We start from the raw sequence: 57,671 nt of genomic DNA on the forward strand, positions 1-57,671 counted from the left end.
GGGACGCCTGATCGGTGTCGACGTCGGCGAGACCCGCGTACGCGTGGAGCTGTTCGACCTGTCGATGTCCGAACTGGCCCGCACGGAACGTGTCCTGCCCGGGCACGGGTCACGCTCGTACGACGTCGGCGTGGTCGCCGGGCACATCCTCGACGGTGTCGCGGAGGTGCTCGGCGCCGACGGCCCGGCACGGGACCCCGGTGAGCTGCTGGGCGTGGGCATCGGTGTCCCCGGCATCGTCGAACGCACCGCCGCGGGCACCCTGGTGCACGGTCAGACCATCGGCTGGGACGCGGTCCCGCTGGAGGCGCTGCTGCGCGACTCGGGCCGACTGCCCCCGCACGCGCCGCTGTTCATCGACAACGGCGCCAAGACGCTGGGGCAGGCGGAGATGTGGTTCGGCGGCGGACGTGGCGCGCACAACGCCGTGGTCGTGCTCTTCGGTTCCGGCGTCGGCGCGTGCGTCGTCACCGACGAGGTGGAGCAGGGGCGTGCGGTGGAGTGGGGGCACCTGACGGTACGGGTGCGGGGGCGCCGGTGCCGGTGCGGAGCACGGGGGTGCCTGGAGGCGTACGCGGGCGCGGAGGCGCTGCTCGCGCGGTGGCGGGAGGCGGGCGGCGAGCCACCGCCCGGCGCCGACGAGGAGGCCGCGCTGACCGCACTGCTGTCCGCCGCCCGGCCCGGAGCGGGGCGTGCGGCGGACCCGGTGGCCGCCGACATCCTCGCGGAGACCGCCGAGTACCTGGGCGCGGGACTGGCCGACCTCGTCAATCTCTTCCAGCCCGAGCGCGTCCTGGTGGGCGGCTGGGCCGGACTCCAGCTCGGTCCGGCGTTCCTGGAGTCGGTGCGGGCCCACACCCTGGCCCACGCCCTGCGTCACCCCGCCGGACGGGTGGGCATCGCCCTGGGCCGCCTCGGCCCCGACGCGGTGACGGTGGGCGCCGCGATCCTGCCGCTGGCGGCGTTCTTCGCCCGCGGCGGCCGGCGCGTACCGGCCGACTCGCCCGCGCCGGTCCCGGCCTGGCGGGCGGCTCTCGGGGGGAGGCTTGCGGGACAGCGGGTCGGGAGGTGAGGGCGCGCGCGGCGCGGGCGGGGTGAGTGGAGGGCGTACGCGCGGCGCGGGCGGGGTGGGTCGAGGGCGTGCGCGCGGCGCGGGCGCGGGACGGCCGGCTCGCCCACGGCGTGCCGGCCTGGCGGGCGGCGCTCGGGGGGCTGCCGGGACAGCCGGGCGGAAGGTGAGGGCGCGCGCACGGCGCGGGCGGGATGGCCGGAGCGCGCGCACGTGGGGCGAACCGGCCGACTCCCCCGTACTGATGCCGGTGTGGCAGGCGAACGCGGGCGGGACGGTGGAACGCGGGTCAGGGTGTGCGCGTGGCGTGGGTGGGGGGAGGTGCGAGGATGGGGTCGTGCCGAGCGGGTGGGGCGGCCGGGAGCGTGAGGGAGAACGACGGGATGGCAGGCCGGAGGCGCTGGTCGACCGAGCAGATCCTGGACGCGGCGGCGGAGCTGCTGCTCGCGGGTGACGCCGAGACGTTCAGCGTGCGCAAGCTCGCCGCGGCTCTGGGGACCGACTCCTCCAGTCTGTACCGGCACTTCCGCAACAAGACCGAGCTGTTGCGCGCGGTCGCCGACCGGATCCTGCTGTCCGCCATGGAGGGGTACCGGCCCGAGGGCGACTGGAAGCAGCGCCTCACCGCCGTGGCCCTGCGCCTGCGCGCGGCGTTCGGGCAGCAGCCGCAGCTCGCCGCGGTCTGGGGGCGCCACGGGTCCGGGGGCACCGGCTCCCGGCTGATGATGGAAGAGGTGCTGCAGGCGCTGCGCGCCTCGGGCCTGCCGGACGACCGGATCCCGGCGCACTACCACCGGCTCGTCGTCCTGATCGCCTCCCTGGTCACCGCCGAGGGCGGCTTCGGTGCCGTCGGCGCGCAGGAACAGGAACAGGGCATGGAGCAGTTCCGCGTCGCGGTACTGGGCGCGGATCCCGAACGCTTCCCCGCGCTCGCCCACTTCGCCCGTGAGATCCGCCCGCTCGGGGCGGACCGCCACGCCGCCTTCGAGGAGATCCTCGCCGTCCACCTCGCCCACATCGAGGCCGCGCTCCCCTGAGCCGCCGGCCCGGCCGCTACGCCGAGTCCCGCACCACCAGTTCCGGGTCGAAGATCACCGACGTGGCTTCGGTGCGCACGCCCTTGATGTGGTCGTCCAGGAGGCGTGCCATCGTGGCCGCCATCTCCTCCACCGGCTGCCGTACGGTGGTCAGCCGGGGCCGGCAGGTCACGGCGACGCTGGAGTCGTCGAAGCCGACGACCGCGACGTCCTGCGGCACCCGGCGCCCGTGGTCGCGCAGCACCTGGACGGCGCCCTGGGCCATCAGGTCGTTGGCGGTGAACACGCCGTCGACGTCCGGGTGTTCGGCGAGCAGTGAGGTCATCGCAGCCATGCCGCTGTCCACGGTGAAGCCGCCCTCGGCCACCGGTACGTACGGGTGCCCGTGCCGGGCCAGGGTGTCGCGGAAGCCGGCCAGGCGCTCCTGGCCGGCCGCGAGTGCCAGCGGACCGGTGACGGTGGCTATCCGGTGGCATCCCCGCTCCAGCAGGTGCTCGGCGGCGAGCCGGCCTCCGTCGCGGTGGGCGAGGTCGACGTAGCTGAGCGGCACCGGTCGCCCCGGGCGGGCGAACAGCACCGCCGGCAGCCCGGCGCCGGCGAGCAGCGCGGGCAGCGGGTCGTCGGGGTGCGTGGACACCACCAGGGCGCCGTCCGCGCCGCCCTGCCTGAGGTAGGCGACGACCTCCTGCCGGGCCTCGGGCGTCTCGGCGAACATCAGCACCGGATGCATCCCGCGCGGCCTCAGGTGCCCGACCACGCCGCCGACGACGCGGCCGAAGAACGGGTCGGCGAACACCCGCGTGGCGAAGGCGTTCTGCTCCGCGTCCGAGGCGTCGCCCGCGCCGGAGACAACCAGGGCGACCGTCGTCGTGCGCCGGGTGACCAGCTGCCTGGCGGCCTGGTTGGGGGCGTACCCGGTCCGTTCGATGGCCCGGCGAACCAGGTCCTGGATGGCCGGGTCCACGTTGCGGACGCCGTTGACCACCCGCGAGACGGTGGCCCGGGAGACGCCGGCCTCCCGGGCCACGTCCTCCAGGGTCGGGGCCTGTCTGCTCATGCCCGCACCTTAACCGGCACGGTCCGGCGGGTGGTAGAGCGCTCTCCCCCGCTCACACGTCCGACGCCGGTACCACCTCCAGGTCTCCCACCAGCGGTACGTCCCCCGCCGACCGCCCGGCCAGCATCCGCCAGCGCCCCGCCTCCGTGCGCCAGGCGTGCTCCTCCACCGACCAGTGGCGCAGGGCCCGCGCCGGGACGTGGACCGTCGCGGTCACCGTCTCCCCCGGACGGGCCCGCACCGCCGCGTACCCGGCGAGCCACCGCGCGGGACGGTCGAGCGCCGAGGCGGGCCGGGCGAGGTACACCTGCACGACCTCCCGGCCCGCCCGCGCACCGGTGTTGCGCACCCGTACGCGCACGGTCAGGTCGTCCCCGGCCCGGACCGACGCCGGAAGGGCCAGCTCCTCGTAGGCCCACGTGGTGTAGCCGAGACCGTGTCCGAACCAGTAGGCGGGCTGCCGCGGGCGGCGCAGCCAGCCCCGGTAGCCGACGTGCAGGCCCTCGTCGTAGTCGAGGCGGCCGTCGGCCGGGCGGGTGCCGGTCACCGGCGCGTCGGCGAGGGTGTCCGGCCAGGTGGTGGGCAGCCGCCCGCCCGGTTCGGCGCGGCCGAGGAGTACGTCGGCGAGTCCGCCTCCGCCCTCCTGCCCGGGGAACCACGCCAGCAGCACCGCGCCCGCCTCGTCCCGCCAGGGCAGCTCCACCGGGCCGCCGCTGTTGACGACGGCGACGGTACGCGGATTGGCCGCCGCGACGGTGCGGACCAGCGCGTCCTGGCCGGCGCCGAGCGCCAGGCCCGTACGGTCGTAGCCCTCCGACTCCCCGTGCTCGGTGGTGCCGACGACCACGATCGCCGCGTCCGCCGCGGCCGCGGCGCGGGCCGCCTCGGTGAGCGACGCGGCGACGTCCGGGGCCGGTGGCGCCGCGACGACGACGGTCGCCCGTCCGGTGCCCGGGGCCAGCTCCCGGCGGGCCACCAGCAGCGCGTCCCGGCCGGCGGAGAGGTCGGCGGTGGCGTACCGGCCGGGCGGGTTGACGTGCACCACCGCCGGGTCGTCGGTGTGCGGCGGGAAGTCGCCCTCCAGCAGGGTGCGTCCGTCCAGGGCCAGGCTCATCCGGCCGAAGCCGGCCACGCCCAGCGTCCAGTGGCCCCCGGTGCGGGGGTGCAGCCGGGCGCTGATCTCGACGGTGTGCGCGCCCGGAACGAGGCGGGGCTCCAGCAGCCGCCCACCGCCCCGCCGTTCCGCGTACAGCTCGCGACCGTCCGCGTCGAGCATGCGCAGCAGGACGCCGGGCAGGCCGGAGCGCGGGTCGGTGCAGGCGTCCTGGTCCAGCGGGGGCGCGGGGCCGTCCGGCCGGGGGCCCGGGACGTGGACGACGCGGGCCCGACCGCGCAGGGCGGCCTCGACACCGTCCAGGACGGACACCTCGTCCTGCGGGAAGACACCGGCGCTGCCACCGCCCTGGGTGCGGGTCCGCACGGCGTGCGCGCCGATCACGGCGACCGTCCCGAGGTCCTCGGGACCGAGGGGCAGGACGCCCTTGTTGGCCAGCAGGACGGTGCCGGCGACGACCGCTCGGCGGGCCAGCGCCCGGTCCTCGCGGACGCGTGCCGGATCCGGGACGTCGCGGGTGCGTCCCGAGGCCGCAGCCCCGCCGGGGCTTACCGAGGTCGGAACCCTGCCAGGGCTCACCGAAGCCGAAACAACGTCAGGGCTTACCGAAGCCGATGCCCTGCCAGGGCTTACCGAAGCCGAAACAACGTCAGGGCTTTCCGGAGCCGGAAGCCCGCCGAGGTCGTCCGAAGCCGGAACCCCGCCGGGGCTTTCCGAAGCCGGGACCCCGCCGGGACCTGACGGAGCGGGGACCCCGCCGGGACCTGACGGGATCGCAGCCCTTCCGGGACGTGCCGGAGCCGGCCCCCCGCGGGGGCGTGCCGGCGGGCGCCGCGTGTCCGGCTCCTCGTCCGTGGCAGGTGCGCGGGGTGCGTCGTGCCCGTCGAGCGCGCCGAGCCAGGCCGCGAGGCGCAGCAATCGCCGTGCCTTGTCGTCGACCGCCGCCTCGGGCACGCTGCCGTCGGCGACCGCCCGGGCCAGCGCCTCGCCCCAGGGGCCGTCGGGCCCCGGCATGGCGAGGTCGAGGCCGGCGCGGGCCGTGTCGACGGTGCCGCGCACGGCGCCCCAGTCGGAGACGACGACGCCGTCGAAGCCCCACTCGCTCTTCAACGGGTCGGTGAGCAGGGCGTTCGCGGTCATGGTGGTGCCGTTGACCGCGTTGTACCCGGCCATGACGAGCCGGACCCCGGCGGCCACCGCCGCTTCGAAGGGCGCGAGGTAGACCTCCCGCAGGGGCCGTTCCCCCACCCGTACGTCGACGGTGAGCCGGTCGGTCTCGGAGTCGTTGGCCACGTAGTGCTTGGCGGTGGCCGCCACGCCGTGGGCCTGGATGCCGCGGACGAGGGCGGCGCCGATGCGGCCGGTCAGCTCGGGGTCCTCGGAGAGGCACTCGAAGTGCCGGCCGCCCAGCGGGCTGCGGTGCAGGTTGAGGGTGGGGGCGAGCACGACGTCCACGCCCTTGCGCCGGGCCTCGGCGGCGAGCAGGCCGCCGAGGCGTTCGACCAGGGCCTCGTCCCAGGTGGCGGCCAGCGCCGAGGCGGAGGGCAGCAGGACGGAGGTGTTCCGCTCGTCCCATGCCTCGCCCCGCACGCCCGCCGGACCGTCCGACATCACCAACTCACGCAGCCCTACAGCCGGTTCCGCCCTCGTGCGCCAGGTCGTGGCGCCGGTCGCGAGCAGTGCGCGGGCCTGTGGTGTCAGTTTGCCGAGCAGTCGGTCGATCTCGTCGTCGTTCGTCCCCACCCGGGTCTCCCCTCCCCTGTGTCGTGCCTGCCGTACGCGCGTCGGTGTCAGCTGTAGACGCCGAACTCGTACAGCGAGTAGCCGTAACCGCTGCCGCGGGCCGTTCCGTTGACGCGTACATAACGGCCGGCGCCGTTCACGTCGAGTGTGTCGACGCCGCCGTTGCCGGCCGTCACGGTGGACACCGTCTGCCAGTTCCGTCCGTCGTCGGAGGTCTGGACGGTGTAGGCCTTGGCGTACGAGGCTTCCCAGTACAGCTGGACGTGCCGGAAGGCGGTGCGCGTGCCGAGGTCCACCTGGAGCCACTGCGGGTCGCTCCAGTCGCTGGCCCAGCGCGTGTTCGGGTTGCCGTCGACGGCGTTGGCGGCGGTGCAGGGGCAGTCGCCGTAGCTGGGCTGGAACGAGGAGGCGGTGGCCGGCTTGCCGAGGGCGAGGTTCGTGCCGCCCACGGCGGGCGGGACGACCCGCGCCGAGAGGGTCTCGACGCCGACGTTGCCCTTGCCGTCCGTGGCCTTGACGTACAGCTTCCAGACGCCGGGCCGGTCCGGGGCGGTCACCCTGAGGCGGCCGCCGCCGAGGTCGGTGAAGGGCAGCGGGGTCAGCTGCTTGCTCTGGTCGATGTAGTTGCTGTTCGCCAGCACCTCGTACGCGATCGGGTCGCCGTCGGGGTCGGACGCGCGCACCGTGAGGACCAGGTCCTTGCCGGCCTGCACCTTGCCCGCGTCGCCCTCGACCCCGAAGCCGGAGACGACGGGCGGGGTGTTGTCGCGCGAGGTGTCGCCGCCGTAGGCCCGCTTGACGGCGTAGTACGACAGCCGCTTCTGGCCTGCGGGCAGCAGGTTGAACCAGATGCCGCCGAAGTCGTACTCGGTGCCGTAGTGGAACAGGGTCGCGCCGAGGGCGACCCCTCGGTGCCCGGTGACGCAGTTCCAGGCGTCCGTGTAACCCTGCGCCTTGGCCTGGTCGGTGGGCTCCTTCGGTACGCCGTTGGCGTCGTCCGGCACCTCCCACTCGCCGGCCGGTCCGGTCTCCGTGACGATGTACGGCTTGGTGTAGCCGCCCTGCTCCCAGGCGGCCCTGACGTCGCAGACGGCGTCGTAGGAGTTGACGGCGTACAGGTCGAGGTCGGGGGCGTTCTTCTTGTAGTAGGGCCAGGCGCCGACCCATGCGTCGGTCGAGGTGACGGGGTGGTTCGGGTCGACGGCGTGGATCTTCTTGGTGATGTCGTTGACGAGGGTGGTGTACGCGTCGCGCTGGCGCTCCAGCTCGTCGCCGCTGTAGCAGTTCTGCAGGCCGAGCACCGACTCGTTCCCGACGTTCCACATCAGGACGCCCGGGTGGTCCTTGTACTCCTGGACCCAGCGGGGGAACTCGGCGAGCATCTGGTTCTTGTACGCGGTGTCGGTGAGGTAGTTGACGCAGCCGCCGCTGCCGGGACCGCCGCCGGGCTGGAGCCAGAAGCCGGCGATGACCTTGACGCCGTGGGCGGCCGCGGAGTCGAGGAGCGGGCGGCTGCTCGCGTCGGTGCCCCAGGTGCGGACGGTGTTGACGCCCATGGATCTCAGGTCGGGCATGTACCGGTCGGCGTCGGCGGGGGACGGCCCCCAGGTCAGGCCCTTGACCGTGTACGGGCTGCCGTCGACGGTCAGTTGCCAGTTGCCCTGACTGCCGGTGACCTTCACGACGCTGCCCGCGGCGTGCGCCTGCGTCGCGGGCAGGGCCGTGAGGGCGCCGACGGTGAGCAGGGCGGCGGTCAGGGGGGCGGTGAGTCTGCGGGCGGGGGTGAGTCCGCCGGCGGGCGTGCGGGGTCGGCTCATCGGGGTGTGTCTCCGGTCTGCGGGGTGAGGGGGGTGAGGGGGCGGTCCGGCCGTGGCGGGGGCGTGGACGGCCGGACCGGTCCGGTGGGGGTTTCCGGGCGGGTCAGGGCAGTTCGTAGTGCTCGTTCAGCGCCGCGCCTGCCTCCGGGTGGGTCTGGTCGTATCCGCGCGCGTCGCACTGCAACCCGCCGACGATGCAGTGGCCGACCATGGCGTCGAGGGTCGGCGCGTCCCAGGCGTTGAAGAAGTCGTAGTGGAACGAGTAGCTCGCGCCACTGGCCAGTCGTACCTGGGAGAGGTCACCGTTGACGGGGAAGGCCATCTTGAACTCGATCATCGGCAGGGCGACGGGGTGGTCGGCCGGGCAGATGTTGTTGTTGGTGCCGGGGTTGACCACCGGATACGCCATGTGGCTCTTGTGGTCGGGCGTATCCAGGTTCTTGCCGTCCCAGCAACTGGGCGCCTGGAAGCGGATGTTGACCTGGACGTCCCGGCGCTCCGGGCAGTTGGCCGGGAAGTCGACGTTGAAGAAGCTGTCGCCGCACTCCCAGCCCTCGACGAAGCCCGGGTGGTCGCGGAACTCCTGGGCGCTCTGCATCGGGCTGCCGACGACGTAGCGCAGCCCCTTGGGGAAGGGCCGCACGCTGGTGTAGTCGGTGACGCCGGCCTTGTAGTAGATGGTCTGCGGGCCGACGGGGAGCACCGGGGTGCCGCCGTCGAACATGGTCGGCATCCAGTAGCCCGAACGGTCGCCGGGCGCCAGGCAGGTGGTGGACCCGGCGTCCAGCGAGGCGGTGGTGCTGTACGCGTTGGTCGTCGTGTTGCCCATGAAGGTGTGGTCGTGCGACTTGCCGGGCTGCTGGGCGTAGACGATCGGGTCGTCGGGGGCCGTGTGGCTGACCGCGCAGTTGGCCTGGAACTCGTGGAAGTAGCGGTGCGGCGGCTCCTTCGTGGACGGACTGACACCGGTGACCGGCGGGTTGGCGGGGATGTAGCCGTCGCCGTCCGGGTCCTCGGGCGAGGAGGCGGTCGAGACCGCCATGGTGTGCCCGGTGTGCGCGGACGGGGCCCGGGCCGCGGTGTCGGCGTTGGCGGCGACCGTGCCGATGCCGATCGAGGTCAGCAGTAACGCGCTCGCGACGAGGGCGCCGGACAGAACTTTCGATCTCCGTGGCATGGAGACCTCCTGAGAAGGTCGGGGAAATTCTCGGAGAGCGCTCTCCCACGTCGGAGTGTTGAGGGCACGAGGGGAGGGTGTCAAGGGATTCGACAGCATGAGCGGCGCACGCATCAACGCGACTTCTGACCCCACTTGTTGAACGCAGCGCACAAGAACTGGTCGCGAGTATTGACGTGTCCGGGCGGACGGATGAAGCATGCACTCCCAGAGAGCGCTCCCTCACCCCCACTTCGTTCACTTTCCGAACAAGGAGAGCCGCCACCCCATGCCCTCTTCCCCCACGCCCTCCCCCACACCCGGCCCCTCCGGGCTACGGCGACGCACCCTGCTCGGTGCGGCCGCCGCGGCGCCCGTACTCGCCTCGCTGACCGGGGCGGGAACCGCCGCCGCCTCGGCCGCCTCCTCCACGTCCGCCGGCTCGCCCGCCGGCCCCCGCGCGTTGCCCGGTGGCGGTGACCTCGGGCCGAACGTCATCGTCTTCGACCCGTCCACGGCGAACATCCAGGCCAGACTGGACGAGATCTTCAAGCAGCAGGAGTCGGCCCAGTTCGGCACGGGCCGCTACGCCCTGCTGTTCAAGCCCGGCACGTACAGCGGGCTCAACGCCCAGCTCGGCTTCTACACCTCCGTCGCGGGCCTCGGCCTGTCCCCCGACGACACCACCATCAACGGCGACGTCACGGTCGACGCCGGCTGGTTCGACGGCAACGCCACGCAGAATTTCTGGCGTTCGGCGGAGAACCTCGCCCTGGTCCCGGTCAGCGGCACCAACCGCTGGGCGGTCTCGCAGGCGGCGCCCTTCCGGCGCATGCACGTGCGCGGCGACCTCAACCTCGCCCCCGACGGCTACGGCTGGGCCAGCGGCGGCTACATCGCCGACAGCCGGATCGACGGCACGGTCGGCCCGTACTCCCAGCAGCAGTGGTACACCCGGGACAGCTCGGTCGGCGGCTGGCTCAACGCCGTGTGGAACATGGTGTTCTCCGGCGTGGAGGGCGCACCCGCGCAGAGCTTCCCCGAGCCGCCGTACACCACGCTGGAGACGACTCCCGTCTCCCGGGAGAAGCCGTTCCTGTACCTCGACGGCGACGAGTACCGCGTCTTCCTGCCGGAGAAGCGCACCGACGCCCGCGGTGTCTCCTGGGGCAACGGCACCCCGCGCGGCACCTCGCTCCCGCTGTCCCGCTTCTACGTCGCGAAGCCCGCCGACTCGGCGGCCACCCTCAACCAGGCGCTGGCGGAGGGCCTGCACCTGCTGCTGACGCCGGGGGTCTACCACCTGGACCGGACCGTGGAGGTGAACCGCGCGGGCACGGTCGTCCTGGGCCTGGGCTACGCCACCCTCATCCCCGACAACGGTGTCACCGCCCTGAAGGTCGCCGACGTGGACGGCGTGCGCCTGGCCGGGTTCCTCGTCGACGCGGGCGCGGTCAACTCCTCGACGCTGCTGGAGGTCGGGCCCGAGGGCGCGTCCGCGGACCACTCGGCCGACCCGACCACCGTGCAGGACGTGTTCGTCCGGATCGGCGGGGCGGGCCCCGGCAAGGCCACCACCAGCATGGTGATCAACAACCGGCACACCATCGTCGACCACACCTGGGTGTGGCGCGCCGACCACGGCGACGGCGTCGGCTGGGAGACCAACCGCGCCGACTACGGCGTGGTGGTGAACGGCGACGACGTCCTGATGACCGGCCTGTTCGTCGAGCACTTCAACAAGTACGACGTGCAGTGGAACGGCGAGCGCGGCCGCACGGTCTTTTTTCAGAACGAGAAGGCGTACGACGCCCCGGACCAGGCCGCGATCCAGAACGGCCCGGTCAAGGGATACGCCGCCTACAAGGTCGCGGACGACGTCACCGAGCACGAGGGCTGGGGCATGGGCAGCTACTGCTACTACAACGTGAACCCGTCCATCGTGCAGCACCACGGCTTCGCCGCGCCGAACCGCTCCGGGGTGCGCTTCCACGGGCTGCTCGTGGTGTCGCTGGGCGGGCAGGGGCAGTACGAGTGCGTCGTCAACGACACGGGTTCGCCCACGTCGGGAACGGACACCGTGCCGTCGAAGGTCGTGCAGTACCCCTGAACGGTCGTGCAGTACCCCTGAGCGACGGGACGCGCGCCGCGGGACGCCCGCGTCCGCGCGCCGGGGTGCCCCCGCCACGCCGGGCGGGGGCATCCCGCGGCGTTCACCGCGTCGGCACCGCGTTCGCCGGCGCCGGCGCGTAGCCGGTGGGCCGGGCGGTGAAGGTGCCGCGGCCCTGGGTACGGCTGCGCAACCGGGTCGCGTAGCCGAACAGTTCGGCCAGCGGCACCGTGGCCGTGACCACCGTCGCACCGCCCCGGGTGTCGGAGCCGGTGACCCGGCCGCGGCGCGCGGCGAGGTCGCCGAGCACCCCGCCGACCCCGTCCTCGGGCAGGGTGACCGTCACCTCGACGACCGGTTCGAGCAGGACCATCTCCGAGGCGCGCAGGGCGTCGCGGAGCCCGAACCGGCCGGCGGTGCGGAACGCGGTGTCGGAGGAGTCCTTCACATGGGTCTGGCCGTCGGTGAGCGTGACCCGCAGGCCGGTCACCGGGTGCCCTCCCAGCGGCCCTTCGGCGAGGGCGTCCCGGCAGCCCGCCTCGACGGCCCGGACGTACTCCTGCGGAACGCGTCCGCCGACGACCGTCGAACGGAACACGAAACCGCCGCCCACACCGTCCTCCTCCCACGGCTCCACGTCGAGCACGACGTGCGCGAACTGCCCGGCACCGCCGTCCTGTTTGACGTGCCGGTGGACGAAACCGGTGACGCCCGCGCCGACCGTCTCCCGGTAGGCCACACCGGGGCGGCCGACCGTGACCTCCAGCCCGTGCTCGCGCCGGACGCGCTCCACCGCGACCTCCAGGTGCAGTTCGCCCATGCCCGACAGCACGGTCTGCCCGGTCTCCGGGTCGGTGCGCACGGCCAGTGAGGGGTCCTCCTCGGTCAGCCGGGCGAGCGCGGCGGCCAGCCGGTCGGTGTCGGTGGAGCGCCCGGCCTCCACGGCCACGTGCACGACCGGCTCGGCCACGCCGGGGGGTTCCAGGAGCAGCGGGGCGTCCGGCGCGCACAGGGTCGAGCCGGCCCGGGCCGACTTGAGTCCGACCACCGCGACGATGTCCCCGGCGACCGCCCGTTCCAGCGGGTCGTGCCGGTCGGCCCGTACCCGCAGGATGCGGCCGACGCGCTCGGTGCGGCGCGTGCCCGCGTCCCACACGGTGTCCCCCTTCCCGATCGTGCCCGAGTACACCCTCAGGTACGTCAGCCGTCCCGTCGGGGTGGCGCTCACCTTGAACGCCAGTGCCGCCATCGGCGCCGCCGGGTCGGCCGTCCTTTCCTGCTTCGCGCCCTCGTGGGTGCCGTGCACCGGGGACACGTCCAGCGGCGAGGGCAGGTACGTCACCACGGCGTCCAGCAGCGGTTCGACGCCGCGGTTGCGGTACGCCGAGCCGCACAGCACGACCACGCCTTCGCCGGTGCGGGTCAGGTCGCGCAGGGCGGCGGTGAGGGTGGCCGCGGTGAGCGTCTCCCGGTCGCAGAACTCCTCCAGCGCGGCCGGGTGGCGTTCGGCGACCGCCTCTTCCAGCAGTCGCCGCCTGCGCAGCGCCTCCTCGCGCAGGGTGCCGGGCACCGGGCCCTCCTCGGCCGCGTGCGCGCCGTCCGTCCACACCAGGGCGCGCAGGCGCAGCAGGTCGACGACGCCGGTGAAGCCGTCCTCCGCGCCGATGGGCAGCTGCACCACGAGGGGCGCCGGGTGCAGCCGCTCGCGGATCGAGGCGACGGCGGTGTCGAGGTCGGCGCCCGCCCGGTCCATCTTGTTGACGAACGCGATCCGGGGCACGCCGTGCCGGTCGGCCTGCCGCCACACGGACTCGCTCTGCGGCTCCACCCCCGCGACCGCGTCGAACACGGCGACGGCGCCGTCGAGGACGCGCAGCGAGCGCTCGACCTCGTCGGCGAAGTCGACGTGCCCGGGGGTGTCGATGAGGTTGATCCGGTGACCGGCCCAGGCGCAGCTGACGGCCGCGGCGAAGATGGTGATGCCGCGGTCGCGTTCCTGCGGGTCGAAGTCGGTGACGGTGGTGCCGTCGTGGACCTCGCCGCGCTTGTGGGTGGTGCCGGTGGCGTAGAGGATCCGCTCGGTGACGGTGGTCTTGCCCGCGTCGACGTGGGCGAGGATGCCCAGGTTGCGGACGGTGGCGAGCGGGTCGGTGCGGGTGTTCCGGTGGGCGGCTGTGTCCGGACGGGTGCCGGTGTGGGTGCTGATGCGGGTGCGCACGGCCTGGGGCCTTTCGCTGCTCGGTGGAGCTCGTCGTGAACAGGGCGGCGCGATTCCCGGGACGGGTGGGCGGACGGAGCCACGGCCCGACGGGGCGAGCGAGGTGGACGGGGCCACGGCCCGGCGGGGCGGGCGAGGTGGCGTCGCGTCAGATGCCGGTCGCGGGCATCCGGTGCCGGCCGCGCAGCGGGCACCGGACGGCCGGAGACACGAGGATCACCTCGAACCGGGACGGGGGGACGACGGGTGCGGTGCGGATGCGCACGGCCCTGCTCCCCTCACTCGGTCACGGTCTCGGTGTGCTGGTGAGTGTAGGGAGACCCGGGCCGGTGCCGCACCGGGTTTTCGCCGGGGGCGACGGCGAGGGCGGCGAAAGGCGAAAACGCGAGATGCCGACCGGGATCTCTCCCGGCCGGCATCTCGCCCTGCCTGATCTTGTGTCCGAGGGGGGACTTGAACCCCCACGCCCGATAAAGGGCACTAGCACCTCAAGCTAGCGCGTCTGCCATTCCGCCACCCGGACCAGGTGTCTGTCGCGGTGCGGGGGTGTTCCCCGCGGCGACATGGACAACCATACCAAGCTTTCGCGGTGCCTTTCACCTGCGTTTCCTTCGCCCGCGCTCGGCCTGAGCGGCGGTCCGGGACCTGCGCCCGCACTGCACCTAGGGTCGCACCATGAGTGACTGGATGGTTACGCAGGGCCCGCTTCCGCGTCGTCGGCCGCGGGCGTTGTCGCCGCTCAGGGAGCACCTGCGGGACACGTTCTGGTTCGCGCCCACCGCGGCGATGGTGGGCGTCTTCGCCGTCTGGCTGGTGGCTCAGGAACTCGACGCGGCCCTGGTGCGCTCGTTGCAGGACGACGGCGACTTCGACACCCTCGCCGACCTGCTGCGCTTCGCGGACGACGCGAAGGCGGTGGTGTCCGCGGTCGGCTCGGCGATGATGACCTTCATCGGTGTGGTCTTCAGCATCTCGCTGGTCGCCGTGCAGATGGCGAGCGGGCAGTTCACCCCGCGGGTGGTGCGCCTCTTCGTCCGCAGCCGGATCACCAAGGCGACCTTCGCCGTCTTCCTGGCCACCTTCGTCCTGACGCTGCTCGTCCTGACCAGCTACGACAGCAACGCCGACCCCCGCGCCGCCACGACCGTGCCCCTGGTGCAGTCGGTGCTCACCCTTCTCATGGTCGCGCTGAGCCTGCTGCTCTTCGTGCTGTACGTCAACGCGACGCTGCGGCTGATGCGGGTCAGCCATGTGATCGCCCGTATCGCCGCGGAGTCCCTGCGGGTGGCGGCGCTGATGCCCCTGCCCGCGGGCGCAGGCGAGGAGCCGGACGTCGCGCCGGTGACGGCGTGGGTGGCTCACGAGGGGCGGGCCGGGGTGCTGCGGGACGTGCACGTCGCCCGGCTGGTGCGGGTGGCCCGGGGGCACGGGGTGGTGCTGCGGCTGGTGCCGCGCACCGGTGACTTCCTGGTGCCGGGCACACCGGTCCTCGCGGTGCACGGCGGGGCGGCGCCGCCCCGCCGGGCGCTGCGGTACGCCCTGTCGGTGGGGGTGGAGCGCACCTTCCACCAGGACCTGGCGTTCGGCCTGCGCCAGCTGTCCGACATCGGGCTGCGCGCCCTGTCCCCCGCGGTGAACGATCCGACGACCGCCGTGCAGGCGCTGGACCGGGTCGTGCAGATCCTGGCCACGCTGTCCCGGCGGCCGCTGGACGCCGTGCCGCACCGGGACCGGCGCGGCACGGTCCGGCTGGTGCAGCCGGTGCCCGGCTGGGCGGAACTGGTGGACCTCGGGTTCACCGAGGTCCGTGCCTGCGCCGCCGGGTCGCCACAGGTCACGCGGCGGCTGTCGGCGGCGTTCGACGACCTGCTGCTGCTCGTGCCGCGGGAGCGGCGCGGTCCGCTGCTGCGCCACCGCGAGCTGCTGCGGCAGGCCGTCGAGCGCACCGCGCCGACGCCTGCGGACCGTGCCTTCGCCCTGCGGCCCGACCGGCAGGGCATCGGGTGACCGGAGGTGCCCGGCGGAGTCCGCCCCGGCCCGTCACGGCATGAGGTGGTGGTCCGGGAAGTTCCCCGGCAGCCGCTCCCCCGCGGGGCCGCGTGTGACGGCGCGGACCAGCAGCTCCCCGCCCACGAAGGCGCCGCGCCACGACCCGCCGTGCCCGCCGAACAGCTCGTCGCGGTCTCCGCGGGAGCGCGGCACTCCGTGGCCGACCTTGAACGCGCGGATCTGCGGCGCCAGCCGCGCGTACGTCGCCGGGTCGTCCGTGGACAGGGTGGCCACCAGCGCTCCGTTGGAGGCGTTCATCGCGGCGAGCAGCTCGGCCTCGGTGTCGGCCAGGACGATGGTGTCGACCGGGCCGAAGGGCTCCGCGTGGTGCAGCGGCGAGGAGCGGGGCGGGGCCAGCAGCGTGACCGGCTGGACGTAGGCCGAGGTGTCCTGGCCGGGCAGGAACCGGGCGTCGGCCGCCCTGCCGCGGTGCAGGGGGACGGCGCCGCGGTCGACGGCCTCGGCGACCTGGTCCCGGAGCTCCTTCGCCTTGGCCGCGCTGACGACCGGCCCGAAGTCGAGCGCCGGGTACGGGTCGTCCGGTGCGGCGACGGCGAGCGGGTGGCCGACGCGCAGGGTGCGGACCGCCGGGAGGTACGCCGCGAGGAACGCGTCGAACAGCTGCCGCTGGACGACGAAGCGCGGGTAGGCGGTGCAGCGTTGCTTGCCGTAGTCGAAGAGCTTCGGGATCACCTCGGTGAGCGCGTCCCAGTCGGTGAAGTTCCAGACGCCCCAGGTGTTGAGTCCCTCCTGTTCGAGGATGTGCCGCTTGCCGAGGTCGGTGACGGCGGTGGCGACGGCGGCGCCCGTGTCCCGGCCGCCGACGAAGGAGACGCAGCCGATCTCGGGGGCGCGCACCAGCGCCTGGGACAGTTCGCCGCCGCTGCCGCTGACGAGGGTGAAGGGAAGTCCCTCGCGGGCGGCGAGCGCGCAGGCCAGGGTGAGGCAGGCGACGCCGCCGTCGGTCGGGGTCTTGGCGATGACCGCGTTGCCCGCCAGCGCCTGGACGAGCATCGCGTGGACGAGCACGCTCATCGGGTAGTTCCAGCTCGCGATGTTGGACACCGGACCGTCCAGCGGGGCGCGCCCGTCGAGCATGCCGTCGATGCCATCGACGTACCAGCGCACGCCGTCGACGGCCCGGTCGACGTCGGCCGTGGCCGAGCGCCAGGGCTTGCCGATCTCCCACACCAGCAGCAGGGCGAGCAGGTCGCGGTGCTGAGCGAGGGCGTCGAGGGTGGCGGCGACGCGGGCCCGCCGTTCGGCCAGGGGAAGGTGGCGCCAGGCCCGGTGCTGGTCGAGCGAGGCGCGTACGGCGTGCCGGGCCGTGGCCGCGTCCAGGCGGGGCGGGCCCGCCACGGGGGTGCCGTCGACGGGGCTGGTGGCCGGCAGGACCCGGCCGTCCGCCCGCCAGTCGGCGCCCCAGAGGTTGCGGACCCGGTCCTCGCCGAACGCCTCGGGTGCGACGGCGCGGCAGCGCCGCCAGGCCTCGGCCCAGGAGGTGCCCAACTTCAGGGTGAGCTCCGCGGCGCTCCGCGCGCCGGCCGTCATGCGCGGGCTCCGTCACGGGTCGCGCCGTCGAGTACGGCGAGCACGTGCCGCGCGGTCTCGGTCGGCGTGCTCCCGACCCGTACACCGGCCGCTTCCAGTGCGTCCTTCTTGGCCCGGGCGGTGCCCGAGGAGCCGGACACGATGGCGCCGGCGTGCCCCATCGTCCTGCCCTCGGGCGCCGTGAACCCGGCGATGTAGCCGACGACCGGCTTGGTGACGTGTGCGCGGATGTGGGCCGCGGCGCGTTCTTCCGCGTCGCCGCCGATCTCGCCGATGAGGACGATCAGTTCGGTGTCGGGGTCGTTCTGGAAGGCGGTGAGGCAGTCGATGTGACTGGTGCCGACGACGGGGTCGCCGCCGATGCCGACGCAGGTGGAGAAGCCGATGTCGCGCAGTTCGTGCATGAGCTGGTAGGTGAGGGTGCCCGACTTGGAGACGAGGCCGATACGGCCGGGCCCCGCGATGTCGGGCGGGATGATGCCCGCGTCGGACCGGCCGGGGCTGATCAGGCCGGGGCAGTTGGGACCGATGACGCGGGTGCCCCTGGCTCTGGCGTGGGCGGTGAGGGCGACGGCGTCGTGGACCGGGATGCCCTCGGTGATGACGACGGCGAGACCGATGCCGGCGTCGGCGGCCTCGACGACCGCGGCCTTGGCGAAGGCAGGCGGCACGAAGACGACGGTGACGTCGGCGCCGGTGCGCTCGACGCCCTCGCGGACCGAGCCGAAGACCGGGACGGTGCGCAGGCCGAAGTCGACGGTGCGGCCGGCCTTGCGCGGGTTGACGCCGCCGACGACGTCGGTACCCGCGGCCAGCATGCGGCGGGTGTGCTTCATGCCCTCGGCGCCGGTCATGCCCTGGACGAGGACTTTGCTCTCCTCGGTGAGGTAGATCGCCATGTCGTCCTGTCTCCTCATTCGGCGGCGGATGCCGCGGTGGCGAGCCGGGCGGCACGGTGGGCGGCGCCGTCCATGGTGGTGGCCTGTTCGACCAGGGGGTGCGCGCGTGCCGCGAGCAGGGCCCGGCCCCGGGCGGCGTTGTTGCCGTCGAGGCGTACGACGAGCGGCTTGGTCGGCCGGACCTCCTCCAGGGCCCGGACGATGCCGTCGGCGACCGCGTCGCAGGCGGTGATGCCGCCGAAGACGTTGACGAGGACGGACTTCACGCCGGGGTCGGAGAGGATGACCGACAGCCCGTCGGCCATGACCCGGGCGGAGGCGCCGCCGCCGATGTCGAGGAAGTTGGCGGGACGGGCGCCGCAGCCGGCGACCACGTCCAGCGTCGACATGACCAGCCCGGCGCCGTTGCCGATGACGCCGACCTCGCCGTCGAGCTTCACGTAGTTGAGGCCCCGGGCGGCGGCACGGGCCTCCAGGGAGTCGGCGGACGCCGGGGGCTCGTCGCACCGGCGGGACTGCCGGAAGCGGGCGTTGTCGTCGAGGGTGACCTTGCCGTCGAGCGCGACGATCCGGCCGTCGGCCGTACTGACCAGCGGGTTGACCTCGACCAGCAGGGCGTCCTCGCGGACCAGTACGTCCCACAGCCGCACCAGGGTGTCGACGGTCTGCGGGGGCAGTCCGGCGGCGTCGGCGATGCGCACCGCGGTGGCCGTGTGCACCCCCGTGGCCGGGTCGACGGGGATGCGCGCCACGGCCTCGGGCCGCCGGGCGGCGACCTCCTCGATCTCCATGCCCCCTTCCGCGGAGGCGATGGCCAGGAACCCCCCGGACGCGCGGTCGAGAACGTAGGAGACGTAGAACTCCCGCTCGATGTCGCAGGGTTCGGCGAGCATGACGGTGCGGACCGGGTGGCCCTTGATGTCCATCCCGAGGATGCGTCGTGCCGCCTCCTCGGCCTCGGCGGGGTCGGCGGCGAGCCGAACGCCGCCCGCCTTGCCCCGTCCGCCGGTCTTCACCTGCGCCTTCACGACGGCGCGTCCGCCGAGTGCGCGGGCGATGCCGCGGGCCCCCTCGGGCGAGTCGGTGACCTCGGCCCTCGGCACCACGATGCCGTGTTCCGCGAAGAGTTCCCTTGCCTGGTGTTCGTACAGGTCCATCTCGGCTCCTGACTGAAAGTGCCGTACGCCCCCTGGACACCACCCACCGGATGCGGGATAACAAGCTTCATACAGTATTCGTCGACTGTATGCAATGTACCGCGAGAGCGCCCCAACCCCTCGTGAAGGGACAGGACTTCGCCATGCCCGACGACACACAGGACGTCATCTCCGGCGGCCACCTCGTTGCCAAGGCACTCAAGGCCGAGGGGGTCGACCGCATCTACACGCTGTGCGGCGGCCACATCATCGACATCTACGACGGCTGCGTCGACGAGGGCATCGAGGTCGTCGACGTACGCCACGAGCAGGTCGCCGCGCACGCCGCCGACGGCTACGCCCGGATCACCGGCAAGCCCGGCTGCGCGGTGGTCACCGCGGGGCCGGGGACCACCGACGCCGTCACCGGGGTCGCCAACGCCTTCCGCGCCGAGTCGCCGATGCTGCTGATCGGCGGTCAGGGAGCGCACAGCCAGCACAAGATGGGGTCACTGCAGGATCTGCCGCACGTCGACATGATGACGCCGATCACCAAGTTCGCGGCGACCGTGCCGGACACGGCGCGGGCGGCGGACATGGTGTCGATGGCGTTCCGCGAGTGCTACCACGGCGCGCCGGGGCCCTCCTTCCTGGAGATTCCGCGGGACGTGCTGGACGCCAAGGTGCCGGCCGACCGGGCGCGGGTTCCGCGGGCCGGGGCCTACCGGGCCTCCACCCGGTCGGCCGGGGACCCGGACGCCGTCGAGCGGCTCGCCGACCTGCTGACGCACGCCGAGAAGCCGGCCATCCTGCTCGGCAGCCAGGTCTGGACGACCCGCGCGACCGAGGCCGCCGTCGAGCTGGTCCGCACGCTGAACGTCCCGGCGTACATGAACGGCGCGGGCCGCGGCACCCTGCCGCCCGGCGACCCGCACCACTTCCAGCTCTCGCGCCGCTACGCCTTCTCCCACGCCGACGTCATCGTGATCGTGGGCACGCCCTTCGACTTCCGCATGGGCTACGGCAAGCGGCTCTCCCCGGACGCGACCGTCGTGCAGATCGACCTCGACTACCGCACCGTCGGCAAGAACCGCGACATCGACCTGGGCATCGTCGGCGACGCGGCGCTGGTGCTGAAGTCGGTGAGCGAGGCGGCGTCCGGGCGGATCAACGGGGGCGCGTCCCAGCGCAAGGAGTGGCTGGACGAGCTGCGCGCGGCCGAGCAGACGGCGCTGGACAAGCGCCTGCCGCAGCTCAGGTCGGACGCCTCCCCCATCCATCCGTACCGGCTGGTCAGCGAGATCAACGACTTCCTCACCGAGGACTCGGTCTACATCGGTGACGGCGGCGACATCGTCACCTTCTCCGGGCAGGTCGTGCAGCCCAAGTCACCGGGCCACTGGATGGACCCGGGACCGCTGGGCACGCTCGGCGTGGGCGTGCCCTTCGTGCTGGCCGCCAAGCAGGCGCGGCCGGACAAGGAGGTCGTCGCCCTCTTCGGGGACGGCGCCTTCTCGCTCACCGGCTGGGACTTCGAGACCCTGGTCCGCTACGACCTCCCCTTCGTCGGCATCGTCGGCAACAACTCCTCGATGAACCAGATCCGCTACGGCCAGGCCGCCAAGTACGGCAAGGAGCGCGAGCGGGTCGGCAACACCCTCGGCGACGTCCCGTACGACGAGTTCGCGCGGATGCTGGGCGGTCACGGCGAGGAGGTCCGCGACCCCGCCGACATCGGCCCGGCGCTGCGCCGCGCGCGCGAGTCCGGCAAGCCGTCCCTGGTCAACGTCTGGGTCGACCCGGACGCGTACGCCCCCGGAACCATGAACCAGACAATGTACAAGTGAGGTGAAGCCCCATGACAGCGAAGGCTCTCGAGGGCATCCGCGTCCTGGACATGACGCATGTGCAGTCCGGTCCCTCCGCGACCCAGCTGCTCGCCTGGCTCGGCGCGGACGTCGTGAAGCTGGAGGCGCCGAGCGGTGACATCACGCGCGGGCAGCTGCGCGATCTGCCGGACGTCGACTCCCTCTACTTCACGATGCTCAACTGCAACAAACGGAGCATCACCCTCAACACCAAGACCGAGCGCGGCAAGGAGATCCTCACCGAGCTGATCCGGCGCTCGGACGTCATGGTCGAGAACTTCGGACCGGGCGCGGTCGACCGGATGGGATTCACCTGGGGCCGCGTCAAGGAGATCAATCCACGGATCGTCTATGCCTCCATCAAGGGGTTCGGCGAGGGCCCGTACACCGCGTTCAAGGCGTACGAGGTCGTCGCCCAGGCCATGGGCGGATCGATGTCCACCACCGGATTCGAGGACGGGCCGCCGCTGGCGACGGGAGCCCAGATCGGGGACTCGGGCACGGGCGTCCACGTCGTGGCGGGCATCCTCGCCGCCCTCTACCAGCGGGAGCACACCGGACGCGGACAGCGGGTGAACGTGGCCATGCAGCACGCGGTGCTCAACCTCTGCCGGGTGAAGCTGCGCGACCAGCAGCGCCTGAGCCATGGTCCACTCGCCGAATATCCCAACGAGGACTTCGGCGACGAGGTTCCCAGGTCCGGCAACGCGTCCGGCGGCGGCCAGCCGGGGTGGGCGGTCAAGTGCGCGCCGGGCGGTCCGAACGACTACGTGTACGTCATCGTCCAGCCCGTCGGCTGGCGGCCGCTGAGCGGGCTGATCGGACGGCCCGAGCTGGCGGACGACCCCGAGTGGGCGACGCCGCGGGCCAGGCTGCCGAAACTGAACAAGATGTTCCAGCTGATCGAGGAGTGGTCGTCCACCCTGCCCAAGTGGGAGGTGCTGGAGCAGCTGAACGCCCACAACATCCCGTGCGGGCCGATCCTGTCCACGAGGGAGATCATCGAGGACGCCTCGCTGGCCGCCAACGAGATGGTCGTCACCGTGCCGCACCCCGAGCGGGGCGAGTTCGTGACCGTGGGCAGCCCGCTCAAGCTCTCGGACTCCCCCGTGCGGGTGACCAGTTCACCGCTGCTGGGCGAGCACAACGAGGAGGTCTACGTCGGCGAGCTGGGTCTCGGCGACGAGGAACTGCGGCTGCTCAAGTCGAACGGGGTGATCTGACGTGATGGCCGAGGACCGCCTGGCGCGGGTGCGCGCTCTCCTGGACGCCGTACGGGCCGAGGGGCGCACGGCGCTCACCGCCCCCGAGGGCAAGGTGCTCGCCGACGCCTACGGGATCGCGGTACCGGGCGAGGAGCTGGCGCGGGACGTCGACGAGGCGGTGGCGAGCGCGGCGCGGCTCGGCGGCCCCGTCGTGATGAAGATCGTGTCGCCGGACATCCTGCACAAGACCGACGCCGGCGGTGTGGTCGTCGGGGTGGAGGGCGCCGCGGACGTGCGGGCGGCGTTCTGCCGGATCGTCGACAACGCGCGCGCGTACGACGCCTCCGCGCGGATCGAGGGCGTGCAGGTGCAGGAACTGCTGCCGCAGGGGCAGGAGGTCATCGTCGGGGCGGTCACCGACCCGACGTTCGGGAAGGTGGTGGCCTTCGGCCTCGGCGGGGTGCTGGTCGAGGTGCTCAAGGACGTGACCTTCCGGCTGGCGCCCGTGGACGCCGGCGAGGCGCTGTCCATGCTGGACTCGATCCGGGCGGCCGAGGTGCTGCGCGGGGTGCGCGGGCAGGCCGGGGTGGACCGGTGGGCGGTGGCGGAGCAGATCCGCCGGGTCTCCGCGCTCGTCTCGGACTTCCCGGAGATCGCCGAGGTCGACCTCAATCCGGTGATCGCCACACCCGAGGGGGCGGTCGCCGCCGACGTCCGGGTGATCCTGGCAACCGACGCGCCGAAGGAACGGCGCCGGTACACGCGCGAGGAGATCCTCACCTCGATGCGCCGCCTGATGCAGCCCTCTTCGGTCGCCGTGATCGGCGCCTCCGACGAGGCCGGCAAGATCGGCAACTCGGTGATGCGCAACCTCGTCGACGGCGGCTTCGCGGGCGAGATCCATCCGGTGAACCCCAAGGCCGATGACATCTTGGGCCGCAAGGCGTACAAGAGTGTCACCGACGTTCCCGGTGAGGTGGATGTGGCGGTCTTCGCGATCCCCGCGCGGTTCGTGGCGGCGGCGCTGGAGGAGGTGGGGCGCAAGCGCGTCCCCAACGCCGTCCTCATCCCGTCCGGCTTCGCCGAGACCGGTGAGCAGGCGCTCCAGGACGAGATCGTGGCCGTCGCCGAGCGGCACGGGGTGCGGCTGCTCGGGCCGAACATCTACGGCTACTACTCGACCTGGCAGGACCTGTGCGCCACGTTCTGCACGCCGTACGACGTCAAGGGCGGCGTGGCGCTGACCTCGCAGTCGGGCGGCATCGGGATGGCCGTCCTGGGCTTCGCGCGGACCACGAAGACCGGCGTGTCGGCGATCGTCGGCCTCGGCAACAAGGCGGACCTGGACGAGGACGACCTGCTGACCTGGTTCGGCGAGGACCCGCACACCGAGTGCATCGCGATGCACCTGGAGGACCTCAAGGACGGCCGCGCCTTCGTCGAGGCCGCCCGGGCGACCGTGCCCAGGAAGCCGGTCGTGGTGCTGAAGGCGGGGCGTACCGCGGCGGGCGCGAAGGCCGCCGGATCGCACACGGGGGCACTCGCCGGGGACGACGCCGTGTACGACGACGTCCTGCGGCAGGCCGGCGTCATCCGGGCGCCGGGGCTGAACGAGATGCTGGAGTACGCGCGCGCGTTGCCGGTGCTGCCCGCCCCCCGGGGCGACAACGTGGTCGTCATCACCGGGGCAGGCGGCAGCGGGGTCCTGCTCTCCGACGCGGTCATGGACAACGGGCTGTCGCTCATGGAGATACCGCCCGACCTGGACACGGCGTTCCGCGCGTTCATCCCGCCCTTCGGTGCGGCGGGCAACCCGGTGGACATCACCGGGGGCGAGCCGCCGTCGACGTACGAGGCGACGATCCGGCTCGGGCTGGAGGATCCGCGCATCCACGCGCTGGTCCTCGGCTACTGGCACACCATCGTCACGCCGCCCATGGTGTTCGCCGAACTCACCGCGCGCGTGGTGGCCGAATTCCGGGAGCGCGGCGTCGAGAAGCCGGTGGTGGCCTCTCTGGCGGGCGACGTGGAGGTGGAGGAGGCGTGTCAGTACCTCTTCGAACGCGGAGTCGTGGCCTACCCGTACACGACGGAGAAGCCGGTGGCCGTGCTGGGCGCCAAGTACCGGTGGGCGCGGGCCGCGGGGTTGTTGGGGGGCGGTTCATGACGTGAGACGGACGGGGCCGGCCGACGGGTGCGCGTCGGCCGGCCCGGGACCCGCGCGCGCACGGAAGGCATGGGACAGGGGGCGCTGGCCAGATCTTTCGACGCAAGGGGTGCAACGACATGACAACCACCGATGTCACACGGGTCGCCGGCTACCGGGAGGTGACCGACAGGAACGGGCGCGTCTACCGCGTGGGCGAGTCCGACATCGACATCATGGGGCGCAAGCGCAAGTGGATGGTGATCCTGCCCTGGATCGGCATGATGGGCATCTCCTCCGCCGAGTACGCGTTCGCGTCCGCCGAGGACACGCTGCACGAGGCCCACCACTGGTCCAGCGGCAGCATCTACTGGATGATGACCGCCTGGGTGTTCTGCCAGGCCGCGGTCGCCTTTCCGGCGGGGCGGCTGCGGGAGAGCGGCAGACTGCCGGCGCGCTGGGCGATGATGCTGGGATCGGTCGGCACGCTGCTGGGATACCTGTCGCTGGCGTACGCGCCGCACGTGGCGCTCGCCTTCGTCGGGTTCGGCGTGTTCAGCGGGATGGGCGCGGGCATGGTGTACGCGACCTGCGTCAACATGGTCGGCAAGTGGTACCCGGAACGCAGGGGCGGGAAGACCGGCTTCGTCAACGGCGGCTTCGCCTACGGCTCGGTGCCGTTCGTCTTCATCTTCCACGGCTACATGGACGGCTCCAACTTCCGCTGGGTGCTGGTCTCGGCGGGTCTCTTCCTCGCCGCCATGGTGGCGCTCGCGGGGTTCTACTTCCGGGACCCGCCGAAGAACTGGTGGCCGGCCGCCGTCGACCCGCTGAACCCGCCGGCCGACCCGCGGGCCCGGCGTTCCCTGGAGAAGAACCCTCCGGCCGTCAAGCAGTACTCCCCGCTGGAGGCCTGGCGGACCGGCCGGGTGGCACTGATGTGGTTCTGCCTCGCCTGCACCTCAGGGGTGAACATCTTCGGTATCGCCTTCCAGGTCGACATCGGCGAGGAGGCTGGCTTCGCGGCCGGTGTCGTGGCCACCGCCATGTCGCTGAAGGCCATCGTCAACGGCACCGGGCGAGGCGTCATCGGCTGGCTCTCCGACCTCTACGGCCGCAAGCAGTGCCTGCTCTACGTGTGCGCGATCCTGGGCCTCGCCCAGTTCGGCATCATCCTGTCGGCGGAGATCAAGAACCTGCCGCTGTTCCTGCTCTTCTCGGCCGTATCCGGTTTCGGCGGCGGTGCCATCTTCCCGATGTTCGCGGCGCTGACGGCGGACTACTTCGGGGAGAACAACAACGCCACCAACTACGGGATGGTCTACAGCTCCAAGCTCGTCTCCGGTCTGGGCGCGGGCATGGGTTCCGTGGTCGTCGCGGCGTGGGGCTACAACGGCGCCTACACCCTGGCCGGGTGCATATCGATCTTCGCCGGGTTCGTGGCCCTGGGCCTGCGTCCGCCGGGACGGCCGAAGGACAAGCGCATCACGCCCAACCCCCGTCCGCTCGGCGAGGGGTGAGTGAGGGGCGAGCCGACACAGCCTCCCTCGTACGGACCGGGGCGGCCCCTCCCGCAGTGCGCGGAAGGGGCCGCCCGGTCCGTGTCGCGGGTCAGTGGCGGCGCTTGCGCAGGGCCGCCAGGCCGTCGTAGCTGATCTTGGCCTCGCGCAGTGACTGCGCGGGGTCGGTTGCGCTCGGGGAGTTGTCGTCCTCGACCATCGGGTTGTGGTAGTTGCGCTGTCCGACGCGCGAGAAGAACGTCGTGTAGTCGATGACCCCGGTCCCGAAGGGCACCATGTCGTAGCCCATGCCGTTGGTGGTGCTGACCACGCCGTCCTTGGCGTGGAACAGCGGGTAGCGCCGGTTGTTGCGGGCGACCAGGCCGGCCGGGTCGAAGACGTTCTTGCGGGTGGAGCCGTCGTGCGCGGTGTACTCGTGGAACTTGTACTGGGCGACGTGCGCCCAGAAGATGTCCATCTCCAGCCAGACCACCCTCGGGTCGGTGATCTTGAGGAAGTACTCCAGCTTCCGGATGCCCGAGCTGCGGGTCGGCCTGCCCTGGTCGTCCAGCGGACCGCCGTCGAGCAGGAAGCCGTAGGCGCTGTCGTGGTTGTGGGTGTAGAGCTTGATGCCCTCCCGGTGGGCGATCGCGCCGAGGGTGTTCCACTTGTCGGCGGCCACGTCCCAGTCGGCCCGGTAGGAACTGCCGGTGGGGTCGCCGCCGGTGCCCATGTGGTCCATGCCGAGGATGTTGGCGATCTCCAGGTGCTTCTTGAAGGTGTCCTTGTCGGCCTGGGTCAGCGGCCAGGAGGACGGGATGAAGCCGTGGTTGCCCTGGGCGCGCAGGCCGTAGTCGTCGAGCCAGGAGCGCAGCAGCCTGGCGCCCTGGACGGATTCGAGGCTGGCGCCGCCCGGTGCGTTGGCGTGCTGGTTGTAGCCGGCGAACTCCACCTGGCGGTAGCCGTGGCGGGCCAGCTGCTTGAAGACCTCGCGGAAGCCCGACGGCAGGTCGGAGGCGAGGGGGTCGCGGGCGGTGGCGTCGCGGACGGTGTAGAGGATGATGCCGCGCTTGTCGGCGGGGACGAGGACCTGCCCGTGCCCGTGGTCGTGCCCGTGCCCGTGGTCGCGGTCTCTGCCGCCGCCGTGGGCGAGGGCCGGGGAGGCACCGAAGACGGGGGCCGCGACGGCTCCGGCCGCCACGGCGGTGCAGGTGCTGAGGAAGCGGCGCCGGCCGACGCCGAGGCTGCGGCGCAGGCTCTCGCCCGGGCCGTCGGCGGCCGGATCGGTGCCGGCGTCGGTGCGGGAGGGGTCGGTGAACGGGGTCACGGGTGCCTGCCTTCTGGGTCGTGGCCTGCGCCGATGCGGCTCGGGCGGGCCGTTGTCAGTGCCGTGTGTTTCACTCTCAGTAGTCGGATCTCGGCGGGCGTACCGAGGGTGCGTCAGTCGAGTCCGGCCAGCCGGAGCAGGAGTTGTTTCACGTCGGTGGCCGCGACGCGGTCTCCGACAGCGCGGGGGGTGGAGCAGATGAGGAGCGGACCGTCGTCGTCGCTCGCGGGGAGGCGGCCGTGGCTGCCTCGAATAGGTGAGGCGTCCAGGGGCACGACCGCCATGCGGTAGCGCATGCCGAGCTTCTTGCGGGCCAGCGCGCCGGCGGCCTTCACCTTGACGTAGGGGTCGAGCGGATCCATGAACAGCTCGACCGGGTCGTAGCCGGGTTTGCGGTGGATCTCGACGAGCTGCGCGAAGTCGGGCGCGCGGTCGTCGTCGAGCCAGTAGTAGTACGTGAACCAGGCGTCCGGCTCCGCGACGGCGACGAGTTCACCGGCGCGCGGGTGGTCGAGGTGCTGGGCCTTCTTGCCCTCGTCGTCGAGGAGTTGCGCGATGCCGGGCAGCCCGTCGAGGGCGGCGCGGGTCGCGTCGAGGTCCTCGGGACGGCGGACGTACACGTGGGCGATCTGGTGGTCGGCGACCGCGAAGGCGCGGGAGGCCATCGGGTCGAGGTACTCCATGCCGTCCTGGGTGTGCACGTCGAGCAGTCCGGCGCGGCGCAGAGCGCGGTTGATGTCCACGGGCCGGCTGACGGGGGTGATGCCGTACTCGGAGAGCGCGACGACGGTGCGGCCCTCGGCGCGGGCGTCGTCGAGCAGCGGTGCCAGGGCCGCGTCCAGGTCGGCGGCGGCTTTCAGGGAGCGCGGGTCGTCGGGGCCGAAGCGCTGCAGGTCGTAGTCGAGGTGAGGGAGGTAGCACAGGGTCAGGTCGGGGTGCCGGCTGGCCATGATGTGCCGGGTGGCGTCGATGATCCACTGGCTGGAGACCAGGTCCGCTCCGGGTCCCCAGAAGTGGAAGAGGGGGAAGGTGCCGAACTTGTCGGTGAGTTCGTCGTGCAGGGCCGGGGGCCTGGTGTAGCAGTCGGGTTCCTTGCGGCCGTCGGCGTAGTAGACGGGACGGGGGGTGACGGTGATGTCGGTGTCGGCGCCCATGGCGTACCACCAGCAGATGTTGGCGACCGTGTAGCCGGGGTGGGCGCGGCGGGCGGCGTCCCAGAGTTTGTCACCGGCGACGAGCCCGTTGTGCTGGCGCCACAGCAGGACGTCGCCGAGTTCGCGGAAGTACCAGCCGTTGCCGACGATGCCGTGTTCGGAGGGCATGGTGCCGGTGAGGAAGGTGGACTGCGCGGCGCAGGTGACGGCGGGCAGGACGGTGCCGAGCGGCGCGCGGGACCCGGCCTGGCCGAGCTGCTTGAGGTGGGGCATGTGGTCGAGGAGACGGGGGGTGAGGCCGACGACGTCCAGGACGAGCAGGGGGGTGGGCGCGCCGGAGGAGGCGGGTCGGGTCATGGCAGTTCCTTCAGGCCGAGGTCCGTCAACAGGTCGCGGGCGAGGGTCAGCTCGGCGGCGATGCCGTCGGTGAGCTGGGCGCGGGCGCGGGGCCGCAGCTCGGGCGGGAGGGCCTGCCAGGTGTAGGTCTCGACCTCCAGATGGCGGGTGAGGGGGTGCGGGCCGCCCACCAGCCGGGTCAGCGCGGTCTTCAGGACGGGGAGGGTGGAGGTGAGGGGCGCGGCGGGGGCCGCGTGCAGGGGGACGTGGAAGTGCGCGCGCCAGGGCGCGCTGTCTGGCAGCGGGCCGCCGTCCGCGAGTGCTTCGTCGAGGTCGTCGGTGCCGTGCAGGCCGCCGGAGGGGGTGGTGGTGCGGGTCTGGTGCAGGAAGCGCGGCTCGGCGAACGCGGCGAGGGCTTCGCGGACCGCGGGGTCGGCGGGGTGTTCGGCGTGCAGCGCGGCGGACAGCTGGGACTTGACGACGGGTACGCGGGCGGCCGCGAGGGCTTCCAGGGCGGTGTGCGGGTCTTCGAAGGAGGTGGCGAGGTGGCAGGTGTCCACGCAGACGCCGATGCGCTCGTGCGCGATGGCGGTGAGCGGGGCGATGGCGTCGTGGGTGGTCTCGACGACGCAGCCGGGTTCGGGTTCCAGGCCGACGCGGATGGAGCGGCCGGTCAGTTCCTGGAGGGCGTCGAGGCGTTCGGCGAGGGTGACCAGGGCGGCGCGGGCCTTGTCGGCGCGGGTGTCGTCGTAGGCGGTGCGCCAGGCGAGCGGCAGGGTGGAGATGGTGCCGTCCGTGACGTCGTCGGGCAGCAGTCCGGCGAGCAGGCGGGCCAGGGAGGTGGTGTGGTCGAGGCGTTCGGGGTCGGCCCAGTCCGGCCGGTAGACGCGGTACTTGACCTCCTGGGAGCCGAAGCCCTCGTACGGGAAGCCGTTGAGGGTGACGACCTCCAGGCCGCGCCGGTCGAGTTCGCCGCGCAGGCCGCGCAGCGCGGCGGGGTCGGTGACCAGGGCGTGGGCGGCGTCCCGGGCGAGCCACAGCCCGATGCCGAGGCGGTCGCGGCCCAGCCGCCGGCGGATCGGCTCGCAGTGGTCGCGGAGCTGGGCGAGGACGCCGTCGAGGGTTTCGGCGGGATGGACGTTGGTGCAGTAGGCGAGGTGGACGGTGGAGCCGTCGGGGTGCCGGAAGCGCATCGTTCACTCCCCGCCGCGCAGGATGGAGTTCCCCTCGTGGGTGGCGTCGCCCGCGGCCACGTCGAGTGCCAGGCGCCCGCTGAGCCCGTAGAAGGCGACAGGGTTGCGCCACAGCACCCGGTCCACGTCGTCCTCGGAGAAGCCCTCGGCGAGCATCAGATCGCCGACCTTGCGGGTCTTCAGCGGGTCGCTCCTGCCCCAGTCGGCGGCGGAGTTCACCAGGACCTGCTCGGGGCCGTACTCGCGCAGCAGGGCGACCATCCGGGTCTCGTCCATCTTGGTGTCGGGATAGACGGAGAAGCCGAGCCAGGCGCCGCTGTCCTTGGCCTCCTTGACGGTGGTCTCGTTGAGGTGGTCGACCAGCACCCGCTCCGTCGCCAGTGCGGACTCCCGGACCACGTCGAGAGTGCGGCGCAGACCGGCGAGCTTGTCGCGGTGCGGGGTGTGCACGAGGGCGGGCAGGCCGTGGTCGGCGGCGAGCTGGAGCTGGGTGGCGAGCGCGGTGTCCTCGGCGGGTGTCATCGAGTCGTAGCCGATCTCGCCGACGGCCACCACGCGGTCCTTGACGAGATAGCGGGGCAGTTCGTCGAGGACGGGCAGGCACCGGGGGTCGTTGGCCTCCTTGGGGTTGAGGGCGATCGTGCAGTGGTGGGCGATGCCGTACTGGGCGGCGCGGAAGGGTTCCCAGCCGAGCAGGGCGTCGAAGTAGTCGCGGAAGGAGTCGGGAGAGGTGCGGGGCTGGCCCAGCCAGAAGGAGGGTTCGACGACGGCGCGGACGCCGGCGGCGTGCATGGCCTCGTAGTCGTCGGTGGTCCGGGAGGTCATGTGGATGTGGGGGTCGAAGATGCGCATCAGGACTCCTTGCCGTGGGGGTCGGCGGTGCCGGGCGCGGGAGGCGCGGACTCGGTCAGGGCCAGGACGCGGTGCAGGTCTTCGGGGACGGTGCGGTCCGCGGCGGTGCGTTCGGCGGCGTAGTCGGCGAGCATCCGGGCGAGTTCGCCGTCGCCCCGGGCCCGGCGGGCGAGGTCCGCCACGCTGTCGACGGGGACGCCGGTGAACAGGCACTTCAGTACGGCGTGGCGCCACTGGTGCGCGTCCAGGTGCCGGGCGGCGTAGGGGCCGAGGGCGGCGGCGACGAGCCGGGTGTCGTTGGTGCGCAGGGCGTCCTCGACGAGACCGAGCGCGTCCGGTCCGGGCACGAGGTGGGGCAGGGCGTGCAGGACGGCGCGGCGTTCGTCGGCGGTGCCCTGGGTGTAGACGCGGGTCAGGGCGTCCGTGTCGGCCCGGGCGGCGTGCAGGACGAGGACGCGGGCCGCGTCGGCGTGGGCGGGCCCGCAGCGGCGGCCGGCCTCGGCGAGGCGCAGCTCCCACACCGAGATGGGGCCGTGGGTGCCGGGGTGGGCGGCGGCCTCGTCGAGGGCCTGGTCCAGCCAGGCGCGGGCGGCTCCGCCGAGCCGGGCGGACAGGGCGGTGCGCAGGTCGGCGGGCGGGACGTGGGCGGGGGTGGTGCCCTGGGTGTCCTGACCGCCGGGTGTGCCTTCCGCGTCCTGGGTGTGGGGGGTGACGTGGGCGGCGTGCGGCTGCGTCATGGGGTGGCTCCCTTCAGTGGGTGGCGGAGGGCTCGCCCGAGCGGTCGGTGCGCGGTGGCGACGCCGGTGCGGCGCGGCGGAGGAACGGGAGGGAGCGTGCGGCGAAGTGGGGGCCCGCGTGGGAGTGGCGGGGCAGTTCGACGACGGTCAGGCCCTGGTAGCCGGTGGCGGCGAGGGCCTCGAGGACGGGCGGGAAGTCGATCTCGCCGTCACCGAAGGGGAGGTGTTCGTGGACGCCGCGGCGCATGTCCTCTATCTGCACGTGCCGCAGCCACGGAGCGGCGGCGCGCACGCAGTCGGCGGGAGGGAGCGGTTCGAGGCACTGGCAGTGGCCGATGTCCAGGGTGAGGCCGAGCGGTTCGGGCTCGCCGAGGATGCGGCGCAGGGTGTGGAAGTCGGCGAGGGTGGACAGGAGGTGGCCGGGCTCGGGCTCCACGGCCAGGGGGACTCCGGCGGTGGCGGCGGCCTCCAGGACGGGGGCGAGGGACTCGGCCAGCCGCTTCCAGGCCGTGTCCTCGTCCGTGCCGTCCGGGGTGACGCCGCTGAAGCAGTGCACGGCATGTGCGCCGAGGTCGGCGGCGACGCCGACGGCACGGACGAGGAGGCCGGTGCGCCGGGCGCGGTCCTCCGGGTCGGGGTCGAGCAGGGTGGGGCCGTGCTTGCGGCGCGGGTCGAGTACGTAGCGCGCTCCCGTCTCCACCGTGACGTCCAGACCGAGCGCGTCCAGCCGTGCGGCGATCCTGCGGGTGCGGGCGGCGAGGTCGTCGGCGAGCGGGTCGAGGTGCATGTGGTCGAGGGTCAGGCCGACACCGTCGTACCCGAGGTCGGCGAGGAGGGCGAGGGCGTCGTCGAGGCGCAGGTCGGTGAGGCCGTTGGTGCCGTACCCGAAGCGCAGGGGACGCGTGGCGGCTCCCTCCCCCGCCTTGCCCCGGGCCGCAGGAGCGGCACCGGGCTCGATCGGCGCGGCGCCCGGGGCCGCGCTCGGGGTCGCGGTCATGTGATGCTCACCTTCCTCATGGCGGCCCTTCTCGCGAAGCGGCGGCCGGCCGGGGCGAGGGCGGCGACCAGGAGCGACGTGGTCCGCGCGCCGGAGCGGGCGGCGAGCGCGGCCTGGAGCGGGACGGTGGCCCGGATGCCGCCGCCCACGGCGCGCTGGGTGAGCGGGGGCGAGGGGTTGAGCACGGCGTGGAGATAGGGACGGGCGGCCGTCGCGGTGTAGGCGGCGGCCAGGGCGGCCGTCAGGGCGGCGGTGGCGGCGGGCGCCGGGGTGGAGCCCGGCAGGCCGGGGGCGGCTGCTGCCCGTCGGCCTGCCGGGAGTCGGGTGCGGCGGCGGGCGACCAGACCGGTCAGTACTCCCGTCGTCGCGAGGGCGGCCAGCGGGGCCAGGACCGAGCCGCCGGTGGTTTCCCGGCGGGAGACGGCCGTGACCGCGAGGGTGTGGCTGCCGAGCAGCGCGGCCGACGGCAGGGCCGCTCGGGTGCCGCCGCCGGTCGCGGCCGCGCCCAGGAGCAGGTCGAGGCCGCGGGCCGCCGCCATGGCCGCAGGACCGGCCGGCGTGTGCTTCAGGGCGAGGTCGTAGGCCCAGACGGTGGCGGCCAGCGGCGCGGCCACCGCGAGGGCCGGCCGTCCCGCGCCGGCCGCCAGCGCCAGCCCGGCTCCGGTGAGCGCACCGGCCGCGGTGAGCGCGGCGGCGGGGCGGATGCGTCCCGAGGGAAGGGGGCGGTGCGGGCGCTCCGCGGCGTCCTCCGCGCGGTCGGCCCAGTCGTTGAGGGCCATGCCGGCCTCGTACAGGCACAGGGAGGAGCCGATGGCGAGCAGGGTGCGGGGGCCGGGGCGTGCACCGGCCGCCGCCGCGCCGGCCAGGGCGTCGCCGGGGACGGTGAACAGGGCGGGCAGGCGCAGCAGTTCGGCCCAGGCGCCGGCGCGGGAGGTGGCTGCGGGTGCCTCGGCGGACGCGGGCGGTCGTGCCGTGGCTCCGCAGGCCCCTCCGGGTGCCCGCGGGGCGTCGGCCGGCGCGGGTGGCGCACCGGCCGTGCCCTGCGTCGTGGCGACGGTGCGGCTCATCGCCCCGCCTCGCGCGCGCCGCCGGCGTGCCCCACGGGCCGGACGGGCCGGTCGGCCGGGCCGTCCCCGGCGTCTCCGGCGTCCCGGGCGTCCCGCACGCCGTCCGCCAGCCGTCCGGCGAAGCGTTTCAGCTCTTCGTACTGCTCGGCCAGGGAGGACGGGCCGTCCCCCACCGGGTCCTTGAAGTAGAAGCCCAGTTCGCCCAGCGGACCGGTCAGGCCCCTCTCGTGCGCACGGGCGACGAGGCGGGCCAGATCGAGGACGAGTGGCGCGGCGAGCGACGAGTCGCAGCCCTGCCAGGTGGTCTGGAGGACCATGCGGGCGCCGAGGAAGCCGTCGAAGGCGATGTGGTCCCAGGCCGTCTTCCAGTCGCCGAGCGCGGGGACGTCGTCGATGTGGACCTCGCCCTCGACGGGGGCGCCGAGGGTGTCGGCGAGGACGCGTTCCTTGCCGGCGTTCTTGGCCGCGGCGGCCGCCGGGTCGGCGAGGGCGGCTCCGTCGCCGCCGCCCAGGAGGTTGGTGCCGGACCAGGCGCGCACGGCGAGGGCGCGCTGGGCGAACATCGGGCCGAGCACCGAGCGCAGCAGGGTCTGGCCGGTCTTGCCGTCACGGCCCGCGTACGGCACGCCGGCGGCCTCGGCGAGTGCGGTCAGCGCCGGGTGGTGCAGTCCCGTGGACGGCGTGAAGTTGACGTACGGGCAGCCGGCGCGCAGGGCGGCGGCCGCGTAGAGGGAGCTGGCGGGGAGGGCGCCGCCGGTGGGTGCGGGCTCGGTGGAGGCCACGTTCACCACCACCGTCCGGTCCACCCCCGTACGTCGGGCGAAGTCGGTGATGTCCGCGGCGAAGGCGGCGATCAGTTCCGCCTCGTCACGGGTGTCGCCGGGCAGCGGTCCGCCGGTACGGATCTCGCGGTCGGCCGCGGCGAGTTCGGCGCCGACGGCCGAGGGAAGCCCGTGCGGCAGCACGCCCCCGGCGGCCAGGGCCTCGGCCCGCTTGGGCAGGGGGCAGTCCACGGTGTCGTGACCGCCGAAGACGAGGGACGAGAGCGCGGGCAGGCCGGCTTCGGCGAGGTCCGGGGTCTCGGTGACCATGCCGGTCGGGGGGTTCAGCCCCGCGGTCACGGCGGCGCAGCCCGCCACCACGGTGGTGGCGACGGAACCGCGGGCTCCGATCAGCCAGACACCGGTACGGGAGCCGTGGGAGGAAGCAGAGGGGGACGCGGACATGGGCAGCCTCCTTGTCGAGCGCGTCGAACACACACGAGCGGTGGTACGGCCGGCACAAACAGCCGGGGCGGTGCAGCCGGAGGGGTACGGGACCGGGTTTCGGCCCCGGGTTTCGGTCCGGGGGTTTCGGCCCGGGGTTTCGGTCCGGGGGTTTCGGCCCGGGGTTTCGGTCCGGGAGTTCCGGTCCGGGGTGACGGCGGGCGGAGGTCCGGCGTCCTCCGCCCGCCGCCGTTCCGGTCGCCCCTGGAGGGTCGCTCCCCGAGGGAGGTCACCTCTCAGGGGCGGGGCGCCCTAGGAGGGCAGTTCCTTGAGCTGGATGTTGCGGAAGGAGACCTGGTCGTCGCCGCCGTGGTTCTGCAGGCCGATGTAGCCGTCGGTCAGGCTCCGCTCGGGGTCCTTGTTGGTGAAGTCGTTGATCTTGACTCCGTTGAGGAACACCTGGAGGCGTTCGCCCTGGACCTTGATCTCGTAGGAGTTCCACTGGCCGGGCGGCCGCAGCACCTGGTCACGGGCCTTGATGTTCGCCGCCTTGAACGTGTAGATCGCACCGGTGGTGCGGTCCACGGCGTCCGTGGCGTCGATCTGGATCTCGTAGCCATTGTTCACCGCGGACCAGGGGTCGTCGGAGGCCGGGAAGCCCACGAAGACGCCGGAGTTGTCGTCGCCCTGCATCTTCCAGTCGAGCTTGAGGGAGTACGACTTCAGCTCCTTGGCCTGGTACCAGAGCAGGCCCATGCCGCCCTCGGACTCCAGGGCGCCGTCCTTGACGTTGAACTTGCCGGGACCGGCCTGCTTCCACCCTTCCAGGGTCTGGCCGTTGAAGATGTCCCGGTAGCCCTTGGCCGGCTTGCAGTCCGCCTTGACCTGGCCGGTGGCGTACTGCATGCCGCCGAGCAGGTGGCCGCGGAAGGACTCGTCCGCGTAGGACTCCTTGGTGTGGCCGAGTCCGGTGTAGAAGGAGCGGCCGCCGCCGTAGTTCTGGCACCAGGCGATCGGGTGGTCGCCCTTCATGGTGCCGCCGGAGTAGGTCGTCTCGTCGAGGGTGGCGAGGACCTTGGCCTGCTCGCGCGGGTTGGTGCGGTAGTTGTACAGCTCGTCGGTGCGCTCCCAGGCGTCGTCCAGGTGCGCGGTGGCCGGGTGGTCGTGGTCCTCGACGCGGACGGTGGCCTTCTGGATGGCCGGGTGCGAGTCGAAGTAGGCGCCGACGAGGCCGCCGTAGAACTCCCAGTCGTACTCGGTGTCGGCGGCGGCGTGGATGCCCATGTAGCCGCCGCCGTTCTTGACGTAGTTCTCGAACGCCTTCTGCTGGTCGGCGTTGAGGACGTCACCGGTGGTGGAAAGGAAGGCCACCGCGTCGTACTTGGCGAGGTTGGCGGTGGTGAACTGCCCGGCCTCCTCGGTCGCGGTGACGGAGATGCCGGCCGGGGTGCCCAGCTCCTTCAGGGCGGCGACGCCCGCCGGGATGGAGTCGTGCCGGAAGCCCGCGGTCCTGGAGAAGACCAGGACCTTCTTGCCGGCCGTGAACGCCTCCTTGGAGAACTCGAAGTCGTCGAGGTCGAACAGCGCGCCCTCGCCGCCCCGGAACACCAGGTAGACGTCGGTGGTCTTCTTGGGCAGGGCCCGCAGCGGTACGTCGACGTTCTGGAAGGTCTCCCAGCTGCCGGTCGGCGGGATGTACGCCGAGCCGTGCAGCGGGCCGGTGGGCGAGCCGGTGCGCACCTCGACGTAGCCGCCGGCGCCGCCGGAGGAGGCCCGTACGGTCAGCTTCTTCTGCCCGTCGAACTTGTAGGGGCTGAAGGAGATCCAGTCGCCGTCGTCGATGTTGCCGACGGTCTTGCCGCCGTTGGCGCCGGTCTTGTCGATCGGCGACACGCCCTGCTGGGCGGTGAAGTGCTCGGCCTGGCGGTGCGGCGGCTGGATCACGGTGCGGGCGGTGCCGGTGAGGGCCTCCTGACCGTTGGCCCCGCCGTCGGTGTAGCTGGCGCCGACGACGCCGTAGATGTTGGCGTTGGGGTCGTGGCCGCCGTCGCCGGGCGGCGGGTTCAGGGTGCCCTCACAGCCCATCTCGCTGGTCAGCTCGTGGGCGTGGGAGTCGTGGCCGAGGCTGTAGGCGACCTTGACCTTGGAGCAGTCGATCGTCTCCTCGGGGTCGGTGACCTTCACCTTGAAGGGGATGGGCTGCCCCATGGGGAGCAGGGTGCCGTTGCCGGGGGTCTCGATGACCACCTTGGGCTCGGTGTTGCCGACCACGATCCGGACGCTGGCGTGGCCGGTGTTGCCCTCGGGGTCCGTGGCCGTGAAGGTCGCGGAGTAGGTGCCGACCTTCTTGTACTTGTGGGTTGGCGTGAGGCCCTCGCCCTCGGTGCCGTCGCCGAAGTCCCAGCTGTAGGTGAGGTCCGGGGAGTCTGCGTCCTTGGCGGAGCCGGTGAAGGCGACCTTCAGGCCGGCGGCGCCGGAGGTCTTGTCCGCGCTGACCTCGGCGATCGGGGAGAAGCCGTCCGAGGCGTTCTCGATCCGGTACAGGGCGGAGTCCTTGTCGCCCTGGAACCAGGACAGGCCGTAGTCCAGGACGTAGAGGGCTCCGTCGGGGCCGAACTCCATGTCCATGATCTGGGTGCCGGTCCACGGGAAGTCGTTGATTTTGGCGACCGCGCCGTCCTCGGTCTGCTCGATCCGCTTGATCCAGCGCCGGCCGAACTCACCGGCGAAGAAGTCCCCGTCGTATTCCTCGGGGAACTTGACCTTGGAGTCGAGGTCGGGGTCGTAGCGGTAGACCGGGCCGCCCATCGGGGACTCGGAGCCGCTGCCGAACTCGGGCACGGAGTCGTCGTCGTACGGGATCCACGCGGCCTGCGCGGGCGGCAGGTCGGTGAGGCCGGTGTTGTGCGGCGAGGTGTTCTTCGGGGCGGCGCAGTCGAAGGTCTCGCCGGAGGCGCCGGTGGCGAAGTCGTAGTCGACGTACGGGTCGTTGTCGCCGGTGCAGAAGGGCCAGCCGAAGTTGGCGGCCTTGGTCACCTTGGCGAACTCGACCTGTCCGGCCGGGCCGCGCTTCGGGTCGGCGGCGCCGGCGTCGGGGCCGTAGTCACCGACGTAGACCGTGCCGGTCTTCTTGTCGACGCTGATCCGGAACGGGTTGCGGAAGCCCATCGCGTAGATCTCGGGGCGGGTCTTCTCGGTTCCGGGCTCGAAGAGGTTGCCCTCCGGAATGGTGTACGAGCCGTCCTCGGCGACCTTGATGCGCAGGAGCTTGCCGCGCAGGTCGTTGGTGTTGCCGGCGCTGCGCCGGGCGTCGAAGGCCGGGTTGCGGTCCGGGCGCTCGTCGATCGGCGCGTAGCCGTCGGAGGCGAACGGGTTGGAGTCGTCACCGGTGGACAGGTAGAGGTTGCCCTCGGCGTCGAAGGCGATGTCGCCGCCGACGTGGCAGCAGGTGCCGCGGGAGGCCGCGACGTCCAGGACCTTCTTCTCGCTGGCCATGTCCAGCGTGCCGTTGGCGTTCAGGACGAAGCGGGAGAGGCGGTTGACGCCGTCGAACTTCTTGAAGTCCTCGGCGGTGCCGTTCTCCGGGGCGTCGCCCGCGGGGGTGTCGAGCGGCGGGGCGTAGTAGAGGTAGATCGCCCGGTTGTTCTCGAAGTCGGGATCGATGCCGACGCCCTGCAGACCTTCCTCGTCGTGGTTGTAGACGGGGATCTTGCCGGCGACCTTGGTGACGCCGCCCTGGTCGGTCAGGCGCAGCGTGCCGTCGCGGGCGGTGTGCAGGACGCTGCGGTCGGGAAGCACCGCGAGCGACATCGGCTCGCCCATCTCGGGTTCGCCCTTGGCGAGCGGCACCTGCTGGAACTGTCCCTCGGCGGCCGCCGTCTCGTCGTGCTCCGGGTGGCCCGGGTGGGCGCCGGCGACGGTGGCCGGGGCGCCCACGGCCAGCAGCAGGCCGGTGAAGAGGGCGAGTGTGGTGCGAAGCCTGGGACGCCTTGCGGTCCTGGTGGCTTTGAGTCTGGTTCTGTGCACGAAGTCCCTCCGGGAACGGGGTGGGCCGTATGGGGATGGGTGCGGAGACGTGCGATGCGGGCGCCGGGGTGCGCCGTCACCCCGGGGGCGTGAGTGTCCTGAACACTTCAGGGACGGTAACCGCGTTCTTCCGGGGCCAACACCCCTTGGACCGTGACTGGTTGAACTTTTTCCCAGCTCAGGACAAAGCAGGATCCGGGCAGCCCGGACCGGGCACCGGCGGCTGTGCCGGTCCCCGGTCCTGACCTGCGGTCGGGCGTGCGGTCAGCTGTTGAAGGCCGCGTCGAAGGACGCGCTGGGCGGCTCGAAGTCGAAGGACTTGAGACGGGTGAGGGCCTCTGGCGCGCCCTGCAGCCGGTCCATGCCGGCGTCCTCCCACTCGACGGAGACGGGCCCCTGGTAGTCGATGGAGCGCAGCATGCGGAAGACGTCCTCCCAGGGGACGTCGCCGTGCCCGGCCGACACGAAGTCCCAGCCGCGCCGCGGGTCGCCCCACGGCAGGTGGGATCCGAGCCGCCCGTTGCGGCCGTCGAGGCGCTTGCGGGCCTCCTTGCAGTCCACGTGGTAGATCCGGTCGCGGAAGTCCCACAGGAAGCCGACCGGGTCGAGGTCCTGCCACACGAAGTGCGAGGGGTCGAAGTTCAGGCCGAAGGCCGGCCGGTGGCCGACCGCCTCCAGCGCGCGCTGGGTGGTCCAGTAGTCGTAGGCGATCTCGCTGGGGTGGACCTCGTGGGCGAACCGCACGCCCTCGGCGTCGAAGACGTCCAGGATCGGGTTCCAGCGGTCCGCGAAGTCCTGGTAGCCGCGCTCGATCATCGACTCGGGGGCGGGCGGGAACATGGCGACCAGGTGCCAGATGGCCGAGCCGGTGAAGCCGATGACGGTGTCGACGCCGAGGCGGGCGGCGGCCCGCGCGGTGTCCTTGATCTCGGCCGCGGCGCGCTGCCGCACGCCCTCCGCGTCGCCGTCCCCCCAGATGCGGGCGGGCAGGATGGCCTCGTGGCGCTCGTCGATGATGGCGTCGCAGACGGCCTGGCCGACCAGGTGGTTGGAGACGGCCCAGCACTTGAGGCCGTACTTGTCGAGCAGCTGGTGGCGCGAGTCCACGTAGGAGGGGTCGGCGAGGGCCTTGTCGACCTCGAAGTGGTCGCCCCAGCAGGCGAGTTCCAGACCGTCGTAGCCGAAGTCGCGGGCGAGGCGGCAGACCTCCTCCAGGGGAAGGTCCGCCCACTGACCGGTGAAGAGTGTGAAGTTGCGCGGCATGTCGCTGCCAGCCTCCTCAGGGGATCTGGGTGTAGACGGAGTTCTTCTCGGCGCTCTCCTCCACGGCCGCGAGCACCCGCTGCACCTGCAGCCCGTCGGCGAAGGAGGGTTCGGGCCTGCGGCCCGCGGCGACGGCGTGCACGAGGTCGCGCGCCTGGTGCACGAAGGTGTGCTCGTAGCCCAGACCGTGGCCGGGCGGCCACCAGGCGTCCAGGTAGGGGTGCTCGGGTTCGGTGACGAGGATGCGCCGGAAGCCCGCGTGCTCTCCGGGCTCCGTGGCGTCGTGGTACTCCAGCTCGTTGAGCCGCTCCAGGTCGAAGGCGAGCGAGCCGCGCTCGCCGTTGAGTTCGATGCGCAGGGCGTTCTTGCGGCCGGTGGCGTACCGGGTGGCCTCGAAGGAGACCAGGGCGCCGGACGTGAGGCGGCCGGTGAACACGGCGGCGTCGTCGACGGTGACCTGCCCCGCCGCGCCGTCCGCCGAGTCCGCGGTCAGTCCCCGGGCGGCGCCGGCGGGCAGCGGGCGTTCCCGCACGAAGGTCTCGGTGAGGGCGGAGACGCCCGCGATCCGCTCCCCCGACACGTACTGGGCGAGGTCGACGATGTGGGCGCCCAGGTCGCCGAGCGCGCCCGACCCGGCCAGCTCCTTGCGCAGCCGCCAGGTCAGCGGGGCCTTCGGGTCGACCAGCCAGTCCTGGAGGTACGTCACCCGCAGGTGCCGCAGGCGGCCGACGCGCCCCTCGGCGACCATCCGCCGGGCCAGCGCGGTGGCCGGGACCCGGCGGTAGTTGAACCCGACCATCGCCAGTTGCCCGCGGGCTCCGGCCTCCTCGGCGGCGCGGGTCATCGCCTGCGCCTCCTCCACGGTGTTGGCCAGCGGCTTCTCGCACAGGACGTGTTTCCCGGCGGCGAGCGCGGCGAGCGCGATCTCGGCGTGGCTGTCCCCGGGCGTGCAGATGTCGACGAGGTCGATGTCGTCCCGTTCGATCAGGGCCCGCCAGTCGGTCTCGGTGCTCGCCCAGCCGTGCCGGTCGGCCGCGAGGCGGACGGCGTCGGCGTCCCGCCCGCAGACGGCGGCCAGTACCGGGTTCAGCGGCAGGTCGAAGACCCGGCCGGCGGTGCGCCAGCCCTGGGAGTGCGCGGCGCCCATGAAGGCGTAGCCGACCATGCCGACGCGCAGGGGCGCTCTGGTCGCGGACGCCCCCGTCGCCGCCCCGGCCCCGGCGCCGGTATCGGTCCCGCTGTCGGTCCCGGCGGCTGCCTCCTCGGCGCCGGCCCCCTCGGGCTGCTGCGGCTGTCCCATGCGGATGTCCTCCTCGTCGTGGTGGCGCGGTGGGGGTGGGCCCCGCCCCGGCGGACCGGCTGGTCGGGCCGTCGCCGGGGCCAGGTCCCGTCGTCGGGCTCCCGTCGTCCGCCCGGCGGGCGCGGAGCGGACGGGAGTCCGACAACGGGGCCTGGACCCGTCACTTGAAGCCCGTGGACATGTACTGGTCGACGTTGTCCTTGTCCACGACGGCCGAGTAGCAGGTGACGGTCGAGGGGATCTCGAACTCGGCGAGACCGCTGACGCCCTTGCCCTGGCCGAGGGCGCGGGCCAGGTCGATCGCGGAGGCGGCCATGGTCGGCGGGTACAGGACCGTCGCCTTGAGCACGCCGCTGTCCGCCTTGATCGCCTGGAAGGCGGAGAGCGCGCCCGCGCCGCCGACCATCAGGAAGTCGTCGCGTCCGGCCTGCTCGATGGCGCGCAGAGCGCCCACTCCCTGGTCGTCGTCGTGGTTCCACAGGGCGTCGAAGTCCGACTGGGCCTGGAGCAGCTGGGCCATCTTGGCCTGGCCCGACTCCACGGTGAACTCGGCGGCCTGACGGGCCACCTTCTTGATGTTGGGGTAGTTCTTCAGGCCGTCGTCGAAGCCCTGGGTGCGCTGCTGGGTCAGCTCCAGGTTGTCGATGCCGGCCAGCTCTATGACCTTGGCGTCGGGCTTGTCCTTGAGCTTCTCGCCGATGTAGTGGGCGGCGTTGAGCCCCATGCCGTAGTTGTCCCCGCCGACCCAGCAGCGGTACGCCTGGGGGCTGTTGAAGATGCGGTCCAGGTTGATGACCGGGATCCCGGCCCGCATCGCCTTCAGGCCGACCTGGGTGAGCGCCTTGCCGTCGGCCGGCAGCACCACCAGGACGTCGACCTTCTTGTTGATGAGGGTTTCGATCTGGCCGATCTGCTGCGCGGTGTCGTTGGAGCCCTCGGTGACCTCCAGGGTGACTTCCGAGTACTTCTCCGCGCGCTTCTTGGCCTGGTCGTTGATGGCGTTGAGCCAGCCGTGGTCGGCCTGCGGGCCGGCGTAGCCGATGGTGATCGGCTTGCCGGGCTTGTCGTCGGCGGCCGGCTGCGTGTCCGCGGCCTTGTCGTCGCCGTCGTCGGGGTCGTTGCTGGTGCACCCCGTGAGGACGGCACCGGCGGACACGGCGGCGGCTCCGAAGAGCAGCCCTCTGCGACTCGTGAGCTTCGTCATGACGGTGAACCCTTTCCTCAGTGCGTGCTTGCGGTACGGCGCTGGACCAGCACGGCGGCGACGATGATCGCGCCCTTGGCGATCTGCTGCACGTCGGTCTGCAGGTTGTTCAGGGCGAAGATGTTGGTGATCGTGGTGAAGATCAGGACGCCGAGCACGGAGCCGAGGATGTGGCCCCGGCCGCCGGTCAGGAGGGTGCCGCCGATGATCGCGGCGGCGATGGCGTCGAGTTCGTAGAGGTTGCCGTTGGTGTTCTGGCCGGAGCCGGCCAGGACGATCAGCAGGAAGGCCGCGATGCCGCAGCACAGCCCGGACAGCAGGTACAGGTAGAGCCGCTGGCGGCGGACGTCGATGCCGGCCAGCCGGGCGGCCTCCGCGTTGCCGCCGACCGCGACGGTGCGCCGGCCGAAGGTGGTCCGGTTGAGGACCAGCCAGCCGATGACGGTGACGGCCGCGAACACCAGGACCAGCGGCGGGATGCCGAGGACGTAGGCGTCGCGCTCGCCGAGGTCCAGCACGCTGGAGACCGTGACGACCTGGGTGCGGCCGTCGGTGATCTGGAGCGCGAGGCCGCGCGCCGAGGCCAGCATGGCGAGGGTGGCGATGAACGGGACCATCTGGCCGAAGGCGATGAGCACCCCGTTGACGAGGCCGCAGCCCACGCCCACCACGATCGCGGTGAAGAGGATGCCGAAGAACCCGTACTCCTGGGTGGCGACCGTCGTCGCCCACACCGAGGCGAGGGCGACGATGGCGCCGACGGACAGGTCGATGCCGCCGGAGACGATGACGAAGGTCATGCCGACGGTGACGACACCGATCACGGACGCCTGGGTGAGCACCAGCTGGAGGTTGCGGGTGTCGAGGAACGCGTCGGGCTGGGTGATGCCGCCGATGAGGACCAGGACGGCGAGCACGCCGAGCAGGGTGAGGGTGCGGACGTCGGCGCGGCCCAGCCGGACCCGCCAGTCGGGCGGGCCTTCCACCGGTGCCGCCTTGTCGGTGCCGCCCCGTGGCGGGGACACGTGCTGCGTCATGACGCCGGGCTTCCTTCCATCACGAGGTCGAGTACGCGGTGTTCGTCGAGTTCGCGGGCGGGGGCCTCGTGCACGACGCGGCCCTCGCGCAGCACCAGTACGCGGTCGGCGAGGCCCAGCACCTCGGGCACCTCGCTGGAGACCAGCAGCACGGCGAGGCCCTCGTCGGCGAGGCGCCGGATGACGGCGTACAGCTCGGCGCGGGCGCCGACGTCGACACCGCGGGTGGGTTCGTCGAGCAGCAGCACCCGGCAGCCGCGCAGCAGCCAGCGGGCGAGCACCGCCTTCTGCTGGTTGCCGCCGGACAGGGTGCGCACGGGCACGGACGGGTTGTCCGGCCGCAGCGACAGCTCACGGGTCGCCTTGCGGGCCGCGCCCAGCTCGGCGCCGCGGTCGATCCAGCCGCCGCGCGAGAAGCGGGACATGGCGGAGACCGAGACGTTGCGGGTGACGGACTCCAGCATCAGCAGGCCCTGCGCCTTGCGTTCCTCGGGGGCGAGTCCGAGACCGGCGCGTACCGCGGCCCGCACACTGCCGGGCCTGAGCGGGCGCCCGTCGACCAGGACCTGGCCGGTGTGCGCCTTGCGGGCGCCGTAGACGGTCTCCAGGATCTCGGACCGGCCGGAGCCGACCAGCCCCGCGAGGCCGACGATCTCACCCGGTCGCACGTCGAGGTCGAGCGGCGCGAACTCGCCGTCTCTGGACAGCCCTTGGACCTTCAGCACGGGTTCGCCCACGGGGGGCGCGGCGGGCCGGTCGGGGAAGACGTACTCGACGTTGCGTCCCGTCATCAGCGCGACCACCTCGCGGGTCGGCGTCGACTCGGCGGGCAGCCCGCCGGCCACCGCCCGGCCGTCCTTGAGGACGGTGACCCGGTCGCCGATGCGGCGGATCTCCTCCAGGCGGTGCGAGATGTAGACGACGGCGACACCGTCGGCGGTGAGGTCGGCGACGATGCGGAAGAGGTTGTCGACCTCGTCCGGGTCGAGCGCGGCGGACGGTTCGTCCATCACGATCAGCCGTACGTCGTGCGAGAGTGCCCGCGCCATGGAGACGATCTGCTGCTGGGCGGCCGACAGGTCCCCGACCAGCCGCCCGGGGTCGACCTCGGGATGCCCCAGCCGCTTGAGCAGCGCGGCCGTCGACGCCTTGGCCGTCTTTCCCCGTACGACGAAGCCGGCGGCGGTCGGTTCGTGGCCGAGGTGGACGTTCTCGGCCACCGACAGGTGCTCGACCAGGTCGAGTTCCTGGTAGATGGTGGCGATGCCGAGGCGCATGGCGGCGATGGGCGAGCGCAGGGTGACGTCCTCGCCCCGCCAGCGGATGGTGCCGGTGTCGGGCTGGTGGGCGCCGGCCAGCACCTTGATGAGGGTGGACTTCCCGGCGCCGTTCTGGCCGAGGAGGCAGTGCACCTCACCGGCCTGGACGTCGAGGTCGACGCCGTCGAGGGCCCGGACTCCGGGGAACGACTTGGTGATGCCGGACATGCTGAGCAGCGGTGGTTCTGGTGCCATGTGAGGTCCCCTCGGCGGGCTTGCGGGCCGGTGTCAGGGCAGAACGGAGCAGGGCAGGGCGAAGCAGGGCACAGCGGTGCCGTGCGGATGGGAGTGGGCCGGATCAGGACGGAGCTGAACGGAGCAGGGCAGGGCTGGGCTGGGCGCTGTGCTGGTGGTGCTCGGGAGCGAACGTGGCTACGCGGGTGAGAACAGGTGGTCGCTGATCAGCCGGGCCGCGCCGATGACTCCGGCGGTGGGGCCCAGCTCCCCCAGGACGATGGGCAGGTTGCCGGTCGCCAGGGGCAGCGACTGGCGGTAGACCTGGGTGCGGATCGCGGCGAGCAGGTTGTGGCCGAGGCCGGTCACCCCGCCGCCGATCACCACCAGGCCCGGGTTGAAGAAGCTGACCAGGCCGGCGATGACCTGGCCGGTGCTGCGGCCGCCCTCCCTGATCAGGTCCAGCGCGGTGGCGTCGCCCGCGGCGGCAGCGGCGGCGACGTCGGCGGCGCTGAGGCCCCCGCTCGCCTCCAGCCGGTTCGCGAGCTCGGCCGACCGGCCCTGCTGGGCGGCCTCCATGGCGTCGCGGGCCAGGGCCGCGCCGCTGAAGTGGGCCTCCAGGCAGCCGCGGTTGCCGCAGGCGCACTGGCGTCCGTCGGGCACCGCCTGGATGTGCCCGATGTCGCCCGCGCTGCCCGTGGTCCCGCGGTAGACCTCCCCGCCGACGACGATGCCGCAGCCGATGCCGGTACCGATCTTGACGACGAGGAAGTCGTGCTGGGTGCGGGCGACGCCCGCGTGCTGCTCGCCCAGCGCCATCAGGTTCACGTCGTTGTCGACCATGACGGGACAGCCGAGTTCCTGGCTGAGCGCCTCCCGCACGGGGAAGCCGTCCCAGCCGGGCATGATCGGCGGAGCCACCGGCACGCCCTCGGGGAAGCGGACCGGCCCCGGGACGCCGATGCCGGCGCCGTCGAAGCCCTCCGCGAGCCCGGAGGCGCGCAGCTTGGCGGCCATGGACAGCACCTGCTCGAAGACCGCGACCGGGCCCTCGCGCACGTCCAGGGGCTGGTTGATGTGCCCCAGGATCTCCAGCTCGGCGTTGGTGACGGCGACGTCGACCGAGGTCGCGCCGATGTCGACGCCCAGGAAGCGCAGTTCGGGATTGAGGCGGACGTTGTGGCTGCGGCGCCCGCCGCGCGAGGCGGCGAGTCCGTCGGCCACGACGAGGCCGGTCTCCAGCAGCCGGTCCACCTCGACGGCCAGTTTGGACCTGGAGAGGTCGACCTGGTCGCCCAGCTGGGCACGGGAGTTGGGCCCGCCGTCGCGCAACAGCTGGAGCAGTCGCGCTTGGTGGGCGTTCGCGGGTCGTGCGGTCATGCGTCTCACGAGCCCCTCCCCGCCTCGATCGGCCTTGGGTCCGCCGGTTTCCGGCCACGTCCTCCGGTCACTGGACGACCGGCTTTCGTGGCGTGCTTTCGGAGGGAACGTAGCAGTGGGCGCCGGGCGTGGGAAGAAGTCACGCATGAATTGCTGCCAACTTTCTCCACTGAGTGGACAAAGAAGGAGCCGGCACCGGACGCCCCGGACGCGCCGAGGCCGCCCGGCGATGGTGCCGGACGGCCTCGATCAGGGCTCTGACCTGGTGGTTCTCCGCGCGCCTACGATGTCTCGCGCGCGTGGTAGGAGCGACGGGTGTGTTCCGTGTGCTCGCGCATCAGCCGGGTCGCCGACTGCTCGTCCCGGTCGGTGATGGCCGCGATCAGCCTGCGGTGCTCGTCCCAGGACTGCCGGCCGCGCTGCCGGGCGACCGGCGTGTAGTACCAGCGGACCCGGCGGTCGACCTGTGCGGCGAGTTCGGCGAGGACCGCGTTGCCCGCCAGCTCCATGACCGTGCCGTGGAAACGGGCGTTGCAGGCGACCGCGGCGTCCACGTCGTCGTCGGCCACGGCCCGCTCCCCCTCCTCGCACAGCTCCTCCAGCACGGCGATGCCGGCACTGGAGGCGTTGGCGGCGGCCAGCCGCGCGGCCTCGGCCTCCAGGAGCGTACGGACCGTCAGGAGCTGGTCCGCCTCCTCCTCCGTCGGCTCGTGCACGAACGCGCCCTGCGCGGGGCGCAGATCGACCCAGCCCTCGGTGTTGAGCCGCTGAAGCGCCTCGCGCACCGGCTGCCTGGACACCCCGAGGTGACCGGCCAGTTCGCTCTCGACGAGGTGCTGGCCGGGCCGCAGGGCCCGGGTGGTGATGAGTTCGAGCAGCGCCTCGTAGACACGGTCCCGCAGCGGGCCGGGCCGCTCCAGCTTGGGCACCGCGCCCTGCGGCAGTCCTGCGGACAACATCGGACCCCCCTCGACGACCGGCACGCGACCAGTACGGGCAGTACGGGCAGTATCGATTGTCTTTCGTCTACAGTCTACGGCGCACCGGCCCTCCTGGGCCGGGTGTGTAGGCCACGTCACATGACGGGACGGCGCGGGGTGTTCAGGGGCAGCGGACGACCTGTCCGGCGTAGGAGAGGTTACCGCCGAAGCCGAAGAGCAGCACCGGGTCGCCGGTGGTGATCTCGCCCCGCTCCACCAGCTTGGACAGCGCCAGCGGGATGCTCGCCGCCGAGGTGTTGCCGGACTCGACGACGTCGCGGGCGACGACGGCGCCGACCGCGCCGATCTTCGCGGCGAGGGGTTCGATGATGCGCAGGTTGGCCTGGTGCAGCACGACCGCGGCGAGGTCGGCCGGCGCGATGCCGGACCGCTCGCAGGCCTGGCGCGCGATGGCGGGCAGCCGGGTGGTCGCCCAGCGGTAGACGCTCTGCCCCTCCTGTGCGAACCGCGGCGGTGTGCCCTCGATGCGGACCGCGTTGCCCATCTCGGGCACCGAGCCCCACAGCACGGGACCGATCCCCGCCTCCTCACCCGGCGCGCAGCCCTCCACGACGGCGGCGCCCGCCCCGTCGCCGACCAGCACACAGGTGGTGCGGTCGGTCCAGTCGGTCACCTCGGACATCTTGTCCGCGCCGACGACCAGCGCCCGGCTCGACGACCCGGCGCGCACGGCGTGGTCGGCGGTGGCCAGGGCGTGGGTGAAGCCGGCGCACACGACGTTGACGTCCAGCGCGGCGGGGCCGGGGATGCCGAGGCGGGCCGCGACGCGGGCGGCGGTGTTCGGGGAGCGGTCGATCGCGGTGGAGGTGGCGACCACGACGAGGTCCACGTCGGCGGGGGCGAGCCCGGCCGCCGCGAGCGCCTTGGCGGCGGCGTGGCCGGCCAGTTCGTCGACCGGCTCGTCGGGGCCGGCGATCCGGCGTGTACGGATACCCACCCGGCTCGTGATCCACTCGTCGCTGGTGTCGACCATGCCCGCCAGGTCCTCGTTGGTGAGGATCCGGGCGGGCTGGTAGTGGCCGACGGCGGTGATGCGGGAGCCGTGGTGCATGGGTGGAGCCTCGCTGACCTCGGGTACGGGATCCACCAGTGTGATCAGTGACCGACGGGTACGACGGCAGGTGATACGACAGGAAACCGGCGCCCGGCTTGTCGGCTTCGGTCAGCACCCTCCGCCGCCCCCGGCCGGCTCCACCCGCCCGGGCCCCGTCCTCGTCGGCACCCTCATCCGGTGAAGAGCTGGGTGGCCTTCCGGACGAGTTCGTACAGCCCGTAGGCGAGCGGTGCGCCCACCCAGAGCCAGGTGAGGGCGATCAGCGGCCGCCGGCCGTGCGGGGCGGCCGCGTCAGGCGGACTCTGGCTGCGGTCGGGTGACATCGTTGCCCTCCTTCTGCGTCGGGATCGCGGCTTCGTGGTGGCGGGCGTCGACGGGGCGGACGAGTTCGTTGGCGACGAAGCCGACGACCAGCAGCCCGATCATGATGAGGAAGGACGTGCCGTACAGGGCCGAGCCGTGCCGGCCGGCCTCCTCCTGGTGGTCGGCGATCCAGTTCACGATCAGTGGCCCGAGGACACCGGCCAGCGACCAGGCGGTGAGCAGCCGCCCGTGGATCGCGCCGACCTGGTAGGTGCCGAAGAGGTCCTTGAGGTAGGCGGGGGCCGTGGCGAAGCCGCCGCCGTAGAAGGACAGGACGACCAGCGCGCACAGGACGAACAGCGGTTTGGAGGAGTCGCCGAACAGTGCGATCAGGGTGTACATGAGCGCGCCGACGCCCAGGTACACGCGGTAGATGTTCTTGCGGCCGATGAGGTCGGAGGCGGAGGACCAGCCGATCCGGCCCGCCATGTTGGCCGCCGACAGCAGGGCCACGAAGCCGGCCGCGGCGGTCGCCGACACCGGGGTGGAGGAGTCCGCGAAGAAGTCCGTGATCATCGGCGCGGCCTTCTCCAGGATGCCGATGCCGGCGGTGACGTTCATGCAGAGCACGATCCACAGCAGCCAGAACTGCGGGGTGCGCACGGCCGACCGGGCCGAGACCTGGACGCCTTCGAGCGGCGCGGGCCCGCCGCCGGCCCGCTCCCTGGGACGCGGCACCCGCACCAGCAGCACACCCAGCAGCATGAAGACGGCGTACGAAAGACCGTGGACGAGGAAGGCGAGGGCGATCCCCGAGTTGTCGGTGCCGAAGGACTCCAGCATCTGCGCCGACCAGGGCGAGGCGATGAGCGCGCCGCCGCCGAAGCCCATGATGGCGATGCCGGTGGCCATGCCGGGCCGGTCCGGGAACCACTTGATCAGCGTCGAGACGGGCGAGATGTAGCCGATGCCGAGGCCGATCCCCCCGACGAAGCCGTAGCCCAGGACGATCAGCCAGTACTGCTCCACGGCCGCGCCGAGTGCGGAGAGCAGGAAACCGGACGAGAAGCAGACCAGAGCGACGCTCATCGCCCAGCGCGGCCCGTTCCGTTCGACGAGCGTGCCGCCGAACGCGGCCGACAGACCGAGCATGACGATGCCGAGCTGGAACGGCAGCGCGCTCTGCGTGCCGCTGAGGCCGAGCGCGGACTCCAGGGGCGGTTTGAACACGGACCAGGCGTAGGCCTGGCCGATGGAGAGGTGGACCGAGAGAGCGGCCGGGGGGACGAGCCAGCGGCTCCAGCCCGGAGGTGCGACGGGGGGACTCATGGGTCCCCAACCGTAGGGACCGGCACGGCGCTTGAGAAGACTGTTGAGCAGACAACCACTAGTGCTGCACAAAGCCTTGCTGCGCCAACTTCCATACTGTAGACAATATTTCGTCGACATCTCGTTCGGCGGTTCCGCGGTATCCCTCGACCGAACGGAGCTCCCCGTCATGAAAGTCGCAGTCCTCGGCGCCGGGGCGATCGGCGCCTACGTCGGCGCCGCGCTCCACCGTGCGGGCGCCGACGTGCATCTCATCGCCCGTGGACCGCATCTGGCGGCCATGAGGCAGTACGGAGTACGGGTGCGCAGCCCGCGCGGCGACTTCACCGCGCACCCCCGGGCCACCGACGACCCGGCCGAAGTGGGCCCGGTCGACTACGTGTTCCTGGGCCTGAAGGCCAACTCGTACGCGGCGTGCGGGCCGCTGATCGAGCCGCTGCTGCACGAGGGCACGGCGGTCGTCGCCGCCCAGAACGGCATCCCCTGGTGGTACTTCCACCGGCACGGCGGCCCCTGGGACGGGCGCCGTCTCGAAAGTGTGGACCCGGCCGGTGCGGTCAGTGCGGTGCTCGCGCCCGAACGGGCCGTCGGCTGCGTCGTCTACGCGGCCACCGAACTGGAACAGCCGGGCGTCGTACGGCACGTGGAAGGCACCAGGTTCTCGATCGGCGAGCCCGGCCGGGAGGTCTCGGCCCGGTGCTTGGCGTTCAGCGAGGCGATGCGCGCGGGCGGTCTGAAGTGCCCGGTCGAGCCGGACCTGCGCGGCGACATCTGGCTGAAGCTGCTGGGCAACATCTCCTTCAACCCGATCAGCGCCCTGGTCCGGGCCACCATGCGGCAGATGTGCCTGCACGGCGGCACCCGGGCGGTCATCGAGACCATGATGACCGAGACGCTCGCGGTCGCCGGCGCCCTCGGCTGCGAGGTCGGCGTCTCCATCGAACGCCGGCTCGCGGGCGCCGAGAAGGTCGGCGACCACCGCACCTCCACGCTCCAGGACCTGGAGCGCGGCAAGCCGCTCGAACTCGACGTGCTGCTCGCCGCCGTCGTCGAGCTGGCGGAGATCACCGGGGTCCCGGTGCCCACCCTGCGCACCGTGCACGCCCTGTCGGACCTGCTCGCGCTGAGGAGCGCCGCATGAGGAAACGCGACCGCACCCCCAAGACCTACACCCGACTCACCCACCCCCTGGTCCGGGACTCGCGCAGCGAGCCCTTCCGCCGGGCTACCTGGGAGGAGGCCCTGGACCGCACGGCCAGGGGCCTGGCGGCGGCGCGCGGCGCGTTCGGGATGTTCTCCTGCGCACGGGCGACCAACGAGATGAACTACGTGGCGCAGAAGTTCGCCCGGGTGGTCATGGGCACCCACAACGTCGACTCCTGCAACCGCACCTGTCACGCCCCGAGCGTCGCGGGCCTCTCGGCCGCCTTCGGCTCGGGCGGCGGCACCTCCTCCTACGAGGAGATCGAGCACACCGACGTCATCGTGATGTGGGGCTCCAACGCCCGTTTCGCGCACCCCATCTTCTTCCAGCACGTGCTGAAGGGCGTGCGCAACGGCGCCCGCCTGTACGCCGTCGACCCGCGCCGCACCTCCACCGCCGAGTGGGCGGAGAGCTGGCTCGGCCCGAACGTCGGCACGGACATCCCGCTGGCCCACGCGGTCGGCCGCGAGATCATCCACGCGGGGCTGGCCAACGAGGCGTTCATCGCGCGCGCGACCACGGGCTACGAGGAGTACAAGGCCCTCGTCGAACCCTGGACGCCCTCCCTCGCCGAGAAGGTGACCGGCGTACCGGCCGCCGCCGTGCGCGAGCTGGCCCACGCCTACGCCCGGGCCGAGCGCGCCCAGCTGTGCTGGACCCTCGGCATCACGGAGCACCACAACGGCACGGACAACGTCCGCGCCCTGATCAACCTCTCCCTGCTCACCGGCCACGTCGGCCGCTACGGCTCCGGTCTGCAGCCGCTGCGCGGCCAGAACAACGTGCAGGGCGGCGGTGACATGGGCGCCATCCCCAACCGGCTCCCCGGCTTCCAGGACGTGCTCGACGCGGAGGTCCGCCGGAAGTTCGAGACCGCCTGGGACACGGTGGTCGAACCGCGTCACGGGCTCACCCTGACCGAGATGTTCGAGGCGATGGACGAGGGCACGCTCCGCGCCGTCTACTGCATCGGCGAGAACCCGGCCCAGTCGGAGGCGGACGCCGAGCAGGCGGTACGCCGCCTCGGCGCGCTGGACTTCCTGGTCGTCCAGGACATCTTCCTCACGAAGACCGCCGAACTGGCCGACGTGGTCCTGCCGGCGACCGCGGGCTGGGCGGAGACGGAGGGCACCACCACCAACAGCGAACGGCGCGTCCAACGCGTCCGCCGGGCCGTGACCCCGCCCGGCGAGGCCCGCGAGGACATCGACATCCTCTGCGACCTCGCCGCCCGACTCGGCCACGACTGGAAGTACGCCGACGCGGAGGCGGTCTGGAACGAACTGCGCGCGCTCTCCCCCGACCACCACGGCATGACGTACGTCCGCCTGGAGGAGCACCAGGGCATCCAGTGGCCGTGTCCGAGCACGGAGGGACTGGAACCGCCCTACCTGCACGCCCGGTTGTGGGACCCGGACCCGGACCGTCGCGGCCCCCTCGCCCCCTTCGGCATCGTCCGGCACGACCCGCCCGTGGACCTCACCGACGAGCGGTACCCGATCCGGCTGACCACGGGAAGGCGTCTCGACTCCTACAACACCGGTGTGCAGAGCGGCGGTTACGCCTCTCCCCTGCGCCGCGGCGAGTCGGTCGAACTCTGCCCCGAGGACGCCGAACGCTACGGCGTGACGGTCGGCGAGGAGGTCCGGGTGACCTCACGACGCGGTTCGCTGCTGGCCCCCGTCCGGGTCGACCCGGCCCTGCGCCCGGGCCTGGCCTTCATGAGCTTCCACTTTCCCGACGAGGTGGACACCAACCAGCTGACCATCGAGGCCAACTGCCCGATCGCCGGGACGGCGGAGTTCAAGGCCTCTGCGATCCGGATCGAGAAGGTGAGCACCGGTGGACCTGCGCTTCGGTGACGGGAAACCCACGGACGAGGAACGCGCCGCCGTGGACGCCCTGCTCGGCCCGCCCGAGTCGTCCTGGGAGGGCGCCGACCGCTCCGACGCCGACCTGCGGTGGGCCCGGGGCGGCCGGGAGGCCCGGGACCGCCGCGACCGGCTCCTGCCCGCCCTGCACGCACTCAACGACCGCGTCGGCTGGATCAGCGAGGGCGCCCTCGACTACGTCTGCCGCCGCCTGACGGTCCCACCGGCCGAGGCGTACGGGGTGGCCACCTTCTACGCGATGTTCTCGGTCCGCCCGCGCCCGGCGACCGTCCTGCACGTCTGCACCGACCTGGCGTGCACGGCCGCGGGGTCGGGCGCCCTGTGCGCGGACGTGGAGACACGCCTGGGCCCGGAGACCGGCGTGAAGGTCGAGCGCTCTCCGTGCCTGGGCCTGTGCGAACGGGCCCCGGCGGCACTGGCGATCCGCGCGGGCGCTCCAGCCCGGTCGGCGCAGGAGGACACTCCAGCCCGTCCGGCGTTTGAGGACGAGGCCGTCCAGGCCGACAGCGGGGGTCCGGGGGCGGCAGCCCCCGGGGACGGGACAGGGAAGGGGCGGCGGGGGCGAAACACCCTCCACGCGACGGCCGTATGCGCCCCCGCGACCGCGGAGACCACCGCGCGGGCGGCCACCGCCCCGGAGTCCGCCCCCGCCGAGCCCGCCCCCGAAACCGCCGTCCCCCAGTACGGCGACCCCACCCTCACCCTCCTCCACCGCATCGGCACCGTGGACCCCGCGTCCCTCGACGACTACCGGGCCCACGGCGGCTACACCGCCCTGCGCCGCGCCTTCGCACTCGGCCCCGCCGGCGTCATCCGCGAGGTCACCGACGCCGGCCTGGTCGGCCGCGGCGGCGCCGCCTTCCCCACCGGCCGCAAGTGGCAGGCGACCGCCGCCCAGCCCGACCACCCGCACTACCTCGTGTGCAACGCCGACGAATCCGAACCGGGCACCTTCAAGGACCGCGTCCTCATGGAGGGCGACCCGTACGCCCTGGTCGAGGCCATGACGATCGCGGCGTACGCGACCGGCGCCCACCGGGGCTACCTCTACCTCCGCGGCGAGTACCCCCGCGCCCTCGCCCGCCTCTCCCACGCCGTCGACCAGGCCCGCACCCGCGGCCTCCTCGGCGACGACGTCCTCGGCCAGGGCTACGCCTTCGACATCGAGATCCGGCGCGGCGCGGGTGCCTACGTCTGCGGCGAGGAGACGGCCCTGTTCAACTCCATCGAGGGCCGTCGCGGCGAGCCACGCTCCAAGCCGCCGTTCCCGGTCGAAAAGGGCCTGTTCGGCAAACCCACGGTCGAGAACAACGTCGAAACCCTGGTCAACGTCCTCCCCATCCTGACAAGGGGCGCCGCGGCCTACGCCGCGATCGGCACCCCGGCGTCCACCGGCCCGAAGCTGTTCTGCGTGTCCGGCACGGTGGCCCGCCCCGGCGTCTACGAACTCCCCTTCGGCGCGACGCTCGGTGAGCTGCTCACCCTCGCCGGTGTCCGCGACAACCTCCGCGCGGTCCTGCTCGGCGGCGCCGCCGGCGGCTTCGTACGTCCCGACGAACTCGACATCCCGCTCACCTTCGAAGGCACCCGCGAGGCCGGCACCACCCTCGGCTCCGGCGTGGTGATGGCCTTCGACGACACGGTGCCGCTCCCCCGCCTCCTGCTGCGCATCGCGGAGTTCTTCCGTGACGAGTCGTGCGGCCAGTGCGTGCCGTGCCGGGTCGGCACCGTCCGCCAGGAAGAGGCACTGCACCGGATCGTCGACCGCACCGGCGCGGGCGCCGCCCCCGACATCGCCCTCCTGCGCGAGGTCGGCCGCGCGATGCGGGACGCCTCGATCTGCGGTCTGGGGCAGACCGCGTGGAACGCCGTGGAATCCGCCATCGACCGTCTGGGGGCGTACGAATGACCGCGATACCGCTCGGAGTGCCGCGCCGGCTGGTGGAGTTCACCCTCGACGGTCAGGAGGCCCGGGTCCCCGAAGGGTCCACGATCCTCGATGCCTGCCGGGCCGCCGGGAAGGAGGTCCCGACCCTGTGCGAGGGCGACACGCTCGCCCCGAAGAACGCCTGCCGCCTCTGCGTGGTGGACGTCGAGGGCGCCAGGACGCTCGCGCCCGCCTGCTCGCGCAAGGCGGAGCAGGGCATGGTGGTGCGCACCGACACCGAGCGTGCCCGGCACAGCCGCAAGCTCGTCCTCGAACTCCTCGCCTCCTCCGTCGACCTCTCCGCCACGCCCTCGGCCGCGCGGTGGATCGAGGACTACGGGGCGGAGCCCGACCGCTTCGGCCCGGACGCGGCCCGCGTCGACGAGGAACCACGCGTCGACAACGACCTCTACGTGCGGGACTACGGCAAGTGCGTGCTCTGCTACAAGTGCGTGGACGCCTGCGGCGACCAGTGGCAGAACAGCTTCGCCATCTCCGTCTCCGGCCGCGGCTTCGGCGCCCGGATCTCGGTCGAGCACGACGCCCCGCTGACCGACTCGGCCTGTGTCTACTGCGGCAACTGCATCGAGGTGTGTCCCACCGGGGCCCTGTCCTTCAAGTCCGAGTTCGACATGCGGGCGGCCGGCACCTGGGACGAGGGCCGGCAGACGGAGACGACGACGGTCTGCGCGTACTGCGGAGTGGGCTGCAACCTCACGCTCCACGTGCAGGACAATGAGATCGTGAAGGTCACCTCTCCGCACGACAACCCGGTGACCCACGGCAACCTGTGCATCAAGGGCCGCTTCGGCTACCAGCACGTACAGAACCGGGACTGACCGGCACACCGACCGGCGCAAGGGGCACGAACATGGGACGAGTCACGGAACGACGCAAGGTGATCCGCGTGCGGGACGGCGCGGTCTCCACCCGGCCGGACACGCTCGTCGCCGAGGAACCGCTGGAGATCCGGCTGAACGGCAAGCCGCTCGCCATCACGATGCGCACCCCCGGCGACGACTTCGCACTCGCCGCCGGTTTCCTGGTCAGCGAGGGCGTGCTCGCCGAGCAGGCGGACCTCCAGAACATCGTGTACTGCGCGGGGGCGACGGCCGACGGATCCAACACGTACAACGTGGTCGACGTACGGACCGCCCCCGGAGTGCGGGTCCCCGACATCACGTTGGAGCGGAACGTCTACACCACCTCGTCCTGCGGACTGTGCGGCAAGGCGAGCCTGGACGCGGTGCGTACGACGACCCGCTGGCCCGTCGCCGACACGCCCCGGGTCCGCGTCACCCCCGAGCTGCTGGCCGGGCTGCCCGACCGGCTGCGCGCCTCCCAGCGGGTCTTCGACCGGACCGGCGGACTGCACGCGGCGGCCCTGTTCACCGAGGACGGCGAGCTGGTGGACGTACGGGAGGACGTGGGCCGGCACAACGCGGTCGACAAGCTGGTCGGCCGCGCCCTGCAGAACGGCGGTCTGCCTCTGTCGCGCTCGGTGCTGCTGGTGTCGGGCCGTGCCTCGTTCGAGCTGGCCCAGAAGGCCGTGATGGCGGGCATCCCGGTGCTGGCGGCCGTGTCGGCGCCGTCCTCGCTCGCGGTGGACCTCGCGGCCGAGACGGGACTGACGCTGGTGGGCTTCCTGCGCGGCAGCTCCATGAACGTGTACGCGGGTGAGGACCGCGTCGCCCTGCGGGCCACGGCCGCGCAGGGCTGACCCGCCTCCCCGCGACACGGCGGCGGGGCCCCTGCCGGCGGGGAGCGCCCCCTGCGCCCAAGGGGCCCCGCCTCGACCGCCTCAGCCGTCCGGCCCCGCGCCGGCGATCCGCCCCGGCCCCGACACGCGGGGCCCGGCGCGGTCCCCGCGGACGCCGGGGGCCTCTAGTACTGATGTCCGGAACGGTCCCCTCCCCCGTCGGCCGCCCGAAGGACTGACCGCGCCATGCCGTTCCCGCCTCCCCGCCTCCTCCTGCTGGCCCTGGCCCTCGCGTCGTGCGGGCCGGCCCTGTCCCCTCTCCCCGCGCACGCGCTGTCCGGTGGTCGCGACCGCGCCCCCGCGTTCGAGGAGCAGGTGCTCTTCGACGCGGCCCGGGACCCGGGCGGCTACGCCTGCTTCCGGATCCCGGCGATCGTGGGCACGACGGACGGCACACTGCTCGCCTTCGCCGAGGGCCGAGTCCTCGACTGCGCCGACGCCGGTGACATCGACATCGTCCTCAAACGCTCCACCGACGGCGGACGCACCTGGGGCCCGCTCCAGGTCGTCGACGAGGGCGGCGGCGACACCCACGGCAATCCGAGCCCGGTCGTGGACCGCACGACCGGCCGCGTCCTCCTGCTGGCGACGTACAACGCGGGCCGCACGGACGCCTCGAACTGCGCGGTGCCCTGCGCGCGCACACCGCACCTGCGGCACAGCGACGACGACGGCCGCACCTGGTCCGCCTCCCGCGACCTGAGCCCCGGGATCCGGCCGGCCGACTGGAACTCCTGGTACGCCACCGGCCCCGTGCACGGCGTCCAGCTCACCGGCGGCGCCCACCCCGGGCGGCTCGTCGTCGGCGTCAACGCCGAGTCCTGGGACGGCACCCGTGTCACCGCCAACCACGCGGCCCTCGTGGTCAGCGACGACGGCGGCGAGCACTGGAGGACCGGCGCCATCGGCACCTGGCCCGTCGCCGCCGACGGCACCTTCCGGCAGAAGCCCTCCGAA

Annotated in this window: 41 protein-coding genes and 1 tRNA gene (2 of these 42 only partly in view); 14 read left to right on the forward strand and 28 right to left on the reverse strand. The window is 72.7% G+C overall.

Annotated features, from left to right (window positions below; translation table 11 throughout):
- Both ACIBCJ_RS12835 and ACIBCJ_RS12840 read left to right on the forward strand, forming a co-directional pair.
- Nucleotides 1-1,072: the 3' portion of an ROK family transcriptional regulator gene (locus ACIBCJ_RS12835; protein WP_362093946.1), read on the forward strand. Its footprint begins 245 nt before the window's first position; 1,072 of the gene's 1,317 nt are visible here — the last part of the coding sequence; its start codon lies off the left edge, out of view; its stop codon occupies nucleotides 1,070-1,072.
- A 380-nt stretch (nucleotides 1,073-1,452) separates the two neighbouring features.
- Nucleotides 1,453-2,106, forward strand: a complete 654-nt coding sequence (locus ACIBCJ_RS12840; protein WP_362093943.1) for a TetR/AcrR family transcriptional regulator — start codon at nucleotides 1,453-1,455, stop codon at nucleotides 2,104-2,106.
- A gap of 16 nt (nucleotides 2,107-2,122) precedes the next feature.
- Here the strand turns inward: ACIBCJ_RS12840 and ACIBCJ_RS12845 are convergent, their stop codons facing one another.
- The 4 genes from ACIBCJ_RS12845 to ACIBCJ_RS12860 form a co-directional block, all read right to left on the reverse strand.
- On the reverse strand, nucleotides 2,123-3,163 hold the full coding sequence (locus ACIBCJ_RS12845) for a LacI family DNA-binding transcriptional regulator (RefSeq protein ID WP_365978028.1): 1,041 nt from the start codon (nucleotides 3,161-3,163) through the stop codon (nucleotides 2,123-2,125).
- Between the two features lie 52 nt (nucleotides 3,164-3,215).
- Entirely contained in the window at nucleotides 3,216-6,020 is a 2,805-nt protein-coding gene (locus ACIBCJ_RS12850; protein WP_365978029.1) for a glycoside hydrolase family 3 C-terminal domain-containing protein, read from the reverse strand.
- Between the two features lie 47 nt (nucleotides 6,021-6,067).
- Nucleotides 6,068-7,837: a discoidin domain-containing protein gene (locus ACIBCJ_RS12855; protein ID WP_365978030.1), complete on the reverse strand. Its 1,770-nt coding sequence runs from the start codon at nucleotides 7,835-7,837 to the stop codon at nucleotides 6,068-6,070.
- Nucleotides 7,838-7,940: 103 nt separating this feature from the next.
- Nucleotides 7,941-9,014, reverse strand: coding sequence for a DUF1996 domain-containing protein (locus ACIBCJ_RS12860; RefSeq protein ID WP_362505008.1), 1,074 nt, complete (start codon nucleotides 9,012-9,014; stop codon nucleotides 7,941-7,943).
- Between the two features lie 268 nt (nucleotides 9,015-9,282).
- Between ACIBCJ_RS12860 and ACIBCJ_RS12865 the strand changes: the two genes are divergently transcribed.
- Nucleotides 9,283-11,103, forward strand: coding sequence for a coagulation factor 5/8 type domain-containing protein (locus ACIBCJ_RS12865; protein WP_365978031.1), 1,821 nt, complete (start codon nucleotides 9,283-9,285; stop codon nucleotides 11,101-11,103).
- A 103-nt stretch (nucleotides 11,104-11,206) separates the two neighbouring features.
- Here ACIBCJ_RS12865 and fusA read toward each other — a convergent pair whose 3' ends face one another.
- Together fusA and ACIBCJ_RS12875 are read right to left on the reverse strand one after the other, a co-directional pair.
- Nucleotides 11,207-13,309: an elongation factor G gene (gene fusA / locus ACIBCJ_RS12870; protein ID WP_365978468.1), complete on the reverse strand. Its 2,103-nt coding sequence runs from the start codon at nucleotides 13,307-13,309 to the stop codon at nucleotides 11,207-11,209.
- Between the two features lie 450 nt (nucleotides 13,310-13,759).
- Nucleotides 13,760-13,844: transfer RNA gene (locus ACIBCJ_RS12875), tRNA-Leu, on the reverse strand.
- Between the two features lie 152 nt (nucleotides 13,845-13,996).
- Here ACIBCJ_RS12875 and ACIBCJ_RS12880 point away from each other — a divergent pair.
- Nucleotides 13,997-15,328 carry a DUF2254 domain-containing protein gene (locus ACIBCJ_RS12880; RefSeq protein ID WP_365978032.1) on the forward strand — a complete coding sequence of 444 codons (1,332 nt, stop codon included), beginning with the start codon at nucleotides 13,997-13,999 and terminating at the stop codon, nucleotides 15,326-15,328.
- Between the two features lie 33 nt (nucleotides 15,329-15,361).
- Here the strand turns inward: ACIBCJ_RS12880 and ACIBCJ_RS12885 are convergent, their stop codons facing one another.
- The 3 genes from ACIBCJ_RS12885 to sucC are packed head-to-tail and all read right to left on the reverse strand — an operon-like array spanning nucleotide 15,362 to nucleotide 18,977.
- A complete protein-coding gene (locus ACIBCJ_RS12885) occupies nucleotides 15,362-16,921 on the reverse strand; it encodes an aldehyde dehydrogenase family protein (RefSeq protein WP_365978033.1) in 1,560 nt (519 codons plus the stop codon).
- Complete coding sequence (sucD, locus tag ACIBCJ_RS12890; protein WP_365978034.1) at nucleotides 16,918-17,820, reverse strand: succinate--CoA ligase subunit alpha; 903 nt, start codon at nucleotides 17,818-17,820, stop codon at nucleotides 16,918-16,920. The genes ACIBCJ_RS12885 and sucD overlap by 4 nt, the downstream gene beginning before the upstream one ends.
- A gap of 14 nt (nucleotides 17,821-17,834) precedes the next feature.
- The gene (sucC, locus tag ACIBCJ_RS12895; RefSeq protein ID WP_365978035.1) at nucleotides 17,835-18,977 is read right to left on the reverse strand and encodes an ADP-forming succinate--CoA ligase subunit beta; all 1,143 of its coding nucleotides are present in this window, start codon (nucleotides 18,975-18,977) and stop codon (nucleotides 17,835-17,837) included.
- A gap of 143 nt (nucleotides 18,978-19,120) precedes the next feature.
- Here sucC and ACIBCJ_RS12900 point away from each other — a divergent pair, with 143 nt between their 5' ends.
- The 4 genes from ACIBCJ_RS12900 to ACIBCJ_RS12915 all read left to right on the forward strand — a co-directional run bounded on the left by ACIBCJ_RS12900 (nucleotide 19,121) and on the right by ACIBCJ_RS12915 (nucleotide 25,695).
- Entirely contained in the window at nucleotides 19,121-20,803 is a 1,683-nt protein-coding gene (locus tag ACIBCJ_RS12900) for a thiamine pyrophosphate-binding protein (RefSeq protein ID WP_365978036.1), read from the forward strand.
- Between the two features lie 11 nt (nucleotides 20,804-20,814).
- A complete protein-coding gene (gene frc / locus ACIBCJ_RS12905; RefSeq protein WP_365978037.1) occupies nucleotides 20,815-22,047 on the forward strand; it encodes a formyl-CoA transferase in 1,233 nt (410 codons plus the stop codon).
- A gap of 4 nt (nucleotides 22,048-22,051) precedes the next feature.
- Complete coding sequence (locus ACIBCJ_RS12910; protein WP_365978038.1) at nucleotides 22,052-24,196, forward strand: acetate--CoA ligase family protein; 2,145 nt, start codon at nucleotides 22,052-22,054, stop codon at nucleotides 24,194-24,196.
- A 119-nt stretch (nucleotides 24,197-24,315) separates the two neighbouring features.
- Nucleotides 24,316-25,695, forward strand: a complete 1,380-nt coding sequence (locus tag ACIBCJ_RS12915) for an OFA family MFS transporter (protein WP_362093901.1) — start codon at nucleotides 24,316-24,318, stop codon at nucleotides 25,693-25,695.
- Between the two features lie 91 nt (nucleotides 25,696-25,786).
- Here the strand turns inward: ACIBCJ_RS12915 and ACIBCJ_RS12920 are convergent, their stop codons facing one another.
- The 19 genes from ACIBCJ_RS12920 to ACIBCJ_RS13010 form a co-directional block, all read right to left on the reverse strand.
- Entirely contained in the window at nucleotides 25,787-27,001 is a 1,215-nt protein-coding gene (locus ACIBCJ_RS12920; protein WP_362093898.1) for a sugar phosphate isomerase/epimerase family protein, read from the reverse strand.
- Between the two features lie 113 nt (nucleotides 27,002-27,114).
- Nucleotides 27,115-28,512: a nucleotide pyrophosphatase/phosphodiesterase family protein gene (locus ACIBCJ_RS12925; RefSeq protein WP_365978039.1), complete on the reverse strand. Its 1,398-nt coding sequence runs from the start codon at nucleotides 28,510-28,512 to the stop codon at nucleotides 27,115-27,117.
- Complete coding sequence (gene eboE / locus ACIBCJ_RS12930; RefSeq protein ID WP_362505038.1) at nucleotides 28,509-29,684, reverse strand: metabolite traffic protein EboE; 1,176 nt, start codon at nucleotides 29,682-29,684, stop codon at nucleotides 28,509-28,511. Before eboE ends, ACIBCJ_RS12925 begins: the two co-directional genes overlap by 4 nt.
- A gap of 3 nt (nucleotides 29,685-29,687) precedes the next feature.
- Entirely contained in the window at nucleotides 29,688-30,536 is an 849-nt protein-coding gene (locus tag ACIBCJ_RS12935; protein WP_362093890.1) for a TatD family hydrolase, read from the reverse strand.
- Entirely contained in the window at nucleotides 30,536-31,273 is a 738-nt protein-coding gene (locus ACIBCJ_RS12940; RefSeq protein WP_362093887.1) for an EboA domain-containing protein, read from the reverse strand. Before ACIBCJ_RS12940 ends, ACIBCJ_RS12935 begins: the two co-directional genes overlap by 1 nt.
- A gap of 13 nt (nucleotides 31,274-31,286) precedes the next feature.
- Nucleotides 31,287-32,270, reverse strand: coding sequence for a sugar phosphate isomerase/epimerase family protein (locus ACIBCJ_RS12945; RefSeq protein ID WP_365978040.1), 984 nt, complete (start codon nucleotides 32,268-32,270; stop codon nucleotides 31,287-31,289).
- Entirely contained in the window at nucleotides 32,267-33,337 is a 1,071-nt protein-coding gene (locus ACIBCJ_RS12950; protein WP_365978041.1) for an SCO3242 family prenyltransferase, read from the reverse strand. The genes ACIBCJ_RS12945 and ACIBCJ_RS12950 overlap by 4 nt, the downstream gene beginning before the upstream one ends.
- Nucleotides 33,334-34,563, reverse strand: a complete 1,230-nt coding sequence (locus tag ACIBCJ_RS12955; protein ID WP_365978042.1) for an inositol-3-phosphate synthase — start codon at nucleotides 34,561-34,563, stop codon at nucleotides 33,334-33,336. Before ACIBCJ_RS12955 ends, ACIBCJ_RS12950 begins: the two co-directional genes overlap by 4 nt.
- A 291-nt stretch (nucleotides 34,564-34,854) precedes the next feature.
- The gene (locus tag ACIBCJ_RS12960) at nucleotides 34,855-38,568 is read right to left on the reverse strand and encodes a ThuA domain-containing protein (RefSeq protein WP_365978043.1); all 3,714 of its coding nucleotides are present in this window, start codon (nucleotides 38,566-38,568) and stop codon (nucleotides 34,855-34,857) included.
- A 264-nt stretch (nucleotides 38,569-38,832) separates the two neighbouring features.
- A complete protein-coding gene (locus ACIBCJ_RS12965) occupies nucleotides 38,833-39,831 on the reverse strand; it encodes a sugar phosphate isomerase/epimerase family protein (protein WP_362093871.1) in 999 nt (332 codons plus the stop codon).
- A gap of 16 nt (nucleotides 39,832-39,847) precedes the next feature.
- On the reverse strand, nucleotides 39,848-41,131 hold the full coding sequence (locus ACIBCJ_RS12970) for a Gfo/Idh/MocA family oxidoreductase (RefSeq protein ID WP_365978045.1): 1,284 nt from the start codon (nucleotides 41,129-41,131) through the stop codon (nucleotides 39,848-39,850).
- 160 nt (nucleotides 41,132-41,291) lie between these two features.
- Nucleotides 41,292-42,335 (reverse strand): substrate-binding domain-containing protein, encoded by a 1,044-nt coding sequence (locus tag ACIBCJ_RS12975; protein WP_133889213.1) that lies wholly within the window; start codon nucleotides 42,333-42,335, stop codon nucleotides 41,292-41,294.
- Nucleotides 42,336-42,352: 17 nt separating this feature from the next.
- Entirely contained in the window at nucleotides 42,353-43,372 is a 1,020-nt protein-coding gene (locus ACIBCJ_RS12980; protein ID WP_362093864.1) for an ABC transporter permease, read from the reverse strand.
- Nucleotides 43,369-44,886, reverse strand: coding sequence for a sugar ABC transporter ATP-binding protein (locus tag ACIBCJ_RS12985; RefSeq protein ID WP_365978047.1), 1,518 nt, complete (start codon nucleotides 44,884-44,886; stop codon nucleotides 43,369-43,371). Before ACIBCJ_RS12985 ends, ACIBCJ_RS12980 begins: the two co-directional genes overlap by 4 nt.
- A 177-nt stretch (nucleotides 44,887-45,063) precedes the next feature.
- Nucleotides 45,064-46,245, reverse strand: a complete 1,182-nt coding sequence (locus ACIBCJ_RS12990; RefSeq protein WP_133889216.1) for an ROK family transcriptional regulator — start codon at nucleotides 46,243-46,245, stop codon at nucleotides 45,064-45,066.
- Nucleotides 46,246-46,526: 281 nt separating this feature from the next.
- The gene (locus ACIBCJ_RS12995; RefSeq protein ID WP_362093858.1) at nucleotides 46,527-47,204 is read right to left on the reverse strand and encodes a GntR family transcriptional regulator; all 678 of its coding nucleotides are present in this window, start codon (nucleotides 47,202-47,204) and stop codon (nucleotides 46,527-46,529) included.
- A 142-nt stretch (nucleotides 47,205-47,346) separates the two neighbouring features.
- On the reverse strand, nucleotides 47,347-48,297 hold the full coding sequence (locus ACIBCJ_RS13000) for a beta-ketoacyl-ACP synthase III (protein WP_362505056.1): 951 nt from the start codon (nucleotides 48,295-48,297) through the stop codon (nucleotides 47,347-47,349).
- A gap of 173 nt (nucleotides 48,298-48,470) precedes the next feature.
- Nucleotides 48,471-48,623 (reverse strand): hypothetical protein, encoded by a 153-nt coding sequence (locus tag ACIBCJ_RS13005; RefSeq protein WP_362093853.1) that lies wholly within the window; start codon nucleotides 48,621-48,623, stop codon nucleotides 48,471-48,473.
- Complete coding sequence (locus ACIBCJ_RS13010) at nucleotides 48,592-49,932, reverse strand: OFA family MFS transporter (protein WP_362093850.1); 1,341 nt, start codon at nucleotides 49,930-49,932, stop codon at nucleotides 48,592-48,594. Before ACIBCJ_RS13010 ends, ACIBCJ_RS13005 begins: the two co-directional genes overlap by 32 nt.
- 169 nt (nucleotides 49,933-50,101) lie before the next feature.
- Between ACIBCJ_RS13010 and ACIBCJ_RS13015 the strand changes: the two genes are divergently transcribed.
- The 6 genes from ACIBCJ_RS13015 to ACIBCJ_RS13040 form a co-directional block, all read left to right on the forward strand.
- Nucleotides 50,102-51,073, forward strand: coding sequence for a 2-dehydropantoate 2-reductase (locus ACIBCJ_RS13015; protein ID WP_365978048.1), 972 nt, complete (start codon nucleotides 50,102-50,104; stop codon nucleotides 51,071-51,073).
- Nucleotides 51,070-52,998 (forward strand): molybdopterin-dependent oxidoreductase, encoded by a 1,929-nt coding sequence (locus ACIBCJ_RS13020; RefSeq protein WP_365978049.1) that lies wholly within the window; start codon nucleotides 51,070-51,072, stop codon nucleotides 52,996-52,998. The genes ACIBCJ_RS13015 and ACIBCJ_RS13020 overlap by 4 nt, the downstream gene beginning before the upstream one ends.
- Nucleotides 52,979-54,937, forward strand: a complete 1,959-nt coding sequence (locus ACIBCJ_RS13025; protein ID WP_365978050.1) for an NAD(P)H-dependent oxidoreductase subunit E — start codon at nucleotides 52,979-52,981, stop codon at nucleotides 54,935-54,937. The genes ACIBCJ_RS13020 and ACIBCJ_RS13025 overlap by 20 nt, the downstream gene beginning before the upstream one ends.
- A complete protein-coding gene (locus ACIBCJ_RS13030) occupies nucleotides 54,934-55,794 on the forward strand; it encodes a 2Fe-2S iron-sulfur cluster-binding protein (protein ID WP_365978051.1) in 861 nt (286 codons plus the stop codon). Before ACIBCJ_RS13025 ends, ACIBCJ_RS13030 begins: the two co-directional genes overlap by 4 nt.
- Nucleotides 55,795-55,826: 32 nt before the next feature.
- Nucleotides 55,827-56,675 carry a formate dehydrogenase accessory sulfurtransferase FdhD gene (gene fdhD / locus ACIBCJ_RS13035; protein WP_362505071.1) on the forward strand — a complete coding sequence of 283 codons (849 nt, stop codon included), beginning with the start codon at nucleotides 55,827-55,829 and terminating at the stop codon, nucleotides 56,673-56,675.
- Between the two features lie 225 nt (nucleotides 56,676-56,900).
- Nucleotides 56,901-57,671, forward strand: the 5' portion of a protein-coding gene (locus tag ACIBCJ_RS13040) for an exo-alpha-sialidase (RefSeq protein ID WP_365978052.1). It continues 1,128 nt past the right edge of the window; 771 of the gene's 1,899 nt are visible here — the first part of the coding sequence; it begins with the start codon at nucleotides 56,901-56,903; the stop codon falls past the right edge of the window.

Origin of the sequence: Streptomyces sp. NPDC051136, from assembly GCF_044455745.1 — a bacterium.
GTDB lineage: Bacteria > Actinomycetota > Actinomycetes > Streptomycetales > Streptomycetaceae > Streptomyces.

Excerpts from the sequence above, each read along its gene's own strand:
- ACIBCJ_RS12840 (WP_362093943.1), top strand. The coding sequence starts at position 1,453 with ATGGCAGGCCGGAGGCGCTGGTCGACCGAGCAGATCCTGGACGCGGCG.
- ACIBCJ_RS12845 (WP_365978028.1), bottom strand. The coding sequence starts at position 3,163 with ATGAGCAGACAGGCCCCGACCCTGGAGGACGTGGCCCGGGAGGCCGGC.
- ACIBCJ_RS12855 (WP_365978030.1), bottom strand. The coding sequence starts at position 7,837 with ATGAGCCGACCCCGCACGCCCGCCGGCGGACTCACCCCCGCCCGCAGA.
- ACIBCJ_RS12860 (WP_362505008.1), bottom strand. The coding sequence starts at position 9,014 with ATGCCACGGAGATCGAAAGTTCTGTCCGGCGCCCTCGTCGCGAGCGCG.
- ACIBCJ_RS12865 (WP_365978031.1), top strand. The coding sequence starts at position 9,283 with ATGCCCTCTTCCCCCACGCCCTCCCCCACACCCGGCCCCTCCGGGCTA.
- ACIBCJ_RS12880 (WP_365978032.1), top strand. The coding sequence starts at position 13,997 with ATGAGTGACTGGATGGTTACGCAGGGCCCGCTTCCGCGTCGTCGGCCG.
- ACIBCJ_RS12885 (WP_365978033.1), bottom strand. The coding sequence starts at position 16,921 with ATGACGGCCGGCGCGCGGAGCGCCGCGGAGCTCACCCTGAAGTTGGGC.
- sucD (WP_365978034.1), bottom strand. The coding sequence starts at position 17,820 with ATGGCGATCTACCTCACCGAGGAGAGCAAAGTCCTCGTCCAGGGCATG.
- sucC (WP_365978035.1), bottom strand. The coding sequence starts at position 18,977 with ATGGACCTGTACGAACACCAGGCAAGGGAACTCTTCGCGGAACACGGC.
- ACIBCJ_RS12900 (WP_365978036.1), top strand. The coding sequence starts at position 19,121 with ATGCCCGACGACACACAGGACGTCATCTCCGGCGGCCACCTCGTTGCC.
- frc (WP_365978037.1), top strand. The coding sequence starts at position 20,815 with ATGACAGCGAAGGCTCTCGAGGGCATCCGCGTCCTGGACATGACGCAT.
- ACIBCJ_RS12910 (WP_365978038.1), top strand. The coding sequence starts at position 22,052 with ATGGCCGAGGACCGCCTGGCGCGGGTGCGCGCTCTCCTGGACGCCGTA.
- ACIBCJ_RS12915 (WP_362093901.1), top strand. The coding sequence starts at position 24,316 with ATGACAACCACCGATGTCACACGGGTCGCCGGCTACCGGGAGGTGACC.
- ACIBCJ_RS12925 (WP_365978039.1), bottom strand. The coding sequence starts at position 28,512 with ATGACCCGACCCGCCTCCTCCGGCGCGCCCACCCCCCTGCTCGTCCTG.
- eboE (WP_362505038.1), bottom strand. The coding sequence starts at position 29,684 with ATGCGCTTCCGGCACCCCGACGGCTCCACCGTCCACCTCGCCTACTGC.
- ACIBCJ_RS12935 (WP_362093890.1), bottom strand. The coding sequence starts at position 30,536 with ATGCGCATCTTCGACCCCCACATCCACATGACCTCCCGGACCACCGAC.
- ACIBCJ_RS12940 (WP_362093887.1), bottom strand. The coding sequence starts at position 31,273 with ATGACGCAGCCGCACGCCGCCCACGTCACCCCCCACACCCAGGACGCG.
- ACIBCJ_RS12945 (WP_365978040.1), bottom strand. The coding sequence starts at position 32,270 with ATGACCGCGACCCCGAGCGCGGCCCCGGGCGCCGCGCCGATCGAGCCC.
- ACIBCJ_RS12950 (WP_365978041.1), bottom strand. The coding sequence starts at position 33,337 with ATGAGCCGCACCGTCGCCACGACGCAGGGCACGGCCGGTGCGCCACCC.
- ACIBCJ_RS12955 (WP_365978042.1), bottom strand. The coding sequence starts at position 34,563 with ATGTCCGCGTCCCCCTCTGCTTCCTCCCACGGCTCCCGTACCGGTGTC.
- ACIBCJ_RS12965 (WP_362093871.1), bottom strand. The coding sequence starts at position 39,831 with ATGCCGCGCAACTTCACACTCTTCACCGGTCAGTGGGCGGACCTTCCC.
- ACIBCJ_RS12970 (WP_365978045.1), bottom strand. The coding sequence starts at position 41,131 with ATGGGACAGCCGCAGCAGCCCGAGGGGGCCGGCGCCGAGGAGGCAGCC.
- ACIBCJ_RS12975 (WP_133889213.1), bottom strand. The coding sequence starts at position 42,335 with ATGACGAAGCTCACGAGTCGCAGAGGGCTGCTCTTCGGAGCCGCCGCC.
- ACIBCJ_RS12980 (WP_362093864.1), bottom strand. The coding sequence starts at position 43,372 with ATGACGCAGCACGTGTCCCCGCCACGGGGCGGCACCGACAAGGCGGCA.
- ACIBCJ_RS12985 (WP_365978047.1), bottom strand. The coding sequence starts at position 44,886 with ATGGCACCAGAACCACCGCTGCTCAGCATGTCCGGCATCACCAAGTCG.
- ACIBCJ_RS12990 (WP_133889216.1), bottom strand. The coding sequence starts at position 46,245 with ATGACCGCACGACCCGCGAACGCCCACCAAGCGCGACTGCTCCAGCTG.
- ACIBCJ_RS12995 (WP_362093858.1), bottom strand. The coding sequence starts at position 47,204 with ATGTTGTCCGCAGGACTGCCGCAGGGCGCGGTGCCCAAGCTGGAGCGG.
- ACIBCJ_RS13000 (WP_362505056.1), bottom strand. The coding sequence starts at position 48,297 with ATGCACCACGGCTCCCGCATCACCGCCGTCGGCCACTACCAGCCCGCC.
- ACIBCJ_RS13005 (WP_362093853.1), bottom strand. The coding sequence starts at position 48,623 with ATGTCACCCGACCGCAGCCAGAGTCCGCCTGACGCGGCCGCCCCGCAC.
- ACIBCJ_RS13010 (WP_362093850.1), bottom strand. The coding sequence starts at position 49,932 with ATGAGTCCCCCCGTCGCACCTCCGGGCTGGAGCCGCTGGCTCGTCCCC.
- ACIBCJ_RS13015 (WP_365978048.1), top strand. The coding sequence starts at position 50,102 with ATGAAAGTCGCAGTCCTCGGCGCCGGGGCGATCGGCGCCTACGTCGGC.
- ACIBCJ_RS13020 (WP_365978049.1), top strand. The coding sequence starts at position 51,070 with ATGAGGAAACGCGACCGCACCCCCAAGACCTACACCCGACTCACCCAC.
- ACIBCJ_RS13030 (WP_365978051.1), top strand. The coding sequence starts at position 54,934 with ATGACCGCGATACCGCTCGGAGTGCCGCGCCGGCTGGTGGAGTTCACC.
- fdhD (WP_362505071.1), top strand. The coding sequence starts at position 55,827 with ATGGGACGAGTCACGGAACGACGCAAGGTGATCCGCGTGCGGGACGGC.